Raw genomic sequence first — 56,789 nt, 5'->3', positions numbered from 1 at the left:
GCGGTGCGAACGCTGATAGAGGATGATCTGTGCAGCGGACGGCTGGTGGCACCGTTCGAACTTCGGGTGCCGACGCCGGGTGCGTATTATCTCGCCTGCTCGCAGGTTAGCTCGGCGTCGCCGCAATTGCTTGCCTTCGAAACGTGGCTCGTTCAGGAGGCCCTGGACTTTGAAAAGGCCCTGTTGCAGCGCGTGCCGGAGTGAAGGAAGGCAACGGCCAAAACTGAAACCCGGGCCACCGTAAACCTGACTATCAATAGAGACCCAGGGTGCGCGCATGCAGGCGCGCGAGACCCAGCAACGCATCGATAAACGGTGTCGGCACATCCGTGATCTGCCCCAGCTCTCGCACCGCGCCCACCAAAGCATCGATCTCAACCGTCTTCCGAGCCAGAACGTCCTGCAGCATGGATGTTTTCATCGCGCCCAGTTTCAACGTTACTGCATGCCGATCGCTAGGCTGTTGATCGATGGTGATGCCGAATCGCGCACCGATCTCCTTTGCCTCCAGCATCGCGTGCGTAACGAAGCCGCGTACCAGGTCGTCGCCCAGAATCTTGTCGGTGGTGGCGCCTGTAATCGCGCTGATCGGGTTCATTGTCATGTTGCCCCACAGCTTGTACCAGACGTCCCGCTGAATCTGGTCTGACGCCGAGGCGTTAAAGCCGGCTGCCGCGAACGTCTCCACGAGTTTCGCGACCCGCTCGCTCGGCTGTCCGGATGCCTCGCCGAGGATGAGGCCGTTGCCCTGGTGATGCCGGATCACACCCGGCGCGTCCTGCAAACAACTTGCGTGCACCACGCAGCCGACCGTCTGCGCGCTGGGAATCGCTGCTGCTATGGCGCCCTCCGGATCCACCGATGTCAATCGCTTACCCGCAAAGCCCGAACCGAGACCATCGCAGAACCACCACGGAATGCCGTTCATTGCCGTGATGATCGTGGTGTTTTCGGTCAGCAACGGCGCGATGCCCGCAGCAACCGCAGCCATCGCCGGTGCCTTCACCGCGACAATCACGATATCCTGAGGACCAAGGTCCGCAGCGTGCTCGCTGGCCGCGACTGTCGATGCCGTCGTCTTGCCACCCTCCACGAGTTGCAGGCCGTTTTCCCTGAGCGCGGACAGTGTTGCGCCTCGCGCGATCACGCTGACGTTATGCCCCGCCTGTGCAAGCCTCGCTCCCATCCAACCGCCAATGGCGCCGGCACCGTAAATACAGATCTTCATGCTTGAATCCTTGTAGCGGGTTTCAACCCGATCAAAGCCTGGCGGTCTGGTCATTCTATGCCGCTTCGACCTTGCCGCCCAAAGTCCGGTAACGTGACGGCGTCACGCCTATCAGACGCTTGAAAACACGCTGGAATGCAGCGTTCGACTGATACCCCACCATCTCTCCGATCTCGGCGACACCCACGTTCGACTCAAGCAGTTTGTGCCCGGCGAGCGTCATCCGGATATCGGTCAGCATGTCGGTCGCGGAGCGGCCGATCACATCCTGGAACTGTCGTACAAACGTCGCTCGCGACATATTGCACAACGAAGCAAGCTGGTCGAGCGTCCATGGCTTGTCCGGCGTTTCGAACATGGCCGTGACCGCGGGTTGCAGGCGCGGCCGTGCCGCGAGAGAGAGCAAGCCATGCGGCGGTTGCGAGCCGCCGCTTGCAAAGCGCAACGTCAAGGCGAACAGGGCGGCCGAAAGATGGTTGATGAGAGCCTCGCTGCCCGGCCCTTCGTCGACCGACTCCTCACGCATCAACTCGATCAACCGTGTGAGCCGCGTGCTCGCTGACGTCCCTGTGGCTTCGCTACGGCCGTTCGCGGTGCCGCCAGCGCTCTCGACGCTGTGTACCACGAGGCGTCCGGGTAAATGCTCGCGCAGCAGCCGGTCAGGCACGGCACCAATCAGAAACCGGCCACACAGGATGTCCGCACGCGCGCCCGAGCCTTCGTTCTCTGCGATCAGCAACGAGACGTCTTGCCGTTCGACTGGCGGCGCCGGTGGACGTCCGCTGCCGTCGTGGATCCGATGCGCGCCGCCGGTCGGAAACAGGACGATGTCGCCTGCAATCAGCTGCTCGGCGGGACCGCTCCCATGCTCCAACACCGCCTCACCCGAAAGCAGCACGTGGTACGGAATCTCGCGCACGGCGGCGCTGCCCTGTGCAATCGCCCACGGCGCACCGAAATGACAGCGCACGTCCAGACGGCCGCTGACGGGGATAAGGGCGAGGACTCGACTGAGCAGATCCATATGAGCCGCTTGAGCAGATTCTTGAGTCGGTTGAGGATTAGCGCCGAGGGGGTACGCGCCTAAAGTTACAGGTAATCAAGCAGCAGATTCTACCCGAGCATGTCTCGATGAGCCTGCGGTGCTTCTCCCTTCATCGCATCATGGTTTCGAGGAATTCATGAACACAGTCCAGACCGATGTAGCCATTATTGGTGCCGGCAGCGCTGGTTTGCCGGCGTATCGCGCTGCGAAGGCAGCCGGCGCATCCGCGATTCTCATTGAAGGCGGACCGCATGGTACGACGTGTGCACGTGTCGGGTGCATGCCATCGAAACTGCTGATCGCCGCCGCAGAGGCAGCGCATGCCGCGCAGCACACGGCGCCCTTTGGCGTGCACGTCGACGGGACCGTTCGGGTCGACGGCCGCGAGGTCATGCAACGGGTGAAGAGCGAGCGCGATCGTCTGGTGGGTTTTGTGCTCGATAGCGTCGACGCGATTCCGGCTGCCGACAAGTTGACTGGGTATGCCCGCTTTATCGACGACGGCCTGCTGCAGGTTGGCGACCACACGCGTGTAAGGGCACGCAGCGTGGTGATCGCAACCGGTTCGTCGCCGGTTGTCCCGGCGAAGTACCAGGCGCTTGGCGAGCGCGTCATCGTCAATGACGACGTGTTCGAATGGTCGGACCTGCCGCGCAAGATCGCGGTGATCGGCGCAGGCGTCATTGGGCTCGAACTGGGACAGGCGCTTGCCCACCTCGGCGTAGACGTGACAGTGATCGGCGCGCGCGGACGCGTTGGCCCCCTTACGGATCCGGCTATCAAGGCGTATGCCGAACGGACCTTCCAGAACTCGTTCCGTTTCGAAGCCCAGGCCGAAGTAGAAGCGGCAACGCGCGTGGGTGACGCGGTGCAGATCCGCTTTCGGACCGGCGCTGGAGAGGTTGTCGAGGACACGTTTGAATATGTGCTGGTTACGGCTGGCCGCAAGCCGAATTTCGAAAAGCTTTCACTGCATAACACCTCTCTTACGATCGATAAGCACGGTGCCCCTATCTATGATCCGCTTACGCTGCAGGCAGGGGCGCACCCTGTGTTCATTGCCGGCGACGCAAATGGCGTCCTGCCGCTATTGCACGAAGCCGCGGACGAAGGTCGCGCCGCGGGGACAAACGCTGCCCGCTTCCCGGACGTCGCACCGTTGAAGCGCCGTGCGCCGATGGCCGTGCTGTTTTCGAACCCGGGCATTGCGATGGTCGGCGCGCGACACGCCGATCTGGAGCCGGGCACGTTCGCAACCGGCGAAGTCAGCTTTGAAGACCAGGGACGCAGCCGCGTGATGTTGAGGAATCGCGGCTTGATGCATGTGTATGTGGACAAGGCGAGCCGGCAGTTTCTGGGCGCGGAGTGGATCGGTCCGGATGCCGAACATATTGCCCACCTGCTTGCCTGGGCACTGCAAATGAAGCTGACAGTGGATGCAATGCTTGAGATGCCCTTCTACCATCCGGTGGTTGAAGAAGGTTTGCGCACGGCACTACGGCACGCTGTGACCGCGCTACAGTTGCCTTGAACGCGTCACTTCATAAACAGCTTCCCTAGCAACAGCAGTCGTAACGTAGCGACGAAGAGCGCCAGAATCGCGACGTTAAGCAGCACAAACAGCGGCAATGCAAGGACGTCGACCGCCGGGTGAGCATGCACGCTAGCGGCGTGCATGCTGGCGAGCACCAGCGCGGTCGCCCCGAAGCTGAAGGCCCAGTAAGAGGGCGAAAATCCCGTCTCCACGAACCAGTGCAACAGGCGCGATAGCAGCAGCAACTGCAGGACCGCGTAGCCAAACAGGCCCAGAAACATCATGTCGATGCTGTTGTGGGAAATTGCAAGGTACGCGATCGAAGCCACCGCGGGCGGCGCAAGCTGGATGCCCAAGGTGGGACGAATCGCGTGCGCCAACGGCTCGGATGTATAAAGCCGGTTGGTGATCACCGACTCGAGTGCAAGCCACGAGAAAAGGCCGGCGCCGAAAAACAGCTTGGCCGCGTCTGCATATCCAATCGAACTCAGCGCGATGGAGGACACGAAATTGCCCGCCACGGTGGGCAGATACATGACGGCCGTCGTGTCTTCGTGCCTGCGGCCGCCGCGCAATAGCGCGCCGGAGCGGTACGTAGAAAACCCAAGCTGGCCCGCCGCGCCCAATATCACCAACACGGACCCCGCGCTATCGCTCCAGGTGGCCACCCACGCTCCGACCAGGACCGTCGAAACCGGCACAAGCCCGATGAAACAGCAATGTATGGGGTGTTCGAACTCCGTCATTGCGTCGTCGTGGTCGCGCATCCACTTGGTTACATAGCCAACCAGTAGAACAAGCCATACCACTGCGGTCAGTGTAAAAAGTGCTTCGCCAATCCTCGCGTCCACGCCCCAGACCACATGGGCAAAACGCCAGCAATTGCTCAACCCTGCCATTCCCAGGACGATTCCGAACGAAGAGGCCGGAACGGAAAAGTGACGCACTTGCGGAGACACCGAAACAGTGGACATGACTTCCTCCGAGGGCTGATGTCGGCCGGGGCCGGGCTTGCCCGTCCAGACGTATCAACACTATAGACGTCACTGTTCGGCGCGCAACCGGAAGTTAGTCGCAGCACACCATGGCCAGCGAACGGCCGCAGCAAGCGGCTCGTGCAGGAGCGTCGTTAGGTGCCTCAGGTAATCGCCCCGATCTGCCACGGCACGAACTCGTTCTGTCCGTAGCCGTGGACCTCGCTCTTGGACATCGTGCCGGAAGCGGTGGCCAGCATCAGTTCGAAGATTGCCTGCCCCAATTCGTCAACGCTCTTCTCCCCATCGAGGATCGTGCCGCAATTCAGGTCGATGTCTTCTTCCTGCCGCTTCCACAACGCGGTGTTCGTACCCAGCTTCAACGAGGGCGAAGGCGCGCAGCCATATGCGGAACCACGTCCTGTAGTAAAGCAGATCAGGTTGGCACCGCCTGCGACCTGCCCCGTTGCCGAAACCGGATCGTAGCCGGGTGTGTCCATGAAGACGAGGCCATGTGCGCTGACGGGCTCGGCGTAGCGATACACGTCTACAAGGTTAGTCGTACCGCCCTTCGCTACCGCACCCAACGATTTCTCCAGAATAGTCGTCAGGCCTCCTGCCTTGTTGCCCGCCGACGGATTGTTGTTGAGGTCGGCATTCATCCGCGCGCAGTAGTCTTCCCACCAATGGATGCGTTCGACCAGTTTCTCGCCCACTTCCACCGAGACCGCACGGCGCGTCAGCAAATGCTCTGCACCGTATACCTCCGGCGTTTCGGAGAGAATCGCGGTCCCGCCATGCGCAACCAGACGGTCAACCGCAGCGCCAAGCGCGGGGTTCGCCGTGATGCCCGAATAACCATCGGAGCCGCCGCATTGCAGACCGATCACGAGATGGCTGGCATCGACCGGTTCGCGCTGTACCTGATTCGCCTCTACAAGCATCGCCTTGACGGTTTCGATTCCCGCGGCCACCGTGCGCGCGGTGCCACCGGTGGCCTGGATCGTCATCGTCTTGAGCGCGGCGCCTGGCGTCAGGCTTTCGCTACGCATGAGACCTTCGATCTGGTTGGTCTCGCAACCCAGGCCCACAATCAGCACTGCGGCGAAGTTCGGATGCCGCGCGTAGCCGCCGAGCGTGCGGCGAATCAGGCCAAGCGCCTCGCCTTCGGCATCGACCGCGCAACCCTGGCCATGCGTCAAGGCAACGACGCCATCCACGTTTGGAAATGCCGCAAGCGCTTCGGGATGGATATCGCGCCGGAAATGGTCGGCTATCGCGCGCGCTGCCGTCGCCGAGCAGTTCACCGAGGTCAGAATACCAATGTAGTTGCGAGTCGCGACACGTCCGTCCGCGCGCACGATCCCCATGAAGCGCGCGGTTTTAGTCTGCGGTTCCAGCGGCTTCGCGTCGGCGCCATAGGCGTAGTCGCGATCGAATTGTCCCATCGACAGATTCTGCATATGGACGTGCTCACCCGCTTCGATCGGACGACTCGCAAAACCGATGATCTGCCCATAGCGCCGCACCGGGGCACCCGTTTCAATTGCACGTACAGCCACCTTGTGGCCCGCGGGGATCAGGCCGCGCACTGCAAGACCGCCGCCAATCTGCGCGCCCGTGACCAACTGGTGCCGCGCGATCACCACGTCGTCCTGCGGATGCAGGCGCACCACCGGCTCCGCACTTGCGGATACATTGCCGGCGGATCCGGCCGCGGTATTTTCAGCCTCGAACGTCATGGTGATTTCTCCAGTTCTTTAAAGCCACGAGGGGAACAGGCCACTCTAAGCCTGCCTCTGCCAAACTTCCAATCGCACCTTGAGTACAATCGATTCCAAATGGTTATGAGCTAATTGGTGCTTACCCTATGTCCAGATCGCCCGCTGTGCCTCCCCCGAGTGTGCTGAGCCGACTACGTTTCAAGCATCTCCAGCTGCTCGATATTCTCGGACGCACCCACAATCTGCGTATCGCGGCCGAGCAAATGCATATGACCCAACCCGCCGCAACGAAGATACTGGGCGACATCGAGTCCATGTTCGGCGCGCAATTGTTCGAGCGTTTGCCGCGGGAAATGCGGCCCACCGATCTCGGCGTGCTGTCTTTGCGTTACGCGAGTGCCGCCGTGGCCGATCTGGGCAAGTTCGCCAGCGAGTTCCACACCATGAAGAGCGGCGGCTATGGCCACCTCGCGATCGGCGCCATTACCGCTTCAACCGCGCAGGTCGTCGCCGCGGCGATCAAGGAAATCCAGCAGCAACGGCCGCGGCTCATCGTCAGGCTGATCGACCAGAGCAGCGACCAGTTGGCGATCTGGCTCGAAGAGAAAAAACTCGACCTGATGATCGGCCGTCTGACCGAAGCGCGCCAGGAGACCCTCTTCAACTTCGAAGACCTGTCTGCGGAGCCGGTGTGGGTCGTCGTTGGACGGCATCATCCGCTGCTCAAACAGGCGTCTGTCGAGATCGCCGATCTCGGCGCATGGCCGTGGATTCTCTATCCGCCGGCCACGGCGATCCGCCATCTGTTCGACGAGACCTTCGCCGCCGCCGGGATGCAAGCGCCCGTCGGCATGGTCGAAACGCCATCGATCTTCTCGACGCTCGAACTGCTGCAGGCCACGGACATGATTTCGCTGCAGCCGCGTGCCGCCGTCGCGAAGTATGTCCAGAGCGGACTGCTCGGCCAGCTCGTCGTGCCTATCCGGCGCACCATGACGAACTATGGCGTCATCACCCGCAAGAACGAAATTCCGTCGCAGCCCGCTCAGGAGTTCATGGCGATCCTGCGCACCACCGCCGCGCGGCTCGGCGATCACGTCGCTGTGCCACGCACAGCGACATAAAGCGAGTACAGCGAAGTATTCGCGGCAATAAACAGACGATTGCGATGCAGGCCGCCGAAGGTCAGGTTAGCCACCACTTCCGGCAACAGGATCTTGCCGAGCAGCGTGCCGTCCGGCGCGTAGCAATGCACGCCGTCGAGCGCACTGGTCCAGAGGTTGCCGTACTCGTCCACTCGCATGCCGTCGGGAACGCCCTGCTCGATCTCGACGAACACACGCCCGTTGCTCAGCTTGCCGCCCGCCACATCGAGAACGCGGATGTGATGCGGTGCTCCTTCGATATGCGAGGCAGCTGAATCCGCGATGTAGATGCGGCTCTCGTCCGGTGAAAAGGCAAGCCCGTTAGGCTTGACGAATTCGTCCGACACCAGCGTGACTTCGCCGCTTCCGGGCGTCACGCGATACACGTTGCAGCGGCCAATCTCGCTGTCGGCACGACCACCTTCGTAATCGCTAAGGATGCCGTAGTCGGGGTCCGTGAACCATACCGAGCCATCGGATTTGACGATTACGTCGTTGGGCGAATTCAGCCGCTTGCCCTGATAAGCGGAAGCGAGCACGGTGATGCTGCCGTCGTGCTCGGTACGCGTCACACGGCGCGCGCCGTGTTCGCAAGTGACAAGCCGCCCTTCGCGGTCACGCGTATTGCCATTGGAGAAATTCGAATTCGCGCGAAACGTGCCCACACCCATGCCGGGCGCCCAGCGCAGCATGCGGCTGTTAGGGATGTCGCTCCAGACGAGGTAATCGCCCGCGGGAAAATATGCCGGGCCCTCGGCCCACAGACAGCCGCCGTATAGCTTTTCGAGCTGTGCGTTCGGTTGCAGTAAGGCGCGAAAACGTGCATCGTGAACTTCAAAGTCTTTAGGTTCCATTGTCTTTGTCTTCCCATCGCACTTGAGATTAAGCCTGGGCTAACCGAGGCTCGAACCGTTGCGTTTGGTCTTGCGTTACTAGTAGCGCGCCGAGCGGCCGCCTGCCGCCACCACGACGACAATAATCAGTACGCCGTACGCAATCGAGCGCACGCCGGCACCCGCGCCCAACGCGTTGAGCACGGCATTGGTGAGGAACAGGAACATCGAGGCGCCCCACACACCGATGACCGTCGCGCGGCCGCCGGTGACCTGGGTGCCGCCGATCACCACTACTGCAATGGAGATCAGCATATATTCGACGCCCATATCTAGCGTCGCGCCACCCGACACGGCAGCGAGCAGTACACCTGTGAGCGCCGCAATGCCACCGGACAGCATGTACACCTTGCAGCGCGTCGCCTCGACACCCACGCCCGCCAGCCACGCCGCTCGCGGATTCTGGCCGACCGCGGAAAGACCGCGGCCGAATACCGTCAGATGCAGCAGGACCGCAATCACAACCGACAACGCCAGCGCGATCAACGCGAGATGCGGCACACCGAGCAGGTGACCATTGGCAAATGTCTCGAGCGCGACAGGCGGCGCATTCATGCCGCTGCTTTGCGTGATCGCAACCGACTGGATAATGAAACTCGACGACAACGTCGCAATGATCGGCGGGATACGAAGCACACGTATCAGCAGATAGTTCGCGAGACCGACGACTACACCAGCAGCGAGTGCAGTAACGAAGCCGGCGAGAATGCCATACGCGCCCATCACGTGAACGCCGATCATGCCCGCGAGCGCAATGACGGATGGCACCGACAGGTCGATATTGCCCGGCCCCGAGGTGATGACGAGCATCTGCCCCAGACCGACCAGCACCATGAAGACGCCAAACACCAGCGCCGTCAACACGACGTTACCGGCAATGGAAATCCCAAACACGACCGCGATGAGGATGCCTACGCCGATCGCCCCGACGAAGGACCAGACCCACGGCGCGCGCAGCATTCTGAGCCGCGCAGCGAGCGTCGGTTGCGCGTCGGCGCTGGAGCTTGCCGTGGATTGAAGTTCGGACTGCGGGTTCATCTGCGCCCCCCGCTTCGTTGCAGCAAGACGCGCAGCGACAGCACCGCAATCAGGATCACGCCCTGCATGCCCACCTGCCAGTCCGGCGAGATGTTGAGGAAGGCGAGAAACGATGCGGCCACGGTGAGCGTGATAGCGCCCAGCACGGCTCCCCAAACGGAGACCCGTCCGCCGACAAACTCGCCGCCGCCAAGTATCACCGAGGCTATCGACAGCAGCGTGTAGCGCAGTGCGAGGTTCGGATCGGCGGAAGTCGTCAAGCCGAGCAATGACAGGCCCGAGCACACCCCGAAGAAACCGGCGACGCCGTACAGGATGGCGCGGCTCTTGACCATCGACCAGCCAAACCGGCTCATCGCCCGAGGATTACCGCCAGCACCCCTCACCCGCACGCCTGTCGACGAACGCATCAATAATAGATGCCCCACCAGCGCGATCACGACCGACCATACTATCGGCGCGGCAATCAGCGGCGTTTGATACGTCATCAGGCTGCCAAGCCATTGGGGACTGCTGCCACCGGGCGAAGGCAACAGTAACACCGCGAGTCCCGTCCACACGAACGACAGGCCGAGCGTGACCACAATCGATGGAATCTGGCGGAATTCGATCAACGCGCCGATCGCCGCATACGCCAGCACGCAACCTATCAGCGCTACGATGCCTAGCCACGGTTCGCGCACGCACAAGGTCGCGCCAATGCACGCGGTCAGGCTGACGAACGCGCCGATCGACAGATCAAGATCGTTCACGGTAATGACGGCCAGTTGCGCGAGCGTCGCAAAGACGATCGGCACGGCAAGATTGAGCAGCAGTCCCAAGCCGAAGTAACTGAACGTCGCCGGCTGCAGGATAAAGATAGGCACCAGAATCACCACCAGTGAAAACACCGGCAGCAGCGCCCTTAGCCGTGCATTTCGGACGTTGCGGACATTGAGCCCAGTCGCGACGGAAGGCGTCATGCGGCTTGCTCCTCGAAGCTGGCTGCGAGGAGTACCTCTTCGGTGCATTCGTCCGCGTGCAGCACGCGCGTGACGCGGCCAGAACGAAACACATAGGCGCGATCGCAGTATGCGAGTTCGTCGTTTTCCGTGGTGTACCAGATAAACGTGCGTCCGTTCGACGCCTCGCCGCGCACGAGTTCGTAGATGTCGCGCTTGGTGCCGATGTCGACGCCGCGAGTCGGATCGTCCATCAGGATCAGGTCCGCGTCGGAGGCCAGCGCGCGTGCGAACAGCACCTTCTGCTGGTTGCCGCCCGAGAGCGACAGGATGCCTGCACGGGTCGCGGCGCCGCGAATGCCGATCTTCGCGCGCCAGTCCTGCACCAGCTTGCGTACGCCGTCGGCATCGACCAGCCAGCGCTTGCGCAGACCGTTCGACGCACCATACAGAGAGCGGATCGCGAGGTTCTCGCTGATCGACCAGAGTGGGAATACACCGTCGTCGGCACGATCGCCGGCCACAAACGCCACGCGCGTCGCTGCTCCTCGGCGGGTGGAGTCGCGATAGATGGCGAGCAACGCTTCGGTTTGGCCCTGCCCCGCGAGGCCCGCAAAGCAGACAATCTCGCCGCGTGCCGCGTTGATCGTCGAGCGTTTCACTGCAGTGGGCCCAACCTGCCACGTGAAATCAGCGGCATTGACATTGCCCTGCGCGCGACCGGCCTTTTGCGTTTGACGCCCGACATCGACGTGCTGCCCCATCGCTCGCACAATTGCATCCTGAGTCAACGCATCGCGCGGCAACACCGCGGCCGCCATGCCGTCGCGCATCACCAGCACGCGGTCCGCGACGCGTTCGATCTCGCCAAGCATGTGGCTAATCAGAATACAGGTGATGCCACGGCTCGCCGCCTCACGGATAAAAACCAGCAGCTGTCCGGCGGTATGCGCATCGAGGCTGGACGTCGGCTCATCGAGAATGACCAGCTTTACCGGTGCAACCACCACCGTAAAAGCTCGAGCGATCTCGACCATCTGACGTTGTGTCAGCGTCAGGTCCGCGACCAGTTCATGCCCCTTCAGACCATGGCCCGGAAAAATCGCGTCAAGCTGTTCCACCATCAATGCGGTTGCTTTCTTGCGCCAGCCGCGTCCTTTGAGTTGCGGATGCAGGATGCACATGTTCTCCGCGATCGACAGGTTCGCGCACAGGGAGAGCTCCTGGAACACGCAACGCACCCCTGCTTCGCGCGCCACGTTAGCGTCGTAGTGGCTGACCGGCTGGCCCGCCACCGAGAGCGTGCCGTGATCCGGCGCGTACACGCCTGCGAGCACCGCCATCAGCGTGGACTTGCCCGCGCCGTTATGACCGGCGACGCCGACGCATTCGCCGTTCCGGAACGCAAAGTCAATGCCGCTCAGCGCCTTGACCTGGCCGAACGTCTTGCCGATACCGGCAAGACCGATCAGTACCTCGCCAGATGCGATGCCGGGCGAACCCGATGATTCACCGAATGAAACCGTCATAGATCCCTTCGTTGTGCCGACGACGGACAGCGGCGACCTCACGCATCGCCGCTGGCCTGTTGCCTTACTTCGAGTCGACGACCTTGAGCACCTCGTCGCGCGTGAATTCCTTGTTGGCAAGCTGGCCCGGCGGCGTTTTGGCGAGCACCGAGTCGAGCTCGTCCGCTTTCACCTCGAGCAGCGGCATCTGGATATCGTGCGGCAGCTTTTTACCCGCCAGCAATTGCTGGGTGATCCAGAAAGCAAACGTCGAGCAACCCGGCGGGATGGTGACCGACAGCGTCTCGTAGCTGCCCTTCTTGCGTTGCTCGGCCCACCACGCCAGCTCTTCCTGGCGATTGCCAAGAATGATGATCGGCGTCGGACGGTTAGCCTCGGCGAACGCCTTCGCCGTGCCAAAGCCGTCGCCACCCTGGTCCACGACACCGTCGATTTTGGGTAGCGTCGGCAAGATACCGGCTACCTGCTTTTGCGCAACCGTCTGGGTCCAATCGCCATGCACGGAGCCCACGATCTTCAGCCCTGGGTACTTCTTGAGCTCATCGACGATACCCTGATGGATTTCGTCATCCACGGACACGCCGGCAAGACCGCGGATCTCGAGCAGATTGCCGGTGCCGTTCAGGCGTTTCGCCATATAGTCGACCTGCATCGAACCGAGTTTTCGGAAATCGACCGTGATGCGATAAGCGCAGGGCTCAGAGGCGATGCCATCGAACGACACCACCGTCACCCCTGCGCCGCAGGCCTGCTTGATGACGCCATTGAGCGCGGTAGGCGACACGGCATCCACCGCAATGCCTTTGAAGCCCTGCAGGATCAGGTTCTGCATTTGCTGCACCTGCTCGGTGGCCTGATTCTCCGCGGTCGTGAACGTAGGCGCGGCGGCGACCACCTTCTGCTTGACGGCGGCATCGGCGACATTCGACCAGCTCTTGAGCATCGCCTGACGCCAACTGTTGCCCGCGTAGTTGTTCGAGAGCGCGATTTTCAGCGACGAGGTATCGCCGCTCGCTGCCTGTGCACTGGCTGTATTGGTAACGCTGACGCAAACCACGGCGGCAAGAATGCCGCAGGCCACTTTCGATCTCACGTGATGTCTCCGTTTTGGAATTGTAAAGAAGCAGATCTGAGGCACTTGGGACGAGCGGTAGCCGCGGGCACCGTCCGCTCCCCGCCAAGTCTAGTACGAGGGAAGACGTTATCCAATTGCGTATTCCGCGCAACCGATTCCTGCTGGTTATCGATCCGACAACGTAAACCCTTATCGAAACCGCTCATTGTTCTATGCCTGCAGCGCCGAGCGCAGCGCTTCGAGAAAACGCAGATACGCTGTCGCGCCTGGGTCGGCATGCCCGATGCTGCGCTCCTGCACCCATGCGGCGCGCCCCTTCTTCGATTGCTGGCTTGCCGTCGCCGTTACCTGCTCCCGCGAATTAGCAATCATCGCGTCGAGCACGGCATCGGCGGAGCCGGATGTGGCCTCGAGCGTATCGAGGCTAGGCACGAGCGCGTCGAGCACGGTCTTGTCGCCCACCTGGCTTTTGCCGCGCTCGATGATCCGGGCTGCCACCGCACGCCCGATCGCCAGTGAATCGGCTTTATCGATCGCGTCCTTGCCTGTCACCGTCTTCGATGCAGCAAGCAGGCCGCCGCCGATCAGCGCCGCGAACGTCGACGGGTTCGCCGTGGAAAATGCCTTTCCCGACGCAAGCAAAAGTTCGGATACCGATGCTGTTTCGGGCAATGCGCCAATCGCCTTGACGACCGCGGCCGATCCGGATTGCACGGTGATGCCGAGATCACCGTCGCCAAGCGCGGCATCAAGCTCCCGCAACTCTTCGGCGTGAGTGGGTAAAGCAGTAAGCGTACGCGTGAGCAAGTCACGCAGTTCAATACAGGAAAGACTCATGACGTTCCCCTCTTTCAGCTTTGCGACCAGTCATGAAAGAAAGGTGAGCGCGCAGGCGCGGCGAGCAGCGCTTCAAGCTCGTCGTCGACCAGCATGATCGTGATCGAAGCACCGGCCATTTCCAGGCTCGTCACATACTCGCCCACATACGAGCGTGCAATCGTCAAACCCTGCTCTGCGATGAGCGCGGCCGAACGTCGATAGAGCAGATACAACTCTTCGAGCGGCGTGGCGCCAAGCCCGTTGATCAGCACTGCTACACGCGAACCCTTGGGCGCCGCGAGATCGCGCAAGATTTCTCCGGTAAGCCGCGTAGCGATTTCATCCGCCGTTTCCAGCTTGCCGCGATGCGTGCCCGGCTCGCCGTGGATGCCAATGCCAATCTCCATCTCGCCTTCGGGCAGCGTGAAGGTCGGCTTGCCGGCTGCGGGCAGAATGGTCGGCGACAAACCCACGCCCATCGTGCGGCACTGGTTGTTCGCCTTCGCCGCGATGCGCGCCACTTCCTCTAGCGAATCGCCGCGCTCCGCCGCTGCGCCAGCACACTTGAAGACGAATACCATGCCCGCCACACCGCGCCGGTCAGCGCTACGTTCGCTGGGCGCGGACGCCACGTCGTCGGTCAGCAATACGGTCTTCACATCGATGCCATCCGGCTCCGCAAGATCTGCTGCCAGATCGAAGTTAAAGACGTCACCGCCGTAATTGCCGTACACATAGAGCACGCCGGCGCCGCCGTTCACTGCTTTGGTCGCTTCATAAATCTGCTCGGATGACGGCGATGAAAACACGTTGCCCACCGCCACACCGCTGCACAGCCCCTCGCCCACATAGCCGAGAAAGCCCGGCATGTGTCCCGATCCGCCGCCTGTCACGATGCCCACGCGGCCCTGCTTCGGCGCATCCGCGCGCACGAGCGCACGGCGGTCGGCCGTTGCTGCCTTGATCCAGCCCGGATGTGCGATCAACAGCGACTCGATGATTTCATCGACGAACTGATCGGGCTGGTTGATGATCTTTCTCATGCGTGTCTCCTGAATGAGGTTAGTTCTTGCGGCGCTGACTGAGCGCGTCGAGCATGACGGCGGCGAAGATAACGCCGCCCTGAATGAATTGTGTCCAGAATGGATTGACGCCGAGCAGCGACAGTCCGACGTTGATCACGCCGATCAGTACCACGCCAATGAACGTGCCCACGATCGAGCCGCGCCCGCCCGCAAGCGACGTACCGCCGATCACCACGCCGGCGATCACCTGCAATTCGAGTCCGTTCGCCGCCGACGGCAACGCCGAATTCAACCGCCCTGCGAGCACGATGCCCGCGATGGCCGCTGTCACGCCTGCGAGCGTGTACGTGAGAAAAATCACGCGGCCTACCGGAATGCCCGCGAGCCGCGCGGCTTCCTTGTTACCGCCGACCGCGAACACCTGATGTCCAAACGTGGTCTTGCGCAGCAGCACGTGACCGACGATAAACACCACCAGCATCACGAGCATCGGCGCTGGAAGGCCTGCTACGCTCTTCGCGCCGAACGCGGTGAACGAATTGGGAAAATCGAACTTCGTGCGGCCATCGGAGATGGCGAGCGTGAGGCCGCGCGCCATTGCCATCATCGCCAGCGTGACGATGAATGGCACGAGCCTGAACCACGACACCGAGAAGCCATTCAGCGCACCCACGATCGCACCGACCGCCAGCGCCACCCCGAGTCCGCCGATCCCGAGACCGACGTTCCCCGCCGCCGATCCAGCCATGACGGTCGCAGCCACCATGCCGCTCAGCGCCACGAGCGACCCGACCGAGAGGTCGATGCCCGACGTGATGATCACGAAAGTAGCGCCGACTGCCGCAATGCCGACCACCGAGACCTGCACCATGACGTTGGTCAGCGTGCTGGTGGTCAGGAATTCCGGCGATGCGATCGAGAGCACCACACAGATCAGCACGAGCGCCGCGAAGAGCGGCCCGATGCCGCTGCGCAGTTGCCGGATGAGGCGCTGCGAGAACGCCTCCGAATCCGCCTGTTTGGTTGTCGTGGACGTCATGTCCCTACTCCTGTCGTAGCCCATTGAATCACCGTTTCCGAATCCGCCTTGTCGCGAGCAATTTCCGTGACGATGCTGCCCCGGTACATCACCAGCACACGGTCCGACATGCCGAGCAGCTCCGGCAGTTCAGAGCTGACCATGATTACCGCCGCGCCCGCCCGCGCCATGGAAACCATGTGCGCATAGATCTCCGATTTCGCGCCCACGTCGATGCCGCGCGTGGGCTCGTCGAGCATGATGACGGCCGGATTCGTGGCGGTCGCACGCCCGAGAATGACCTTCTGCTGATTGCCGCCCGAGAGGTTGCCAGTGATCTGCATGACCGACGGCGCACGCACGCCGAAGCGCGTGCTTGCCTCCTGCGCGAGTGCACGCTTGCGGGCATTGCTGACGAAACCGCCTGTGGCAAGCGCCTTCAGGCTCGATAGAGCAACGTTTTCCTCGATACTCGCTTCCAGCACGAGGCCTTCGAGTTTGCGATCCTCGGCGGTGTAGACGAGACCGTGTTGCACGCCGTCGCTAGGCGATTTGATGTTGACCTTCTGGCCGCGCACGACGATTTCGCCTTGCGTCACCGGCAACGCGCCAAAGATCGCCTTCAGCAATTCGGTGCGCCCTGCCCCTGCGATGCCCGCAATGCCGAGGATCTCGCCCGCTCGCACACTGAGCGAGGCGTGCCGCACGATGGGCGGGCTCGCCAGATCGCGCACCTCCAGCACAACCGGGCCATATTCGCGCGGCTCCCACGGATAGAACGATTCGAGGTTGCGCGCGACCATCGCCTGGACAAGCTCCTGCTCGGTCCATTGCGACATCGGACGCGAACTGACGGTGACGCCGTCACGCATGACGACCGCCGAGTCCGCCAGTTCGAACACTTCTTCCAGGTGGTGCGAAATAAAAATGATGCCCATCCCCGCTGCACGCAGACGGCGCACAACGGCATAGAGATTCGCGATATCGCCACGTTGCAATGCGGCGGTAGGCTCATCCATCACAAGGATGCGCGCCTCGCGCGCGACTGCTTTCGCGACTTCCACGAGTTGCCGCTTGTTGAGCGGCAGATCGCCAAGGCGCATTGACGGCGACACGCTCTCGAGCCCGACTTGCGCAAGCGCCTTGCGCGCATCGTCATTCGCTTCGCGGCGCTTCACGAAGCCGCCTTGCGACGGCATGCGCCCAAGGAACAGGTTTTCCGCCACGGTCATGTCGTTGACCAGCGAAAGCTCCTGGTAAATCACCGCAACACCCGCGTCGATAGCAGCGTGCGTCCCTCGCCCAAGCGGCACGCCGTTGATCGCGATGCTTCCCTCATCAGGCTCGTACGCACCCGACAACGTCTTGATCAGCGACGACTTGCCCGCGCCGTTCTCGCCGACAATCGCCATCACGTGACCGGCTTCCAGCGTCAAGCTCACGCCGCGCAAGGCCTTCACGCCCGGAAAACTCTTGACGATGCCTTCCATGCGCAACAACGGCGCATGACCGCCCGGCGTGGCGGCGAGCCCGCCGCCTGCCACCTCCGGCACATTCGTTTCGGCACTCATGTTCGATTCTCGTCTGGCTTGAAGCATGCGGCCCGCAATGCGGGCGCGCATGTTCGCATTTACAGATTACTGGCTAACCTGCAGCGACCAGAGGCCGTACTTCTTGGTTTCATCGGAGTCGATATTCGACTTGTCGATCAGCAGGGTCGGCCATGCGTAGTTCGCCGGCACGTCCTTCTTCGCTTCGTAGTCCGTGATGAAGCTCAGCGCCTTGGCCGCCATTTCGATCGGGTTCTGCGAGATCGTGGCGTCCTGCTTGCCTGCGCGAATCGCCGACAAGGCCTGCGCCGTGCCGTCCGCGCCGATCACCATGATGTGATCCTTGTCGCCGAGCGGCTTGTAGCGGTTCGCGTTGTCGATCGCCTTTTCCGCACCTACCGTGTTGTCGTCGTTCGCACCGAACACAGCGTCGATCTGCGGGAATTTCTGCAGAATGTCCGTCATGGCATTAAGCGACTTCTCCTGGTCAAACGCGCCTTCCTGGCGTGCCACGATCTTGATGTCCGGATACTTCGCCATCTCGTCGGAGAAGCCTTTCTCGCGATCCGTTGCGGCAGTCGTGCCGACAAGGCCGATCAGGTCGACTACATTGCCCTTCGGCGAGCCGTAACGCGCCTTCAGTTGATCCGCGATCCACTTCGCGCCTGTCGCGCCGAGGGCCACGTTATCCGACGCCACGAACGAGGTCACCTTGCCGCCGTCCGAGCCGCGATCGAGCATAAACACGGGAATACCCATGCTATTGGCTTTTTCTACGGCCGGAATGATTGCCTTCGAGTCGATCGGGTTCAGCACTAGTGCATTCACGCCCTGGCTCAGTAGGTTGATCGCGTCATTGACCTGCTGCTGTGCGTCGCCGTTCGCGTTGGTCTGTACGAGGTCGAAGCCCTGATCTTTAGAACCCTTCTCCACACCCAGCTTCAGGCCGACGAAGAACGCGTTGTTGAGCGTGGACACCGAGAAACCGATCTTCGTCTTGCCACCCGCTGCGGGTGCCGCACTTGCCACTGCCGGTGCGCTTGCGCCCGCGTCGCTCGCCGCCGTGCCCGAAGACGACGGCGATTCGCTCTTCGAACAGCCTGCCAGCACTGTAGCCGCACACAGGACCACCGTTCCCGCCGTGGCGCCGAGCTTGCCCCATGCATCGAATCTTCCTGAATTCCAAGCCATGTCTGTCTCCGTTTTTCACGTTATTAAGGCGGTTTTGCTACGCGTTGCAGATGTAGCGTGCGATGCAACGATCAGTTCTACTGCGTTCTCTTCGGACCATAACTTCTGAACTTCTCTACGACGATCTGCATCTCTTCGTCGGGTAGCACGGGCGGCGTACCAAGCTGGCAAGCCAGCAGGTACTGCTTCGCCAGCACTTCGACCTCATGCGCGAGCCACAACGCACGCGCAAGATCGGGGCCGAGCGCGATCACGCCATGATGCGCAAGCAGACAGGCGCTGCGTCCCTGCAGGGCGGCGACGGCATGATCGGAGAGCGCCTGGCTGCCGAAGGTCGCATACGGTGCGCAGCGAATGGAGTTGCCGCCAGCCGCTGCGACCATGTAGTGATGAGCGGGAATATCGCGGCCGTGAATGGCAATCGCGGTGGCCGCTGCCGAATGCGTATGGACGATCGCATGCGCGTCCGGCCGCGAGTGCAATATGTCTCGATGAAAGCGCCACTCCGACGAGGGTCTGGCCTGATCGAGCACCGGCGACGGTTCCTTGATGTCCATCGGCAACCAGACAATCCCGCTTGCCCGCAACTGCGCGGCCGGAACACCGCTTGGCGTGATCAGAAAGCCGTCGAGCCAGCGCGCGCTCACATTGCCGGAGGTCCCCTGGTTGATGCCCAGGCGCTCCATTTCGCGCACGGTAACGACGATCTGTTCGCGCAAAGCGTTTTCGCTCATGCCGCGTCTCCTTCCATGGCGAACAGCGTTGCAAGGTTTCGCGCAAAGGGCGCCTTCACGATGCCGCGCTCCGTGATAAAGCCGGTCACCAGCTCGTGCGGCGTCACATCGAATGCGGGATTGCTAACCTTCATATTGGCTGGTGCGATACGCTGACCATAGAGGTGCGTGACTTCATCGTCACGGCGTTGTTCAATCACGATGGCGTCGCCCGTTGCCGTGTGCAGGTCCAGCGTGGAGGACGGACAGGCCACGTAGAACGGGATGTCGAAATGCCGCGAGACGATCGCCAGCGCCAGCGTGCCGATCTTGTTGGCGAAATCGCCGTTAGCCGCAACACGATCCGTCCCGACGATCACCACGTCAACGAGTCCGCGCGCCATGAGCGAGGCCGCCATGCTGTCGGTGATCAGCGTCACGTCTACACCAGCCTGCTGCAACTCATAGGCCGTGAGGCGCGCGCCTTGCAACAGAGGGCGGGTCTCGTCGGCGTAGACGCGGAATTTCGTACCTGCGGCGTGCGCCATGTAGATCGGAGCGGTTGCCGTGCCCAGGCCAGTCGTGGCGAGCGCCCCCGCATTGCAATGGGTCAACACCCCGCAACCTTCGGTGATCAGCGGCAAGCCGTGTTCGCCGATGCCTTCGCACAGCGCGCGGTCTTCGTCGTGGATTGCGACGGCTTCATCGATCAATACGCGTAGCAGCGATGCCGTTTCGCTCGCAGGCGACGCCTGCGCCGCCTGAAGCATGCGTCTGAGGCTCCAGCTAAGATTCACCGCCGTGGGCCGCGCGCTGTCGAGATACGCCGCCTGCTTCGCCAGATGCGCGCGAAACTCGGCTATTGGCAGATGCAGGCTCGTGCGCATTGCCACGCACAATCCATACGCTGCAGCGACGCCAATAGCCGGTGCACCGCGCACCCGCAGCTCGTGAATGGCGCGCCAGACTTCCTCGGCTGTCGTCAGTTTTTCAACGACGGTTTCATGCGGCAAACGTGTTTGATCGAGGATCGACAAGCCGTCGTTTTCCCATGCGATGGTCGCGGGAAGGTTAGAAATGGACGGCGTGGAAACCATGTGTGCTCCTTAGGCATCACGGGTTGAAACGGAATGGGCGCGGGTCATGAGGCAGATCCAATCTCCCGCGCAAGACCAATGACGTCTTCTACACCTGTCAGCGAGGCGCGTTGGATTAGCAGCGTTTCCGCACACTGCAGGCAGCGCACTTCGATCGCGGCGCGGGCAATATCATCAGGAATACGCGTGATCTCTGCCACTTTTGCCATGCCGACAATGCGCCGGATCATCTTGCATCCTGCAAAGCCGAGCGTGTCCGCAAAGAGTTGTTGCATGAAGCGCGTCCTGAACGCATCGGCGCATACGCGACTCGGGTCGTTGCCGATGAAATGCGTCTTGCTGCGCCCTTCGTGATCGCGCCAAAGCGCCTGGAATTTTGCCGAGAAGCCTGACCAGATGTCGCGCACCTGATCGAGCAACCACGCCTGATACGGTTCCGGCGATGCGCCGTTGACGCGGCCATGCCAGTCGCGCGAGAAATAGGCCAGCAGCAGGTTGGCGATGATCGCGCCGACGTCGAACGCCATAGGTCCGTAGAAAGCGAACTCGGGATCAATCACGTAGGTCTCGTCTTCATTGACCATGATCGAACCGGTGTGCAGGTCGCCATGAATCAGCGTCTCGGCACGGTTCATGAATGCCCACTTCATCTCGCCAACCGCGGTGCGCAATTCGGGCGTGTACCGCAACCGGTCAATGGCCGCGCGTGGCAACGCCGCGCTATAGACGTTCGAAGAATGGTCCTCGAACGGATACGTAAATACGAGATCTTCAGTGATCCTGCATAGTTCGCTATTGACCGCAGCGGCCATGGCCTGCTTCTTGATGTCGGGCGCGAGAAAAAGATCCGAGCCGAAAAACAACGTATTGGCGAGAAACGTGGAGAGATGGTCGGCGAGCTTTGGATACAGCACGCCATTCATTAACCCCTGGCGCAGAATGCAATGCGACGACAGCCGCTGCATCACCATCAGGAAGAGTTCGCTGTCGGCATGGTAGACCTTCGGCACGTGCTCCGGGCATAGCGCACCGAAGCGCCGGAGCGCTGCAACCTCGCGCTCGAGCCGCTCGCGCGTGAGCGGCCAGGTCTTGCCTACAAGCCGTAGAAACGGCGGGGCCTGCTTGACCACCACGCTCTTTGCCGGCGTCCTCGCATTGCTCGCGAAGTAGACGTAGTTCAGGTTGCCGTCGCCGACTTCGGCAATATCCAGCTCAGCCGGCTCGCCGAGCAGCTTGTGTACAACAGGAATGCCTCGCAGATACGCCGACAGCTCGGACGCATTCAACGCCTCAAATTCCATAGTGCCTCCTCCGCGATCGACCCAACCGCGCGCCCGCTATCAGTGACGCTTGCGTACCAGGTCGAACTTGAAGATGCTCGTGTTGTAATAGTCGTTGCTATAGCAAAGCGGCTCGCCGCTTTGATCAAAATCCACTTCGTCCAGCAACAGGAACAGCCCAAAGCCGTCGCCCAGTTCGGGCAGATCGCGCGGTGTCAGGATGGTCGGCTGGATCGATGAATGCGTATGCGAGAGTCGCCTCCCGGTACGGTAGAACATGGCGAACAGCGATTCGCCTAGCTCGCCGTTCGCGGCATCGAACACCTGCTTCGGAACGATGTCGATGCAGTACGCCGCCACGGCATCATCAGCCCTTCTGACCCGCTCGATCCGTACACACGGATCACCCGGTTTCAGTCCCAGCTTTTCGGCCAGACTTTCCGATGCCTCGATGTGCTCAATCTGCAGACGACTGGTGGACGGCACCGCGCCGACGCTCTTGATCATATCGGTCACAGACATCAGATCATCGAGACCGCCCTGCAATTTCAACGAAACTTGTCTGATGAAGGTACCTCGACCCTGCACACGCGAAAGCAGCCCGTGCGAGATCATCTGCGCCACGGCTTCACGCAAGCTCGAGCGTCCCACGCCCAGCAATTCGCAAAGCTCGATCTCCGTAGGGATCTGATCGCCCGGCTTCAGGCCCTTCTCGCGAATCATCGCAAGAAGCGAGTCCTGAATCTTGTCGCTCATCGATCGTTCTACGCTCAGGCGCATACGCAGGCCCATCCGTTGCTTTTTTTTAAAGAATACATCAGACGTCTGATGTTTTTCTCAGGATTTACCCTGGCTGACGCAGCCAGGGCGCGTCGGCAAGCCGGCCTTCAATGAACTCCTTGAGCAGTCTGACCCGTTCCGGCAAATGCGGCCGGTACGGCGCAATCCACTGAACGTCGGAGTCCAGCTTCGCGTAGTCACGCAACACGTGAGTCAGGCTCCCGCTCTGAATGTGCGCGTAGACATCCCAGTACGGACGAAGCGCGATCCCTGCCCCACTCAGTGCCCAGTCACGCAACGCCTCGCCGTTGTTGCTGGAAAGCGGGCCCGAAACGCGCACGTCGATGGTCGACTCCTCGGCGCCCGGCGGCGATACACGATTCAGGCGCCACACGTACGACGGCATGTCGCGCTCGAGCATCAACAGGCACGTATGGCGCGAAAGATCAGCGGGCGTCTGCGGCATGCCCGCACGCTGCAGATAGTCGGGCGCCGCGACAATCACACGGTTGTTCTGCGCCAGAGTGTGGATGATCCATTGCGTGGACAGGGGGCGCCACAGCCACACCGCAGCATCGAAACCCTCCGCCTGGAGATCGGGCAACGTGTTCCGGAGATGCAGTTCGATCCGAACGGATGGATACAGGCGCGAAAATGCGTCGATGACCGGTGCCATCCACTGTCGACCAAAGCCGACGTTACACGCCAGCTTGATCAGACCTACCGGCGTGGTGCTGAAATCCGCAATGCGGGCCTCAAGGCTTTCAAACCCTGCAACCAGTTGCATGGCCTGCTCGCAATAGAGATCGCCTTCAGGCGTGGGCAAGACGCTACGGGTGGTCCTCCTGAAGAGACGCACGGCCAGTTGAGCTTCAATCTGCGCAAGCCGCTTGGTGATGGCTGCGCCGCTCACCCCCAAACGCCGCGCCGCGCCGATCAGACTGCCCGTTTCCCGCACCGCCAGCACCAGCATCAGGTCCGCTCGCTCCAGCATTCCTAACCTCAGGTAAATAAAGAAGTGAGCCATTATGGTATTGCAAGATCGCAATGAGGCGCCAAGAATGCATTGATGCAGCGGCGATGAATACGGCGTCGCAACAAAGTGCTGCACGGCGCGCCTAATGATGCGCAAAGCCACTATAAAGACGGAGACAAACATGGAACTCAGCTTGCCGTCAGCGCTGCGAAGTAACTACGCGATCATGGCGAGAATCGACCGGTTGCCGAGGTCGCGTCATCTGATGAAGATCGTCGCGCGAATTGCTGCGGGTGGCTGGTTCGAATTCTTCGAACTGTTTATGCCGGGCTTTATTTCGCTGGGTCTGGTGCGCTCCGGCATCTATACGATCGCCAACAAGGGCTTGCTGGATGTTCATAGCTTTGCCAGCTTTCTCGCTTCATTCTTTATCGGCATGTTTCTTAGTACTGCTGCTTTCGGCGCGGTGTCCGACCGTTTTGGACGGCGCGCGGTGTTCGTATATTCGATGATGGTCTACTCGGCTTCGCAGTTTGCGGTGGCCGTCCTCAGCGATCCGTTGCTGATCGATCTGGCGCGCTTCATAGCCGGCTTTGCCGTCGGCATGCAACTCGTGAACAACGATTGCTACGTCACGGAGCTGACGCCCCGGGCGAGCCGCGGCCGCTACATGACGACTTCGTACATCTTCGTGCTGTCGGCCATTCCAGTGGCGGCCTTGCTTGCTGCGATCCTCGTGCCGCTCGATCCGTTCGGAATCGCTGGCTGGCGGATCGTCGTGATAATCGGGTCGGCTAGCGGCCTGATTGTTTTCCTGCTGCAACGCGGTTTGCCCGAATCGCCGCGCTGGCTCGAAGTCCACGGCCGGGTGGAGGAGGCGGACCGTGTGGTACGTGAGATCGAACAGGCTGTGGAAAACGAGCGTGGCGAGCCTTTATCCGCGCCTGACCTGAGCGTGCCGGATCCGATTATCGAAAAAGGGCGATGGAGAGAAATCTTCAGCCGCTTCTATCTGCCGCGCACGATCATCGTGTCGCTGTTCCAGTTCTCGCAGACCATTGCGGTGTTCGGCTTTACCGCATTCGTGCCGGTGCTGCTCATGCATCACGGATTTTCGATCGTCCACTCGCTCAACTATTCGCTCGCGATCGTGCTGATGGCGCCGGTTGGCGCCGCCGTAGGCAGCTATTTTTCCGAACGTATCGAGCGCAAGTGGCAGCTCGTTTTATGCGCCTGTCTGATCGGCGTGGCCGGAACGTTGTTTGCCACGGGCCACAACGTGCCGCTGATTGTCTGCACGGGTGGACTGATCGCGCTTGGCAACAACTGGATGATTGCCATCTTTCACCCCTATGCGGCGGAACTCTTCCCTACGCGCATTCGTGCCCGCGCCATTGGTTTCACCTTTTGCTGGAGCCGCGTCAGTTCGGTTTTCGTCGGCTACTGGGTGGGCGATCTGATGGCCAGTTATGGTCAACGTGGCGTGTTCCTCATGATTGGCCTTGCGATGGCAGCGATCATCATTGGTATCGGCGGGTTCGGTCCGTCGACTAACGGCCGCAGCCTTGAAGAGCTTTCGCCATGAATCGTATCGATCATTAGACATCCTCATTTGAACGGAGAAAGCGGTATGAAAATAGGTATTCTGGAAGGCGACGATATTGGTCACGAGGTCGTGCCCGAGACGGTGAAAGTGATGCAAGCGGCTGCTGAGGCGACCGGTCTTGAGATCGACTGGCATCCCATTCCGATTGGCCGCAAGGCGTACGACACGCTCGGCCATACGTTGCCTCCCGGCACTCTGGAAAAACTGGAATCGCTCGACGGGTGGGTGCTCGGACCCATCGGACATATGGCTTATCCGAAAGTGCCTGAGGCAGTCAATCCGCATCCGATCTTGCGCAAACACTTCGATCTGTTTGCGAATATCCGCCCTTCCCTTTCGTATGCCGGCATTGAGTCGCTGCATCAGAACGTCGATCTTGTCATCGTGCGGGAGAACAATGAGGGGTTTCAGCCAGACCGCAATGTTGTGGCCGGGTGCGGGGAATTTCGGCCTACTCATGATGTGACCATTTCGGTGCGCGTGATCACCCGCGCCGGGTCGTCGAAGGTGTTGCACGAGGCGTTCAAGCTGGCACGATCGAGACGCAAACAGGTCACCGTGGTTCATAAGGATACGGTTTTCAAGCTCGGCTGCGGCATGTTTGTTGAGGAGGCCAAGCGTATCGCGGCTGAGTATCCGGATGTGGTCATGAACGAAGCGATTGTCGATACGTTCGCGATGCGTCTCGTGATGACGCCGCAGAAATACGATGTAATCGTCACCACCAATATGTTTGGCGACATTCTTAGCGATGAGGCAGCGGGACTTGTTGGAGGTCTCGGTTTGGCGCCGGGGCTTTCAGCTGGGCCGCGACATGCGATGGCTCAGGCCACGCATGGGTCGGCCCCCGACATTGCTGGTCGCGGCATTGCAAATCCGTACGCGATGGTTATGTCTGGGCAAATGCTGCTTGATTGGCTCGGGCGCAAGCATGACGTCGCCAAAGCACGCGAAGCCGCTGTGCTGATCGAGAAAGCGGTGGGCACCGTTATGCGTGAGAAGCGTTCGCTTACGGCTGATCTGGGCGGGACCAGTAAGACCCATGAGATGGGTGACGCTATTGTGCGGGCCATTGGGCAAAACTAATCGGTGCGGAAGGGGCTTCGAGGTTTGGCCGCAAGTACCCGTCGATTCACTCAAGACGATCGCGGCCAACCCGATGGTGCTTCGCACCTGATCATCGTCGCGTTGGCCTTTTCAACCGTCAGGTTAACCGAGCGTGCGCCGTGCGGTCGCGTCCGATGACGCATACCCGCCGGCACAGTGAGCAGCTGGCCGGATTGGAGGTCGACCGATCCATCGTCGAAATCAATGGTGAGCACACCTTCAATGACGAGGAATATTTCGTCAGAATCGGGATGCAGGTGCCAGAAATATGGGCCGTCCATGACGCTCAAGTGAACATCGTGGTCGTTCACGCTGGTCAGAACCCGATTTGAGTAGCCCTGAAGTGTGCCACCCGCGAGCGCACCAATGTCGATCGGCTGGATCATGTCGTCTCCCGTGAAGCGCCGTTGGACTAACACTGCACGGCGCAGGCGCGCCGCGCTTTCCATCGTCCCAGCATAGCCCGCGGTTGAAGCGTTCTCCAAGCCAAAAATTCTCGTGAGTATGTGAGCGGAATTGACCGGTCACGGCAGAACCAAACCGGTCGGGTTCGGTTCGATGATGGCGGAATGATCAGGTAGACCTTGCAGCTTCGCTTATCACGGCGTTGCTTCGCATCCACTCCTCGAGCCCGCTGACCGCGATACCCCGTTGCGCGTTGAACGTGCTTTGCTGATCCCACGCTACACCGCGCCCTTCCGCAAAAACAACACGGTACTTCCGCAGAGAATCACCAGGTTCCTGGACCAGTTTCCGCTTCAGTTCATCCACGCTCCAGGCACTGCGAAGGACTTCCGTGCCCATCAGTCTGTCGATCGTGTCCGCCAGTTGCCGGTAAGTCACCGTGTCGCCAGCGATGTACACCACCTGGTTGGCAATTCTCGGCTCCGAGAACACAATCTCCGTGGTCAGGGCGCCAATGTCCTCCGCCGTCGTCACCGTCACCGCGTTGTCCCAACCGCCCAATGCGTTCACAGTGTTCCGGGCCAGATCCACAACACCGAACGCTGGTTCGAACAGGAAACTCGTAAACATACCGGTCGAGACAATGACCCATTCGGTCTGCACTTGCGAGCGGAGAAGATCGCGCACGTCGAGTTGTTCGTCGAACAGGTCCTGCGCGCTTCCTCTACCGATCACCTCATAGTCGACGCCGAATTGCCAGGGGAAATACCGTTTGACTCCGGCATCCAGCGCGGCTCGGGCGAGCTTGAGTTGTACACCCGGACCGCCGACAAACCCGGTGCATGAAATGACGGTATCGAACCGTCGGAAAATGGCCGCGAGCGCAGCGCCCGATTGGTCCGAAAGATCTCCTGGGACGATTTCGACGCCTAACGAGCGTAGCTCTGCCACGTCCTTCTGTTTGACGGGGTCCGTAGACTGGATGGTCGCCGGACGGAGTAGCACTGCCACGGGGATGGCGGCAGGCGCCGTTCGGCGCACCAGTGTGCGCACTACAGCCATGCCGAGCTCGCCAGCGCCTAGAACGAGAATGCCGTTGTCGTGCAACATATGCGTTACCTCTTTGAAGAAATGGAGTTGAGTAGAAGCGGAGTTCGCGACCGGACTACGTAGCACTCGCTTTGTGCTGACTGGAGAGTCGGGCCGTCGAATGATCAGGAGTGTAGGGGCGCACAGGCGCCGCATTGTTCGCCGTGGCGGAATACAGAAAGCATCCGCGGCGAATCAGCCGGCTCCACTCGCAAGCAGGACAGACTCATTGGGCGGGAACGTCCCGCGGTGACGGTATGATGGGTGTCCCTCGAGCTGCCGGTCGCGCTCTGCTGACGACCAGACCAAACGCCGACCACGTATGGACAAACTTCTGGCAATGACCACCTTTGTACGCGTCGTCGAGGCACAGAGCTTCAGCAAGGCAGCGGAGACGTTGTCGATGCCTCGATCGTCCGTCACGACAGTCATCAAGAATCTGGAGACTCATCTCGGCACGCCGCTGCTCAGGCGCAGTACCCGAACGCTCAGCCTGACCGATGCGGGCGCGCGTTACTTCGCATCGTGCCAGGCCATTCTGTCCGACATTGCGAGAGCGGAGATCGACCTCTCCTCTGACGCGATGACCCCGCGCGGGCGCGTGCGGGCAGGTATGCCGGGGCTGATCGCCCGGGCGATCGTCTTGCCGAGGCTGCCCGAGTTCGAGAAGCGCTTTCCGGACATCGAGCTGGTGCTGGGGCTCAGCGACCGACCCGCGGACCTGATCTACGACGGCATTGATTGCGTCATCCGCACTGGCGAACTGACGGACTCGACACTGGTAGCGCGTCGGCTTGGGCAACTAGGTTGGCTGACCTGCGCGTCGCCCGGCTATCTCAGGGAGCATGGCGAGCCCGATTCGGTGAGCGCGCTAGGCGCTCACCGCATAGTCAACTACATATCGAATGCGACCGGCCGTCCGCTTGACTGGCGCTTCAAGGTTGACGGTGAAGATCTTGCGATCACGATGCAAAGCCGTTTTTCCATCAACGAAACGGAAGCCTATTTGCAATGCGGTCTGGAAGGCCTGGGGCTGATCCAGATATCACGATTCGCAGCATCTCCCTACCTGCAAACCGGACGGCTCAAGGAAGTGCTGGCTGACGTGCGATGCACGCCGGTACCGATTTCCATTGTCTATCCACTTGGCCGGAATGCAAGCGCCGCGATCAAGGCATTTGTCGATTGGATCGTCGAGATCGCGACGACAGCTTCGTTTCAATGACGTGTAGTCCGAAGCACTATCAGGAAACGGGTGTGCGGATGATCGAAACACCCTTCTGCCTTGCGATGCCTCGTTAGTCGCCGCCTTGGTAAAGTTCACGCATCTGCGCTGCCTGGCCATTTTTCTGAGAATCTTCCAGTTCACGCATCACTTGCTCGCGTGCAGCAACTCGATGTTCGGGAAGAGCTCCCTGAGGAGAAGCTCCAATCCGGCTCTGAAGAGCTCGTGATCATCGACGATCAGTACGCGCATTTCATCGTCTCCCACGACCGCATTCAAGGCGAGCGGCAATTACACAGCGGACGATGCTACATCTGTAGCAATCATCCGCTGTGTTCAAATCGATTTCATCTGACCGGTTCAATCTTGAAGGCATCGACCGCGACACCAAGGTCTACACCCTCCCCGCTGCCGCTCAACGCCATCGACGTCGTTCCCTTCGTCAGCACCTGGGCAGTACCGCTATTCCCCACGCCGGCCGAAGCACCAGCCTGCGCATAGCTGCCGTACACATCCCTGATGCTATAGACATTGCTGATATCGCCGTGGCCGGTGACGTGGAACTTGCCGGCCGTCAGGCCGCCGCCGTGCACGCTGATCGTGACAGCGGCCTTTTGCCCATTATCGCAAGTTACTCTGCCGTGCCCTTCGGCATGTTGATAAATCGCCGACCATCCGGACATGCTGAAGGTCAGATGGCACTTCACCGGTGCACCGGCTGCCTGAGCCGAGGTGGCGGTCAAACCAGTCAGGGCACCCACGCACAGCAACGTGGCGGCAGTCGATACAAGGGTACGCTTGCTCATAGAAGTCTCCTGGCACATGAATAAACGTTATCAAGTGTAACCATCATTCGGCGTTTCGGCAGGACTTTTCAGGCAACTCAAGGCTAAGCATGGTCAACCCGCCGCTGCCTGCAATGGAGGCGCGCAACGCTCGGCCTTGCCGCGGGGAGGACCGGGGTTGCGGCGACGCCGCGTTTCAGGCAAAGTAATATTCACCGAGAAGAGGACGCCAACCGGCGCCCCACCTCAAGCGTATCAACGCAATCAATCCTCGGTTTTTGGACAGAAACAAGACGTCATGGAATTTTTGAGGAACCTTCCGCAACGACCTCCGGTGCCCGCAGTAGCGGCCGGAGTTTGCTCGCGACCTCAAAATGCGCACAAGAAAGGCTAGTCGCCTGCGCCTTGCGTGAGACTGAACGATCCGGACGCCCCCTGCGGGCGTTTTTTATTTTCAGACCTATTTTTTCGCTGAATTTAAATCCGGAGCACATGATGAAATTCTCACAGCAGTTTTTCTCGAACAGCTTTTTTGAGCAAGACAACGACAGGCTTGAGCTGACCGACCTTGCTCGCAAGTCATGCCTTATCCACCAGGACGCTGCAGGACTTTACTCGTGGATGTCACTGGGATTGAGAGCCCAACGCCGCGTCGAAAGCATTGTGCGCGAGGAGATGGACCGAGCCGGGTTCTGCGAAATGCAGATGAGCCTTCTGCAGGACGCCGACCTGTGGCGGCAAAGCGGGCGGATAGACGTCTATGGCGACGAGCTGATGAGGTTGACCAACCGGACCGGCCGTCTATTTTGTCTGGGTGCGACGTGCGAGGAACTGGCCACCAACATGGTCAAAACTCACTACAACAAGACAGACATGAGCGTGGGCCTCTATCAGTTTGGCAACAAGTACCGTGACGAGTTAAGGACGCGAGGCGGATTAGCGCGGGCCAAAGAATTCATCATGAAAGACGCCTATACATTCAACGCTACGGAGGAAGGCGCACGGAAGGCGTATGAGGCCGTTCGCGAAGCATATATCCGCATCTTCCGCCGCCTGCAGCTGGACGTCGTCATAAAGTCTTCCGACAACGGGGAAATTGGTGGCCGAAGTTCGGAGGAGTTTCACCTTTTCAGTGAGCTGGGCGAGGACGAAACCGACGGACGCAAATCGCTTGAGTGTGCCCACATTTTCGACCTTGGCGACCGCTACTCGAAGGCTATGGGACTAGTCAACGCCAAAGGCGAGTTCGTCAAAATGGGCTGCTTCGGAGTAGGTATCTCGCGTCTGGCAATGCTCCTGCTCAACCGTCAGCGCGACGAGCGAGGATTCTGGGGCAGCGAGTCGTTCAATACTTTCGACGTCGTGCTGACGGTCATCGATTGGGACCGCCAGGCGCACCAGGAGGCAGCCGAGGCAATGCGGCGCGATCTGCAGGCGAGAGGACTGAGCGTGCTCGTGGATGACCGCCAGGCGCAAGCTGGCAAAAAGCTCGCCGACGCTGAGCTGATCGCCTGCCGGCAACGCGTGGTAATCGGCAAAAACGCAATCTCCTCCGGCCGCTTCGAGTGGATGAACCGACGAACGATGGCGCGCGAAACCGCGACGGCAGGAGAAGTCGCGGATCTTTGCGCGAGACAGCTCTAGCAACACGAGCCGCGAATCGCTACCAACGTCGCTTCCATGAACCGGCGGAAGTCCTCGTGCACGAATCGCGAGATAAACAATCCGTCGGGCAAACCCCCGGGCGAAACTTATATTCCCAACGTATGTGCGTGCCCCGGTCGCTTCCTGAGAAGCGAAAATCCGAAAGCGCGTAGGTGACGTATCGACCCGTATCGTTCGTGAGACTCCATATCTTGAACAGAGTCGGCACTCCATCTTCCCTACAATAGCAAGGGAAGTGCTTACGAAAATTCCAATAAAAACTTACAGTAATTACCCTTATCAGGACTCGCTAATCGACTTAGCATTCACCCTTCGCGTGACATACGAATAAATTACAGACCAATGTCGAGCCGGGGTGAATTGTGAAATCAAGTGTCAGTAGTAAGCTTTTGTCCGTGGTTATCCTGCTTGTGCTTAGCATGGTGAGCTTAAGCGTGTTTTTTCTCGTCAAGCTCGACGAGTCTAACGCGCGCTCGGCCGAGATGTATGAACGAGACTTCCGCGACGTATTGACGATAGGCGAAGTGGATGGCCTTCTTACCCGATCCGACATCAATATTCTGCGCATGATCGCGATTGGTGATCCTGCGTCTATTGCGATCTGGAAGCAGGAGAACAACGACCGCTTTGCCGCAGTGGACAAGGCGCTAAACGAACTGGCTGCGCATGATGACGGCACTCAGGCCAGCGTAATCGCGAATTTGCAGAATGCCTACCAGCGCATGCAGGCCGGCATGAAACACCAGGTCGAGCGAATCGAAGCCGGCGACATCAAAGGCGGAGCGGAGGTTAACCGGCTTGAAGTTAAAGAGAATGCCAATCAGGTATTCAACATTCTGACCGCCATGAAACAGCATGTGCAATCCGCTGCTCAGGCAAAGCTCATTGACGAGCAGACGGCCGCCAGTCACCTTCGGATTATATCTATTGTGATCGTGGCCATTGTATCGCTGCTGGCCATGATCGTTGGTATTCGGGTTGTCCGCTCGGTAACGACGGCGCTGCAAACCGCGCTTGATGTCGCAAATCACATCGCGGCAGGAAAGCTCGGCAATGACATCGTCAATGTTTCGCTCGACGAATCCGGTCAACTTCTGGATGCGCTCAAGAAAATGGACCGGCAACTCAGCGATACGGTGCGCGGAATCAAGGCAACCACCGAATCGGTCACGGTGGCGTCGCGTGAAATCGCCAGCGGCAATACCGATCTCTCCGCTCGCACGGAGCAGCAGGCGAGCTCACTGGAAGAAACCGCGGCCAGCATGACGCAGTTGACCGAAACGGTGAAACAGAACGCCGACAACGCCCGCCAGGCGAATGCCTTGGCCACCCACGCTACGGACATAGCCGATGCGGGTAACGACTCGGTTCAGGCCATGGTCGGGACAATCGGGGAGATCAGCAGCAGTTCCAGCAAGATTTCCGAAATCACCGGCGTGATTGAAGGGATTGCGTTCCAGACGAATATTCTCGCGCTGAACGCTGCTGTGGAAGCAGCGCGTGCTGGCGAGCAGGGTCGAGGCTTTGCTGTCGTAGCCAGCGAGGTTCGCAGTCTGGCTCAGCGTTCGGCCGCCGCTGCCAAGGAAATCAAGGAACTGATCAGCTCTTCCGTGACGACGATCCACGAGGGTGCGCAGCAGGCAACCGAAGTCAGCGCCACCATGGGCCGGGTCAAGCAGGCGATCAAACAGGTCTCCGATATTGTCGGCGAGATCGCCGCGGCGTCCGAAGAACAAAGCCGCGGCATCGAGCAGGTGAATCAGGCCGTCAGCCAGATGGACGAAGTCACGCAACAGAACGCGGCGCTCGTCGAGCAGGCTGCCGCCGCAGCTCAATCGCTGGAAGAGCAGGCGATCAGTTTGAAGGATGCCGTGGCCGTGTTCAAGGTAGCCGATACGGGGCAATTCGCGTCACACGTCGCGACTCCGCAAAGCAAGCCTCGCCTGCCCGCTCCCAAGGCTCCCGCCGTGCGTCGTACGGAGCCACAAAAGCCGAAGGCTGCCGCCCGGGCTCCCGAGGCTGACAGGCACGCTGCTGCCGTTGGGGATACCGGGAAGGCCGACTGGGAAACATTCTGATCTGCAGATACATCATGTTCAGTCTCTTCAAAATACAGGGCGACGACGCAGACGTTGAGGCGGCCCTGGTTTCACCGGCGCAAGCGTCGCCGGTACCGGCCCCTCAGTCCGCGATAGCGAGCGACGATACGTTGCTCGATTCACTCGCGACCCTGTCAACGCTAAACGGTGTCAGTCTGCTACAACACAGCGCACGCCTTGAAATCATCAGTGGGCTGCTGGCTTCCGTGTTGACCCGCTTGCCCCTTGCGATGCGCGAAGGTGTCGCCGAGTCGTTCCGAGGCAGGGTTGAGAAGCTGATGTCTCTCAGTGACGACCGGCCGTTGCCGGAAACGTACCACTCGGCGCTGTTGACCGAGGTCAACCGGTATTTGAACGCGCTTCGGTAGGCTGGGTACGATGCCTTTATACGGGGGCCAACCCAGTCGAAGCAACAAATGACGACCGCTATCTCAATCGCAGATCCCACAACACATCAAGTACGTGTTGTGTGGAACGCTCGACATACCCTGCACGATGTGCGATGCCGAGCCGGCGCCACAACGCAGGGCGCAGAGGACGCATAACGACGCGCCTGTCGGGCAATGGAGTACTAGCCTCGTGCGGCAACAGCGCTGCGCCGTAACCCGCTGCGACCAGACTCTTGATCGCGTCGTTGTAGTTAAGCTGGATGCGCGGCGCAGGATGGTGACCAGCGCTCGCGAACCACTCCGCACTCAATCGCGAGAGACGCGTGGTGGCGTCATTCAGAATAAGCGGCTGAGCAGCAAGCCATTCCGGTGTGACCCGAGCCGGACACCGCCAATGCGCCGGCACGAAAGCCATGACAGGGTCGCGACGCCATGGCTTTATCACGAGTCCAGCCGCCGGAGGCTGAGGCAGCGCGACCAGCCCAACATCCAGTGTCCCTCCCGCCAGTCGGGTTAGCGTTTCCTGCGAAGTGAGGACCGCAACCTGAATGTCGATAGCGGGATGGTCCTGCCGCAGCACATCCAGGGCTTGCGGCAACAGATGTGCGATTGCACCGGTCGACGCACCGAGTCGCACGCGTCCTGCAAGGCCCTGCACCTGGCGTTGAACATCGTCCAATGCCTGCTCCGTATCGGCCAGCAGTCGACGCGCGCGCTCTACCAGCACCTCTCCGATCGCCGACGGCCTTACGTTTCCGCGCTTGCGTGACAGGAGCGGCGCCCCAATGCGGTCTTCGAGTTCTGCGATATGCAAGCTGACGGTCGGAGGCGCCAGGTGCAACGCACGCGCCGCATCGGCGAACGAGCCGCGGTCGGCAATGGCAACCAAGGTGCGCAAACGGTCCAGGCTGATCTCTCGCATAGCGGCGTCCTGATTCAGTAAATCTGAATGTGTACGTTATGAAATTCAACTTTTGCTATTGTATCCGCGCGTAGAAAATGATGGCTCACTCTACTTGTTACAGCCCAGCCACCGGAGTATTCACGCATGAGCTCTCCCCTTGTTTTCATCGACGGTGACCAAGGCACCACCGGGTTGCAAATTCACGAACGGCTGCGCGACCGGACCGACCTGAAACTCTTTACGCTTCCCGCTGCGGAGCGTAAGGATCCCCGGCGCCGTGCCGAGGCCATCAATGCCTGTGACATCGCCATTCTCTGCCTGCCCGACGACGCCGCGCGCAAGGCGGTAGACGCCATCGTCAATCCCGCCGTCAGAGTTATCGACGCAAGCTCCGCCCACCGCACGCACCCGGACTGGACATACGGCTTTCCAGAAATGGCTCCGGGACAGCCGGAGCGGATCGCGAACGCACACCGGGTCACCAACCCTGGTTGCTATCCGACCGGCGCGATAGGTCTGCTGCGGCCTCTGTTGCAAGCCGGACTCATACCCGGCGGTTATCCGGTCAGCATTCATGCGGTGTCCGGCTACTCCGGACGCGGGCGAGCCGGCGTGGAGGAACATGAGGGGCCGGGCGCCGTCAACACGCCCGCCTACCAGGTATATGGTCTGGAACTCGCGCATAAGCACACCCCGGAAATCCAGCGGCACGCGGAGCTCACGCAGCGGCCCTTGTTCGTCCCTGCGTATGGTGCGTTTCGCCAGGGCATCGTGCTGACGGTGCCCCTGGAGCTGCGGCTGCTGGCGCCTGGCGTCGACGGCGCCGCGTTACAAGCATGCCTCGCGCGCCACTATGACGGCATGGCCCACGTGCGCGTCTCGTCGCTGGAGGAATCGAGCTCCTTAAAGCACCTCGATCCGCAAGTGCTAAACGGTACGAACGACATGAACTTGAGTGTGTTTCTCAACCAGGAACACGGACACGTGCTGCTATCCGCCGTTTTCGATAATCTGGGCAAAGGGGCGTCGGGTGCTGCGGTTCAGAACCTGGACCTGATGCTCGCGCATTGATAGACGCCCATGGATATCGACTGCTGACGCAACTTCTCTCAGACGCTGGCCGGCTTCGGACGGCCGAGTTTTACCATTTGCCGGAACATGAAGTGCGGTGCAACGCGGCTGGCAATCTTCAATATATTGCTCACGCCTGGGCGAATTTCGAGTTTTCCAGCCTCGATACCCGCAATGGCACGCTTGGCGAGCACGCTCACACTCATGCCTTTTTCGCCCTTCATTTCCTCGGCAAACTCGCCCCGAAATAGCGGTGTTTCGGTGCCCGGCGGGGCCAATTCGACTACGGACACGCAGGTGTCGGTCAACTGCGCCCTCAGGCACTGCGTGTAGGCATGAAGCGCGGCTTTTGACGCACTGTATATCGGGGCCGCAGGAAAGGGAATAAACGCCAAACCTGATGACACGTTCACAATCAGGCTGTCGTTCTGCTTCAAGAGCAGAGGAAGGAAAGCCTGAATCATCCACATGGGTCCCTTCAGATTTCCGTCGACTTCAGCGGTCAGATCACTCAAACGATGCTGCTGCCCCAGTTTGATATTGCGCATCGTTCCCGCGTTGTTCATCAATGTGTTCAACGCTGGAAACTGGCCAGACACGGTTTCGTACAACGACTCGACACTCGTCGGATCGCTAACGTCACTTTGAAAAGCATGGAGTCCCGGCACGGCTTGCCGCGCCGCCTCCAGCCTGTCGAGATCCCGGCCGGTGACGATCACCGTGTTACCCCGAGCGGTCAATTGCCTTGCCAACTCCAGACCAATCCCGCTGGTCCCTCCCGTAATCAATATGGTTCTTCCGGTCATCTTCATCATTCACTCTCTGTTTTGTTGAGCACGAGCCTAGTTTGACCGGCATACTCTCCAAAGGGAAGAAGGCACCTGACGGTTATATACGCACCAAAAGGAGAGTGTGAAAATGAAGCGAGTCCCAGATTTCACCAAGGAACAGATCGCGGCCGCGCAGTACTACGCGAGCCTGACACCGCCGATCGATCTTGATCCTCGAATTGCTTCGTTAGTCACGGATCTCATCGGCCGAGTGGCAGACAAATGGACGATGTTGATTCTCGACGTGCTTGCTGAGAAGTCACCGCTGCGGTTCAGCCGGCTTGCCGAACTGGTTGAGGGAATCAGTCAGAAAATGCTCACCCAGACCTTGCGCGCGATGGAGCGCGATGGTCTGGTGACACGCACGGTGTATCCGGTCGTGCCGCCGAAGGTCGAATACAAACTCACAGACCTCGGGATCACATTGGGCGCTGCGTTTTGCGGAGTCTGGGTCTGGGCGGCCAACAATCTGGATGCAGTAGAGAAGGCACGTGGAGATTTTGACCAACGCCCCGCGTGAGGGATGCGCTTCGCTACATGGTTCGCCTTGCTGCTGACTTTCGCGCATTTGGCGTGAGAAGTCCAGCGAGGCGAGCGCTCTAATTCAGGCGATCGCTTAGTCTGCTATCGAGCAAAGCCACGCAATGGCAATTTCGCATTGTCATTAATTTGCCTCGCTATTTAATCAGTTGAAAAAAGGCATTCCATAGACTAGAGTGGACCGTAACTTCTACCCCGCTGTGCCGCACATAAATCGCAGTCGTTCTGACGTTGATGTCGATGTTGGTGCATATGCCTCTGAATGGTTAGGATTGCTTTTCGTGATCGCCCGGCGGTGTATGCCGTGACGCTCGCTGCCCACAGTTCTCACGAATTCCGAAATAGCACTGCATTCCTGGTATTGGCTGCGTCGTTGTCAAAATGCATTCGGCACGCTGACGGCCAGGCGGCCAATCGCGATCCAGGTTACGGCTCAGGAAAGGGGTTTGCCATGCGATCCGCATTCAAGGTAGTTAGTAGTGTGTACTATGTACGCCGCGTCCTGATTGTTTTCACCACCCTGCTCGCGGTCGCCCCATTCCAGCTTGCCTCAGCCGAAAGTCTCGTCATCAAGGATCTCGGCGCGCTCCCCGGTAGCTTCAACTCCAGCAGCGCTCTTGGGATCAACGAGCGCGCCCAGGTGGTCGGCTATTCGATCACCGCGAGCGGGAGCACGCACGCTTGTCTCTTTGAAAAAGGGGTGGTGACCGACCTGGGCACGTTCCCAGGCGGTAGCATCAGTACAGCTACCGCGATCAACAATCGTGGCCAGGTGGTCGGTTCCTCGAGCACCGCACGCGGGAACGACCACGCCTTTCTATATGAACACGGCGTGATGACCGACCTGGGTACGCTCCCCGGTGGCGACTTCAGCTCAGTTGCCGCGATCAACGAGCGCGGCCAGGTGGCCGGTTCCGCCTCCAACCTGCGCGGCTATGTGCACGCTGCCCTGTTTGAAAACGGGACAGTGACCGACCTGGGCACGCTCCCCGGTGGCACCGATAGCGGAGCTTTGGGAATCAACAATCGCGGCCAGGTGGTCGGCTATTCGTCCACCGCAGGCGGGTTCGCACACGCCTTTCTGTATGAGCACGGCGTGATGACCGACCTGGGCACGCTTCAGGATAGTGGCCTCAGCCATGCTCAGGGAATCAACGATCGCGGTCAGGTGATCGGCATATCGTCTACCGCAAGCGGGGACGTGCACGGCTTTCTGTACGAACACGGGGTGATGACCGACCTGGGCACGCTCCCCGGCCGCAGCGACAGTAACGCTTTTGGGATCAACAATCGCGGCCAGGTGGTCGGCGAGTCGGATACCGGAACCAGTCCGTACTTGCCGAACGCCTTCCTGTTTGAACACGGCGCGATGACCAACCTGGGCACGCTCCCCGGCGACAACTTCAGCGAAGCTGTCGGAATCAACGAGAGCGGCCAGATCGCGGGTAACTCCACGTTGCACGCTATTCTTTGGACGCGTGAAAAATGATCGCGGCTCGCTAGTTTTTGCTGCCTTGTCGGGACCTTTAGCAAGACGATGTTTCCCGCGCTGCGGCTCGGCTTCATGGTCGTGCCGGCGCAACCGAGGATGCGAGCCGCTATAGCGGATTCGTGCTTGGCTATGCCGGTGTGCTGGCTAAAAAGGTAGACGGGCTGTTCGCGCAGCTCGCGAAGGTGATCGGTGTTGCTTCAAAATCAGGATCTGGATCTTCTGGATCCTACGACATGCGGGATGACGGCTCCCCTATCTTGTCGTTCACCGAAGGTGAACGCAGCACCAACGACCGATGCGGCACTTCCACGCGCATGAGCTGATGTACCGTTCCCGATGGGACGCACAAAACTTCGCCCGCGGCGACATTGAATAACTCTCCGCTGACAGCGATTACCATTAGCCCTTCGAGGACAATGTAAATCTCGTCGCTCTCCCGATGAGCGTGGGCCACAGTATCCTGCCAAGACGTGGAGGTATGGTTGAAAATGACTTGCAGTCGCTCCGACTGAAATGACAGCTCATCGGTAGGGTTACGCCCACTGATTAGCGTCCAGTGATCCGAAGCCACTTCCAGCTTGCGGTGAATCGGTTTTCTCATGTCCGCTGTATCCATAAGAGGGCGCTAGCCGCCACGAGCAATGTTCTCGAGCCGTACAGATACCTTTAGTTGCAGCTCGCTGATTTCCCGCTTTAACGCCAGGGCCTCGCTACTCGATGCGTCGATTGTGGATAGCCGGGCTCGCTTATCCGCGAGGGCTTTCATCATCTCGACCTCGGCTGGCACGTATCCGGAATCTTTCAAGGCCTTGAACGCCATACGATACTCTTCCGGCGTTTCTTCGTAGCCGTCCGCGTAAGCCGTGCGTTTTCCCCAATCCTTTGCTGTTTGCAGTTCGCCGCTCTCCTGACTACGACGGATGCTTTCGGCGATTTGTTCGTCAAGCGTGCGCGGGTTCGCCATCGTCTGTTTCCTTTTTTATCATCGCGGTTTTTTTAAATGCGACCGAAAAATGTGCGGGTGATTGGTTGGATTTGAGTCAATTGCCTTGAATCTGGACTGCGTTGGTTGAGTGCAGGCTAACAGATTGTCGTCGATCTGTTACGAGGGATCAAAGTCTGTAGATGGCTGAGCAAAGGTCAATGCGGAATGCATCATAGCGGGCCTGTGCGAAGCGGTCATCCTAAGGACAGGCAACCAGTCGGTGTGCCGCACGCCTCTCCCAGAAAGAGGCCCAAAAAAGACAAAAGACCGCTGCCCGTGGGGACAGCGGTCTTTCTTAGGATAGCTGGTGAATGACCAGGCTTGATACCGTTACTGACCAGCCGGCGACACAGTGCTCGGAGTCGCCAGCGTATTGTGACTCCCGGGCGCATTGACGAGAGACGTCGAGCTATTGCTGACGCTATTCGGCATGCTTGAGCTCGTAGCCCCGGAGCCCGTACCACTGTCCGAGTTAGTCGCACCAGGCGTGCCGTATCCGCTCGTTGCAGCGGCCGGCGACACGGTGCTCGGGGTCGCCAGCGTGTTGTTCTGTGCATAGGCGCCGGCCGACAGCGTAAGTGCGGCGACCGCCGCGATTAATGTGCTGGTTGCCTTGTTCATGACCCGTTCTCCTTGATTGGACTGGAATGTCAGCGCGAACGATCCATTCGTTTTATCCACGGCGGTCGTTGTGCGCTTGTCTCGTGGCGATCCAAACAAACTCGCGCGACCGTTCGCAGTGACATACGTGAAGCACACCGGAGATCGCCGCTCAGGGCTGGCACAAGACACGTTTCACTCCTGGCAACAATCTATGCCTGCGAAAGGCCTAGACTCTCAGTTTAGGAAAGTGATCGATAATAATTAAGCGCGTTGTCCGCAAGGGTGAATTTCTATTTCTGGAATTACCCCCAAATGGCCCCCGTCCCCAATATGAAACCCGCATATCCGATGCTTACGTCTGCGCGACAAGCCGGAACGAGGAAACCGCGTTTTCCAGCTGACGTGCCTATGCCTCGAGCGAGCCGGCCGCTGCAGCGGCCTCTTCGACAAGCGCTGCGTTCTGCGTCGGAAGTGACGTAAAGTAATCCTTCAGCTAACTGAGACGGAGCACACCCGATGACAACAGCTGCAATTCCCATCGATCCGATCAACGGCATTCTTGAAGCCTTCAAAACGCATAACGTCGTGGCACTCTGCGACGGCGGCCACGGCTGCGAACAAGCCTATGCTTTAAGAGTCGCGCTGATACGGGACCCGCGGTTTGCTGACATCGTGAGCGATATCGTCGTTGAATGCGGCAATTCCCTTTACCAGGGGGTGATGGACCGCTTCGTTGCGGGCGAAGATGTGCCGGAAAAAGAACTGCGCCAGGCTTGGCAGAACACCACGCAACCTCACGATGTGTGGGATCGCCCTGTTTTTGAGGGGTTTTTCCGCGAAGTACGCGCTGTGAATGCTTCGTTGCCAAAGGACCGGCAGATTCGCGTCCTGCTCGGAGACCCGCCGGTAGACTGGTCGAAGATCAACAATGCCGAGGAATACAAAGCCACCACCGTCATGGCTAACCGGGATAGTTGTCCCGTGGAAATTATCCAGCGTGAAGTGCTAGCCAGGCAGCGCCGCGCTTTGGTCGTCTACGGCGCGATGCACTTTTTGCGTAAGAGCCCGTACTGGCAAATGAAAGACCAGGCGAAAGCAGAGCAGCGATTCAACAAGCCGGCGAATTCAATCGTTTCGTTGCTGGAGAGTCAGGGTGTCAAAGTCTATTCGGTCTGGTCCGCGGTACTCATCGATCTGGCAGCGTTACATCCCGACGTCACTTCCTGGAAGGTGCCAGGTCTCGTGCCGATTCATGGCACTCCGCTTGGAGCAATGAGCTTTCGCTCATATTATCCGCACATCGCGATCACGATGCACGATGGTGTCGCGGAAGAAATTTCTATTGATCCGATCCGCTCTCCTGTCATGCAGGAGCAGTTCGACGCCATTCTTTACTATGGACGACCGTCGGAGTTGACCTGGAGTCAAGTCTCTCCAGCGTTAGCCGCCGATCCAGAGTACGTCAAGATGCGGTCGGACAGAATCGCGTGGGTGGGGTTGCCTTAGTATCAAAAGCGCAAGTACTTTCTCATGGGCAGCCGGGTCTGATCAATCGTGGATTGGGTACAACCGGAAGGGCCCCGTCAGTCCCTTGCGACCATTACCTTGTTCTCGTGTTTGACACCGCCAAGCTCAAAGTATGCGATCCCCTCCTGCGTCATTCCACGTGAACGATAGAAGGAAATCGCCTTCTCGTTTTGCGAGTTGACGATTAGCCAGACTGCTCGATTTCCGGTTCTCGCCGCCGCAGTGTCTCTGGCTTGGGTCAATAATGCGGATCCGACTCCGCGACCGGCAAACGAGTCCTGGATGTAGAGCGTTTCAATCTCGATGGGGACATCTGCATGGTACGAGCCGAAGCGCATGACGATATAGCCTGCAAGGCCGCCTTCTGCCTCGGCAACCAACACGACGATGCCCGGATCGTTCATCAGCGCCAGAATTTTTTCGGATGTAAATGTCATCAGGACATATTGGGCAATGACATCGGAAACGCCGGCTGTGGCATAGGTATGCACCCACACGTGAGCACCAAGTACCGCGATGCGCGCCGAGTCTTCCGCCCCGGCTGGCCTTATTGAAAACGCAAACTTCATCGTGTGCTCTGACTAAAAACTGGCTGTGCGCTTCAGGATTTGCGGCGAGCAGCTACGGCCAAAGGCGCGGACCTCAGGATCCAGAGTCCGTAATCGCGCTATAAACCATCGTCCGCAACTGACGACGCACCGGGTGCGCGGACGACGGCAGGAGTTGAGTGAGGAACAGCACGATCAGGTCCTCGCGCGGATCGACCCAGAAGAACGTACTGGCCGCACCGCCCCAGAAAAAGTCACCCGCACTGCCCGGAATCAGAGTGGCCGCGGGCGTAATAGTAGTGGCAAAGCCGAGTCCAAAACCGATCCCTTCGTAGATGGCCTCGCTGAACATCGAGCGCGACAGGCGAGGCAGATCAACACCACCCGGCAGATGATTGCTGGTCATCAGTGCCAGCGTCCTGGGGCCGAGCAGACGCACGCCATCCAGCTCGCCACCCTGGAGCAGCATGCGCGCAAAGCGCATGTAATCGGTCGCCGTGGATACGAGGCCACCGCCGCCGGAAACAAAAGTGGGCGGCTTGAGATACGGGCTGACGTGAGGATCATCCTGCAACGTCGGCGCTTGCGCGGAGGCGATCTTCGAGCCGAGTGCGCCGATGGCATAGCACGCGCAGAAACGGGACACCTTTTCTTCCGGCACGTAGAAGGCCGTGTCGACCATACCCAACGGATCGAAGATCCGTTCTTTCAGAAAGACCTCGAACGGCGTTCCGCTGACCTTGCCCACGATATAACCGAGTACGTCCGTGGCAACGGAATAGTTCCACGCTTCGCCCGGCGAAAATTCGAGCGGCAACGTGGCCAGCTTCTCGATCATCTCCTCCAGCGTGCCCGCAGTCGCGAGCTCGCCTATCTTCAGCTTGCGATAGGCCGCGTCGACATTGGTATTCTGCTGAAAGCCATACGTCAAACCGGAGGTATGGCGCAGCAGATCGACCACGAGCATCGGGCGGCCCGTCGGACGCGTCTGGAAGCTTTCCATGAAGCCCCCCACGTGAACGCCCAGCTTGTCCCATGACGGGATGTACTTGCTGACAGGATCGTCCAGAGCAATCTTGCACTCCTCGACCAGCATCATGACCGCCACCGACGTGATGGGCTTGGTCATCGAGTAGATACGGAAGATCGAATCCTCAGCCATCGGCACCTGCCGCTCGCGGTCGGCGAGGCCAAGCACCGAGTTCAACGCAAGTCCGCCACCCCGCCACACCTGGACAAGGGCACCTGCCAACTTGCCGGTGGCAATATAGTTGTCGTCGACGAAACGCTCGATCCGTTCCAGCCGTTCACACGACATCCCCTGCTTTTCCTTGTCGCCCACACCCATGCCGCCTCCTTTGTTGAATGCGTCCTTCAGGTCGACGCCCGCCAAAAGGCATCTTACTCGCCATGAGCGTGATGAACTACATGCTCGCGTCGGGCGGTGGCGGATCGGTCACTTGATATCGCGCCGGTCTTGATGCGATCATGCATCGACGCAACCCATCGCCGACCCCAACTGCGCGAGTCCTCCGTATCGATGCCCTCGAATCCGCACCGCAAAACCAGCATGGCGGATGTCGCCAAGGCAGCCGGCGTCAGCGAGGCCACCGTGGATCGCGTCCTCAACGGCCGCGGCGGCGTGGCGCGCGACAAGGAGGCGCGGGTACTGGAATGGGCGCGCAAGCTGAAACTCGACCGTGCGCTCGGCGCGGTGCCGGCGCGCTGGCTGCGCATTGCCATCCTCATGCAGCAGCCCGCGGCGCCCTATTTCGTCAGCCTGAAGCGCGGCTTCGAACTCGCGCAGCAATCCTTCGAGGCGCAGCGCGCGATCTGCGCGGTCACCTACTTCGATAGTCTCGACCCCGCCTGTATTGTCGACACCATCCACCGCGCGACGCAAAAAGCAGATGCACTGGTGATGGTCGCCTACGAGCATCCGGACATTAGCGCGGCGGTTCGCAAGCTGAGCCCGGTCATTCCTGTCGTGACGCTCGCCAGCGACCTGCCCGGCACCGGAAGGCTTGCTTACGTCGGCATCGACAATCGCGGCGCGGGCCGGGTCGCCGGCGAACTGATGGGGCGATTTCTCGGCGATGCCGGCGGCCAGGTTCTCGTCATCACAGGCATGCATGACTTTCTGGCGCACGAAGAGCGCGAAAACGGCTTTCGTTCAGTACTGCGGCGCTGGTTTCCGCGCTGCGATATCGTTGAAACAGTCGAAAGCTTCGAGCGGCCGGAGCGCACCGAACGCCTGACACGCGATACGTTCGCCCGCTATCCGGATCTGCGTGGCATCTACAATATTTCGGCCGGAGACGAAGGCATCAGTGCCGCGCTGCATGCGCTCAACCGCGCGCGCTCCACGGTCCTGATCGGTCACGAACTCAATCAGGCTTCGCGCCGTCTTTTAATGGAAGGTACGCTCGATGCGGTGATCGACCAGAATCCGGTTGCCGAGGCCACGCGTGCGGTCCAACTTATTCTTCGCCACTATCATCGTGAGCCCGGGGTTGCACCGCTTCAGCAGATTCCGGTCACCGTCATCTTGCGCGAGAATCTGCCGCCTGAAGATTGAGGGCGGTTCGTGCCGCTCCATTTTCGTGTGCACGCATACCGTGAGCACGGTGCTGCTGCACGTCGTGCCAAACATCACGGATCCAGTCGCGTAGCATCAATGATTCTTGCCAACGGTCAGTCGTATCGTTGCCGTCGCGGCCGATGATTGCATAAGGCTTTGGCCCGAGCTCACAGGTGAACGACAAGGTGTCGTCGGCGCCGGCACGCTCGCACCATGATTCGAAGCCATAACGCCACCAGTCGAGAAACAGGTCCACCCACATCCGGTGCGGCTCGAACGACAGCTCGATCTGCACCTGCTCGCGGCTCGCCACGCGGCCGTGAAAGGCCCACGAACTATCGAGAATACGATGCATCAGCGCATGATTTTCGTCTGAGACTGGCCATGCGAACTCACGTCCGACGAGGTAATGCGAAATGTCGCCAAGCAGTTTCAGGTGCGGCCGCGCGTCGAGCAGATCCAGTGTGAAAAACAGGTCTGTTGTCATCCGATCGCGGTGCGTCTCGATGTAGACCGGAAAGTCCACCTGCTCCGCAAGACGCGTCCAGCCGTCGAGCAGCGTCAGTGCTTCCCCGAGACTGCGCGGACGGACATCCGGCTGCAGGTCGATGTGATGCACACCGAATTCAGCGGCGTTTTCGAGCACGGGTTGCAGATCGTCAACGGTGCGCGGAAAACACTGGCCTTCGGCGTCGAGACCGTGCGTCTTGCGCAACGCGGCCAGTCGCTGCACATCCTCGCGGTGTGTATAGTCCGCGCTGATGCCGTCGAATCCCGCCTCGGCGATCATCCGCAGATTTGCTTCGAGCGAGCGTTCAAAGCCGTCGGTATGACGCCGTTCCATCGCCCACATCGACTGGAATACCAGCAAGCGTTGCGTCATCACGCCTCCACCGTCAGCAGCGACTTCAGTTTCGTCGAATGATCGGCGAGCACGACGGGTTCGACGCGTGCACGGCGTGCGATCAGCTCCTGTGCAACGCGCACTTCGCGGGAAATCTCACTCACCTTGCCAACGCCGCTCGCGCCCACCAGGATGCCATCTCCATCAAGAGCGAAAAATACTCTGGACGCCGAACCGGTTTCGCGCACCACGCTGGTCGTACCGAATGCAGGCATACCGGCAATCTGGATTGTCATGTCGTACTGATCCGACCAGAACCACGGCACGGCCGAATAGGTCTCACCGTATTCGAGCATGTTGCGCGCCACGACTCGCGCATGGTCTTCGGCGTTCTTCCAGCATTCCAGCCGGATGCGTCGGCGAAACAACCGGTGTGGGAACGAACATACGTCGCCGGCCGCGAAAATATAAGGATCGTTGGTCCGCAATGTGTCGTCGACAGCGATGCCATCCGCGACATCGATGCCCGCCGCCTCTGCTAATGCGGTGCGGGGCGTTACACCAATCCCGACGACGACCGCATCGCATTCCACCGTGGTGCCGTCGGACAACTTGAGTCCCGACACGCGCGTGCTACCCAGAACCTGATCTACTTGAACCGCGAAGCGCACCTCGACGCCCATCTGCCGATGCCTTTCAACCAGATAGCCAGCGACGACTTCCGGCACGGCCCGCATCAACGCACGCGAGGCCGCTTCGATCACCACCACTCCACAGCCTCGCGCAATGGCTGTCGCCGCGACCTCCAGACCGATGAAACCTGCGCCCACCACGGCAATCCTCTGCCCTGGCGCAAGTTCGCCGACGATCGACAACGCATCGGGCACGGATCTCAGCATATGCACGCCGGCCAGCGTCGCCCCCGGCACCGGCAAGCGGCGCGGCTGTGCACCGGTGGCGATCAGCAGCCGCCGGTACGACACCGAGCGGCCCTCGCCCAGCACGACACGCCGTTCTACACGGTCGATGGCTGTGACCTGCGCGTCGACCCGCAGATCGATTCGGTTGTCGCGATAGAACGCATCGTCGTAAAGCGCGCACTGCGCCACCGTCTTTTGACCCAGCAACACGCCCTTCGACAAAGGTGGCCGGTCGTAGGGCGCGAGCCCCTCGTTGCCGAGCAGCGTGATGTCGCCTTCCCAGCCGTTAGCGCGCAGCGCCTGCGCGGTACGCGCGCCGCACTGGCCCGCGCCGACGATAACCATTGCGCCACGCTCAGCGGTTTTCATGTGGCGTCCTTTGCGACATCTGTGGTGGCTGTGGCAGGCAGGCCAATCAGCACGTTGTGCCCATCGACGCGGACCGGGTAAGTCTGCAGCTTCACGCAGACCGGCGGGCTCAGGGGCTTACCGCTGACGATGTCGAAACGCCCCTGATGCAACGGACATTCGATCTCGCCATTTACGACGAAGCCGTCGGCCAGATGAGCCTGCTCGTGCGTGCACCAGCCGTCCGATGCATGAAAGCCCTTCGCCAGCCGATATACCGCGTAGCTCGCGCCTTCGTGATCGAAGCGCAGCACGTCCTCTTCATCGATGTCGTCGGTTGCGCACGCAACGACCCACTTCGTGTTGCCGGTATCGACTGCCACAATGCCTCCGGGATGCCAGAACTAGATTGAATACGGACTGCTACCGAAATCTGAACGGGTTTTATGCACTCGGTTGAGCAGTGAAATTCGACTGTGCGCCGGAACCCTGATCGGGCAATGTGCGCTTGATGACGTGGGTCGGATCGCGCCGTTGCCTCCACAATGCCGGCACCATCTCGCGATAAGTCGCATAGAGGCTCGGATAGGCCGGTGGCAACTGCTCCTTGATCACGTCGTGCAGGCGCGGCAGTGCATGAAAAGGCACCATCGGCAACAGGTGATGCTCGAGGTGATAGTTCATGTTCAGATACAGGAAGCGGAACACCGGATTGATATACACCGTGCGGGTGTTGAGCCGATGATCCTTGACGTTGACGCCAAGCCCGGCGTGCTGCGTGAGGCCGAGCAGTTGATGCAGCCAGCCGCCGTAGAAACGCGGGGTCCAGATAAACATTAGCGGCAGGAAGCTGCGCAATGCAATTGCTAGCACGATCGTCGCCACGATCACCGCAAGATAGATCCGTGACGACCAGATCATCTTGGGTTTTTCGCTGGCAGGCAGAAACGCTTCAGTGACGGCGTCGACGCGCCCAAACGCATGGCGAACGGTCTTGCGAATTTCAGCGACGCCGCCGATCAACGCCAGGAAGTCGAGCACTATCGGCAGCACCTTGGTCGGACGCGTCACCTGAATTTCCGGGTCGCGCTCGACGAAGTAGGTATGCGTGTGGTGCCGAGCGTGACTCCAGCGCCACCAGTAGGCTTCGCGGATCGTCATGAACGACGACAGGTGATAGAACGCATCATTGAGCCAGCGCGTCTTGAACGGCGTGCCGTGCGCGAGTTCATGCCAGCGGGCGTCACTCGACGAATAGATCGTGCCGTACACGAAGAACGCCGGCACCGCCCACCAGGTGCCCCAGGTCAAGCCGGCGACCACGCCCGAGACAATCAGCAGCACGAGCCACAGTCCGAAATTGCGCAGACCTGCTGCGTCGCTACGTTTCATCAGATCTTTGAGGACGGCGCGCGGAATGCGCGGCTGATACCACTGCTCGCTGATGCGATCGTCGAACGTCTCGTCGGTCAGGCCGGGCTTGGACGTGCCGGGCGGGGGCGTCGATGACATGCTTGTCTCCTGTCTGCCTGCTGGCCGGAGGGCCGCTGCGGTTATGACCCAGCGGTGAACGCCGCTGGGTTGGAACAAACAGTACTTGATCGACGGCCGGTCGGCACGACCAAATTTGATGGATTTCCCTCAATGCTTTGCCTGCGGATCGGGGCTGGCGGACTGCAATCCGCCTTGAAGCATTGTCAGGCTTTACAGCGCTAGCGCTGCTCCCGCCGAGGTTCGCTGGATGGCTTGGGGCGGCTGCCCAAATGCGCGGAGAAACGCCTGCCGCATGCGTTCCCGGTCGCCGAATCCAGTCTCGCGGGCAATGATTTCGATCGGGTGCCGCGTCGTCTCCATCATCAGCCGGGCCGCCTCCACGCGCAGACGCTCGACGGCCTTGGCGGGCGACTGGCCGGTTTCATCACGAAACACCCGGCTGAATTGACGTGGACTCAGCCGCGCGACTTCAGCCAGGGCCTCGACCGACAGGTCGCGGCCAAGATTCTCCGTTGCATAGGTAAGCGCCATCTGCACGCGGTCGGACTTTGCATCCAGCTCCAGCAGCGCCGAGAACTGTGACTGCCCGCCACCGCGCCGCTGATGCAACACGAGCTTGCGCGCGACCATGCGGGCCGTCTTCAACCCGAAATCCTTTTCAACGATCGCGAGCGCAAGGTCGACTCCGGCGCTCATGCCCGCCGACGTCCAGATTTGTCCGTCCACCACGAAGATCCGGTCTTCATCGAGCAGCACGTCGGGGTATTGCTTTTTGAAGTCCTGAGCATGAAACCAGTGCGTCGTGGCGTGCTTCCCTCCGAGCAACCCGGCCGCGGCCAGTACAAACGTCCCGGTGCAGATCGCTGCGACGCGCCGGCTCTGGCTCGGCGCGTTGTGGATGTAGTCCAGCAGGCTGGCGGGCGGGAGACGGCACTCATTGTCACCGGCAACAATGAGCGTGTCGTATGTCGAGTCCCGAAGCCGATCCGTATTGACGGAAAAGCTCTGCGACGTCATCACGGGGCCGCCCTCTTCAGATACGAGGCGGAATTGATAGCCCCTCTCTCCGCGCAGAAGATTCGCGTATTCGAAGACGCTGGCAACGGCAAGCCCTAGCGCCTGGAAGTTGGGATAAACGACGAGTCCGACAGTGTGCATGATCGCCTCGCACGCAGTTGTCACAATATATTGCATATATCACAAAACGGACATTTCAGCGAGAGATAAAGGCCAGAACGTCATGGCGTAAATCATTGCATCTATGTCATTGAGGATGTGTGATGTCACAGTCAGAATGGCCTCCAACCCCTGACATCCCGTCGGGCAAACATTCCGAAAGAGAAACGACCATGACCTCTTCTTCCTCTAACACCCCTCCGAAAGGCACCGCGCTGATCACGGGTGCATCCGCCGGCATCGGCGCCGTGTACGCCGACCGCCTTGCCAGGCGCGGCTACGATCTCATCCTGGTGGCCCGCAACGCCGAGCGCCTGAACGCGCTGGCCTCCCGCCTGCAGGCGGAAACTGGACGCTCGGTGAATACCATCGCCGCTGACCTCAACGACAAGGCCGGCCTTTCGAAGATCGAGAACGTGCTGCGCGACGACAAGAGCATCACGACGCTGGTGAACAACGCTGGCGTCGGCTCGGTTGCGTCGATTCTCAAGGGAGACGTCGACGAGATGGAGGCGATGATCGACCTGAACATCACCGCGCTGACGCGCCTGGCCTATGCCGTGGCGCCAGGGTTCGTCAGCAAGGCGTCCGGCACGATCATCAACATCAGTTCGGCAGTGGGCATCGCCGTGGAACTGCTGAACGGCGTCTACAGCGCCTCGAAGTCCTACGTCCTGAGCTTCGGTCACGCGCTGCAGCGCGACCTCGCTGATAAGGGCGTGCGCATCCAGACGGTGCTACCGGCAGCGACCGCCACCGAGTTCTGGGACGTGGCTGGCTATTCCAGTCAGAAAGAGGCTGCCAGCACAATGACGGCTGAAGACCTGGTCGACGCGGCGCTGGCCGGCCTGGATCAGGGCGAACTCGTGACGATCCCGACACTGCAGGATGGAAACGACTGGACGCGCTGGGAAGCGGATCGCCGTGCGCTGACGCCGAAGTTCGCCAACGCCAAGGCGGCACCGCGCTACGTCGTGACGACTAACAAGGCCTGACAAGGGCGACGGCGTGGGCGCCTGGTTATCGAAGATGAAGCGGGCTGTGTTCGATGATTCGTCGTCTTCACCAAAGAGCTTCGTCGGGGCAACAGCCACCGGGGCGCGTCAGGTTGACAATCCTCTGCGTCCTGGTGCACTTTAAGCTCCCACTCCTACACGGAGCTCTACCGTGCGCCCCGTCACGACCCTGCTTCTTGTGGCGTTCCTTCTAACCACGCTGCAAACTGCGTGCGCTGCCGATGTCGGTTTTCAGGCAATCGAGATTCCCGATGGCGACGAACAGCCGCTGGACGCCGGCGTCTGGTATCCGACCGATGCGCAGGCGTCGCCGCATCGGATCGGCGGGGCGACCCAAACAGTCGCGTTGAATGCGCCCATCGCTGGGCGGGACCTGCCGTTGATTCTCATATCGCATGGGTCTGGCGGGTGGTACGGGGGTCATTACGACACGGCGCTTGCGCTCGTACGGGCCGGATTCGTCGTCGCGGCTGTGACACACCGCGGCGACAGTTTCGACGATCACAGCCGTACCGCGCAGCTCTGGGTTCGTCCCGAGCAACTCAAGCGGCTTACGGATTACATGGTCGCCAGTTGGCCACAACATGCGTCGATCGATGCAAGCCGGATCGGCGTGTTCGGCTTTTCCGCCGGCGGCTTGACCGCGCTCGTCGCTGCCGGCGGCGTGCCGGACCTCGGTCTGATTGGACCATACTGCGTTGAGCACCCGGACACCGACACCTGTGCCGTCGTGCGCGGCACGCCTGGACTAATGGATCGTTTCGCGACGCTGCCAGCATCGGTCTGGGTGCACGACACGCGCGTTCGTGCAGTCGTCGTCGCGGCTCCGGCTGTCGGCTTCGTCTTTGGTCGGGGAGGACTCGTCGATGTTCACGTCCCCGTTCAGCTATGGAGCGCACGGTTCGACCACGTGGAGCCCGCTCCCGACTACGCGGACGTCGTGCGTGCCGCGCTGCCCGCCGCGCCGGATTTTCACCTTGTGGAGAATGCTGACCACTACGATTTTCTGCCTGCGTGTAGCGCATCGGCCGCGCGCGAAATTCCGGAGATCTGCACGTCCCGATCGGGCTTTGATCGTGTGGCGTTTCACAGCGAAATGAATCGCGATGTAGTGGCGTTTTTTGAGCGGACGCTTGGGCAGTGATATGTGTTCTCGTTCGTTGGAGTGGAAGGTGTGTTCGGCACCCGCGTTCTGTGTCGCCGATATCGGCAGCGCATATCAGCGATGCGTACCACGTTGAGCGACCGCGAGAAGCGCATCAAAGCGCGCGCTGCCCGACACGTTCGGTTCAGTGCGATGCGCAAGAGAGGTCGCGATTTCCAGTATTGGTCGGCGCGCTAAATGAGTTCAGCGATGCGAACAATGATCAATGCCGCTGGAACGAGTACCGCCTGCGCACACAGTGTCCCGAGAACGCGTGCGCCCGCGAGAGTTGTAATTGCCCGCCGGAGGCTGTTTTCCGGAATCCGGCCTTCGATTACGTCGTCCGTCATCACTGAAACTTGCGGATCGATGACGACCGCCAATACCACGGTCGCAAAGCCATTGATAACTGACGATAGATTCGCGCAAGTGACCCGCAAATCGGGCTTCAAGTATCCAGCGTAAAGCGATGCGAAAACGCCGACCGTCCAGATCGCCATCGCGATAACGTTCAGTCCTATGACTTTCCAGGAAACGCCTGCGCCAGTGGCCAGTTGGCTGACGTTATGCCGGGACGGAAGCCGTGCTCCAAGCCGAATGTAGCTGACGCCCCCTCGGCTGAAGATATGGAGTAGCAGGCGAGGGATCGAGCGATTTGCTTGAAAGTGATCGATAGCACGGCTGAAATACCGCTGGAACGTGGGAATTAGAAATGCACCGACAGTGCTTGCCACCGTGGCGGTCAGCAGGAAAAGCCGAAAGTCGCCGAGTAGGCCATGCTCCATGTGATGAGCAATATCTAGCTCAACCCGCTTCGCTATGAATGGTCCTTGAAAGGAATTTGCCGTCCTGGAAACTAGGGCGATGATCCCGAATAGAGAAAATGACACGGCGATACGGCGCGTGCGAACACCAGCAATCCGTACCGCATACGCAAGCGTCGCGATCACATGGATTACAAAAGTGAGCCCGCATATGACCAAAAGCTGGGTGTCCATGTTGTCGCCGCGAGGTTGGCAATAATCGAAGTCTACCGGAGTACACTCCCGGCCCGATTGTGAGCGCTCTCGGCTCACGGATTGTGTGACTGGAATTGGCCGATATCGTGTGACCACACGAAGCCAAGTCTCAGGCTGCGATGTGTTTCTGGACTCACGGTCTTCCTGGTGCTGTCGAATGCAACGTTGTCGGCTACTGACTCCTGCCGTGAGATCGAAACGCTATGGAAAGCCCGTGGATGCGAGAACGCAGTGCCTCCACGAGCGTCGCGACAACGGCATGATTGATGGGCGCGGTGGTTTTGAAATCAATGACAGTACCGGTCGTTTCCGTCGAGCCGAGCATCACCGCAGGGCCAGAAGGTGCCCCATAGCTGTAACTTTGCGACCAAACCTCGCCATCTCTCATACTGGTGAACTTCAATGACCGGCAAGCAAAGTTGGCGACCGACGGGCCTGGTGAACCGTGTTCACCCCAGACCAGTTCGCGAAGAATTGCGTCAAAATCTGGACTTGAAGAAAGACATGGGTAGAAGCCGGTAAGCGCCCGCTCGGCGTGTGCGAGCGTGTCGCCCTTATCCGGCGTCAATCTCATTCCCCGGCCCGTATCCGCGAGCGTTCCTTCAGCGTCATTGAGTTCAAGGGCAATGCTTAAATCCGGCGTATAGCTATATTCGACAACGCATAGGGCGAGCAACTGCGCACATACATCCGCTGGTGAAAGCTGCCGAGAAAGCTGAAGGAGTTCTTTGTGGTCCATTGTTCTCTCTCGATTGCGGTACGCCATCGATTGTCAGCGATCAATGCGATGGTGTCGAGTGGCTGTTGTTGGCCGGGCGTTAGGCAGCACTAGCCTGGATAAGACGCAGGCCCCATCCCGTCTTTAACGTTCCGTCTTCGCGTTGCATGGGCGCAAACGCCGACAATAGTTCGCTCTTGAACTGTGCCCGCGCTGTTTCCGACATCCTGTCTGCATCATAGGTGTCCAGCATGTCCGACCATAACTGCTCTGGCGTAGGCGTCCAGTCAACTTCGATGTCTTCGAAGACGACATTAGCGAAACCATGCTGGAGTAATTCGCTCCAACCGGATTCGCTGCGTGTGCGTGCATCACCGAGTGGTAGGTGTCCCAGGTTTGCCTTCGCAATCGGTCTGAATATATCTAAAAAGACTTCACCAACTGGCCCGGTCAGAAAGGCCCGCCCGACGACAGCTGAAAGACTACCGCCTTCACGCAATACCCGACGAATTTCACGGATCACTTGCTCTATGTCGTCCATCAACATCAAAGCCATGTGCGACAGAACGTAATCGATCGAGCCGGTATCCAGCGACAAGTCTTGTGCGCGCTCATTGATCAAGCGAACATCCTGCGGCAGCACTGTCCGGGCGGCGCTCAACTCGCCGTCGCTCATGTCGAGGCCAATCAACTTCGTTGCTGAGTTGCCCCTGTCATTCAGAATTTGCAGCAGTGGCCCGTCGCCGCATGCCAGATCGAGCACTGTGCGCGGCATCCCATCATTTGGCACCCGCTTCGCCAGCGCATGATAGGAAGACGGGTATTCCGCATGCGCGGATCGCGCAGGGTGGTTGCCATAGGCTCGGCGCGTTGCTCCTGCCCGGCGCCGATGAAAATCTTTTAAATAGATTTCTGTTTGAGATGTCATTCTTGCATTACCCGATTGTTCAATTCCTGGTTCTACGCCTGGACTCTGGATCATCCCTATCGTGACGAGTTGTCAACGAAGCAGCCCACGATGTCGACCGTCCGCTGTTAGCCGTTGAGCGAACTCGGTGCAAGGGGGGCCGGCTCGTTATCGACATGATTCTGCCGCTCATTCATTCTCCGCCAAAGCTTTCAACGCGCGTCGGAGCGGCTGTCTTCTGCCGTCCTCCGGATTAGAGTGGTGATTCAAACAAGACATACGCCCAGCGCCGTATGATCGGGTCACAAAAAGCCGAGGCCCAGCATGAGCGATGCGAAGTGCATAACGTTTGAGGCGGTGCAGCTTAATGACCGGTCGGAGTACATAGTGCGCGCTATGTGGCCTGACGGTTACGAACAGCAGATCACCGGCTTTACTGACGATGCCGAGGCTCGCGCATGGATCACCAATGATAGCCGGGGCTGGCTAGATTGGATGGCGCGTCGTCCGCACCCCAGCAACTGACGCCCGCAACCGCTTTCGCTGGATTTAAGTCCATTGGCTGTATTGACGTGCAACGCGGGCCGACGATGTTGCATCGCGCAGAACCGCTTGCGACCCATAAGCGACCTTCGATTTTCTCGAAAGCAGTCGTTCGGCTGGTCAGAGACCAAATTGCAACTGGCTCGTAAGCGCCGCTCGCTTCTCGGCGGATATACGCTCGTAGCGAGTATTTTCGAAGTCGTCGTTCTTGAAGCGAGGAATGACGTGAAAATGTAGATGAAACACGTCCTGACCTGCTGCAGGTTCGTTATTCTGGCGAATCTGTATCCCATCGGTCGAAAACGCGCCCCTTGAGGCCTTTGCGAGCCTCCGCAAACCTGCCATAAGAGCCGAGTCTAGTTCTTTTGGAAGCTCGTAGATATTTTCGATATGAGCCTTCGGAAACAGAAGAGCGTGGCCTAAATTCCTCGGCTTCTGGTAAAGCGCGATGAGCGCAATAACATGATCGTCTTCAAAGATGACCGATTCGCTCTCTTGGCGCTCCTCGGCAATCTTGCAAAATACGCAGTCACCCATTGGACCTCGCCGCCTCTCGCCGATCTGCTATGGCTGTGTACACCGTGTACGCAAAGATCAGAACGGCAAAGAACTCAAGTATCCAGAACTGCGACTGATCGGGGTATCTGAACACGCCGTAAATGCACACGACCGCGGCAATACACTGCATGGCAAATCTGAATGCAAGACGAGGACTCATCGTATCTCCCAACTAGCGGTGCAATGGCGCTGGTACTGCGCGATTGATTATCTCGGATCTGAATGGCCTTGTCGAACAACCGCAGTTGGCCAGACTCCGTCTCATGCGCGTCCCGAATGTCTTCCCATGACTTCTCGGCCCGCGACAATCAAAGGAACAGAGAGATCCGAGTTGTCTACGACGACGGTCGCCAGACTTTCGGGCCGGCACTCATTCAGATAAAGCTTCTGTCCGTCGACATATCGACGGTTCGACTCGGCCACGGGATCGGGCGATCCCCAACCGGGGCCTCGACTCGCACCTCGTGGAACGGAGACAGAAAACGGGACGGTAAGGAAAAGTGAAAAATCCCAGACCGCTCGCAATTCTGGTCGGTGCAGGAACATCCCATCGAAAATCAGGATGCTATTAGGCAGCGCGAGTTCCTCGGCAGCAAACAGAACCTTATCCGCACCTACATCGAACGCGGCGCGTTGAAATATGCCAGATCCGCCATATCCGAGCGGCGCCAACAATTTTTTGTATAGTTCAGGGTAGTTGTAGGTGTCGTGGTAGTAGCCCTCAGGCGAACTTCTTCCGCGCCGGTAGCGGAGCTCGCGAGGATTATGGAAATGGTCAGCCGAAGCACGGATAACCGGTCGTCCGCGTGATTGCACAAGAGTAGCGAGCTCATCTGCAAAGAAAGTCTTGCCGGCACCATCCACTCCGTCAATCGCATCTCGAACCGTTGCAACGCTCCGAAGTGTTGCAACGATGTCGGCAAGACTCTCAAGCAAGGCGATACGCATATTAGCTTTGAATATCGAGCGTGGAAGATTCAAGGTAAGCGGCTGGGGAACGCGCCTTGACGAGCTACGCTAATCGACGGTCACGGTTGGTTGCCAGCGATGCGGCAGCAATGCAGAGATGTCGCTGG

Annotated in this window: 56 protein-coding genes (1 of these 56 running past the window's edge); 17 read left to right on the top strand and 39 right to left on the bottom strand. The window is 59.9% G+C overall.

Annotated elements, in window-relative coordinates; all coding sequences use genetic code 11:
* Positions 1-204: the 3' portion of a hypothetical protein gene (locus P3T20_RS28695; RefSeq protein WP_143787681.1), read on the top strand. The gene continues 45 nt to the left of window position 1, outside the view; only the last 204 of its 249 coding nucleotides appear in the window; its start codon lies off the left edge, out of view; it ends in the stop codon at positions 202-204.
* A gap of 49 nt (positions 205-253) precedes the next feature.
* Here the strand turns inward: P3T20_RS28695 and P3T20_RS28690 are convergent, their stop codons facing one another.
* Positions 254-1,228: a 2-dehydropantoate 2-reductase gene (locus tag P3T20_RS28690; RefSeq protein ID WP_074267978.1), complete on the bottom strand. Its 975-nt coding sequence runs from the start codon at positions 1,226-1,228 to the stop codon at positions 254-256.
* A 55-nt stretch (positions 1,229-1,283) separates the two neighbouring features.
* Positions 1,284-2,252 carry an AraC family transcriptional regulator gene (locus tag P3T20_RS28685; protein ID WP_429288554.1) on the bottom strand — a complete coding sequence of 323 codons (969 nt, stop codon included), beginning with the start codon at positions 2,250-2,252 and terminating at the stop codon, positions 1,284-1,286.
* A gap of 157 nt (positions 2,253-2,409) precedes the next feature.
* Here P3T20_RS28685 and P3T20_RS28680 point away from each other — a divergent pair, with 157 nt between their 5' ends.
* A complete protein-coding gene (locus P3T20_RS28680; protein WP_429288553.1) occupies positions 2,410-3,804 on the top strand; it encodes a dihydrolipoyl dehydrogenase in 1,395 nt (464 codons plus the stop codon).
* 5 nt (positions 3,805-3,809) lie between these two features.
* Here the strand turns inward: P3T20_RS28680 and tehA are convergent, their stop codons facing one another.
* Together tehA and P3T20_RS28670 are read right to left on the bottom strand one after the other, a co-directional pair.
* Complete coding sequence (gene tehA, locus P3T20_RS28675) at positions 3,810-4,781, bottom strand: dicarboxylate transporter/tellurite-resistance protein TehA (RefSeq protein ID WP_429288552.1); 972 nt, start codon at positions 4,779-4,781, stop codon at positions 3,810-3,812.
* A 164-nt stretch (positions 4,782-4,945) separates the two neighbouring features.
* A complete protein-coding gene (locus P3T20_RS28670) occupies positions 4,946-6,523 on the bottom strand; it encodes a UxaA family hydrolase (protein WP_429288551.1) in 1,578 nt (525 codons plus the stop codon).
* A 128-nt stretch (positions 6,524-6,651) separates the two neighbouring features.
* Between P3T20_RS28670 and P3T20_RS28665 the strand changes: the two genes are divergently transcribed.
* The gene (locus P3T20_RS28665; RefSeq protein ID WP_429288550.1) at positions 6,652-7,629 is read left to right on the top strand and encodes a LysR family transcriptional regulator; all 978 of its coding nucleotides are present in this window, start codon (positions 6,652-6,654) and stop codon (positions 7,627-7,629) included.
* Here the strand turns inward: P3T20_RS28665 and P3T20_RS28660 are convergent.
* The 15 genes from P3T20_RS28660 to P3T20_RS28590 form a co-directional block, all read right to left on the bottom strand.
* Positions 7,599-8,504: an SMP-30/gluconolactonase/LRE family protein gene (locus P3T20_RS28660; RefSeq protein WP_429288549.1), complete on the bottom strand. Its 906-nt coding sequence runs from the start codon at positions 8,502-8,504 to the stop codon at positions 7,599-7,601. The two genes, P3T20_RS28665 and P3T20_RS28660, sit on opposite strands and share 31 nt — an antisense overlap.
* A 78-nt stretch (positions 8,505-8,582) precedes the next feature.
* Positions 8,583-9,503, bottom strand: a complete 921-nt coding sequence (locus tag P3T20_RS28655; protein ID WP_429288676.1) for an ABC transporter permease — start codon at positions 9,501-9,503, stop codon at positions 8,583-8,585.
* Positions 9,504-9,577: 74 nt separating this feature from the next.
* Entirely contained in the window at positions 9,578-10,543 is a 966-nt protein-coding gene (locus tag P3T20_RS28650; RefSeq protein WP_429288548.1) for an ABC transporter permease, read from the bottom strand.
* Entirely contained in the window at positions 10,540-12,051 is a 1,512-nt protein-coding gene (locus P3T20_RS28645) for a sugar ABC transporter ATP-binding protein (RefSeq protein WP_429288547.1), read from the bottom strand. The genes P3T20_RS28650 and P3T20_RS28645 overlap by 4 nt, the downstream gene beginning before the upstream one ends.
* Positions 12,052-12,115: 64 nt before the next feature.
* Complete coding sequence (locus P3T20_RS28640; RefSeq protein WP_429288675.1) at positions 12,116-13,132, bottom strand: ABC transporter substrate-binding protein; 1,017 nt, start codon at positions 13,130-13,132, stop codon at positions 12,116-12,118.
* A 204-nt stretch (positions 13,133-13,336) separates the two neighbouring features.
* Positions 13,337-13,963 (bottom strand): DAK2 domain-containing protein, encoded by a 627-nt coding sequence (locus tag P3T20_RS28635; RefSeq protein WP_429288546.1) that lies wholly within the window; start codon positions 13,961-13,963, stop codon positions 13,337-13,339.
* Between the two features lie 14 nt (positions 13,964-13,977).
* Positions 13,978-14,988: a dihydroxyacetone kinase subunit DhaK gene (locus tag P3T20_RS28630; protein WP_074267968.1), complete on the bottom strand. Its 1,011-nt coding sequence runs from the start codon at positions 14,986-14,988 to the stop codon at positions 13,978-13,980.
* Between the two features lie 19 nt (positions 14,989-15,007).
* Positions 15,008-16,009, bottom strand: coding sequence for an ABC transporter permease (locus tag P3T20_RS28625; protein WP_074267967.1), 1,002 nt, complete (start codon positions 16,007-16,009; stop codon positions 15,008-15,010).
* Positions 16,006-17,559 (bottom strand): sugar ABC transporter ATP-binding protein, encoded by a 1,554-nt coding sequence (locus P3T20_RS28620; RefSeq protein WP_429288545.1) that lies wholly within the window; start codon positions 17,557-17,559, stop codon positions 16,006-16,008. The genes P3T20_RS28625 and P3T20_RS28620 overlap by 4 nt, the downstream gene beginning before the upstream one ends.
* Before the next feature lie 66 nt (positions 17,560-17,625).
* Positions 17,626-18,729 (bottom strand): sugar ABC transporter substrate-binding protein, encoded by a 1,104-nt coding sequence (locus tag P3T20_RS28615; RefSeq protein ID WP_074267966.1) that lies wholly within the window; start codon positions 18,727-18,729, stop codon positions 17,626-17,628.
* A 77-nt stretch (positions 18,730-18,806) separates the two neighbouring features.
* On the bottom strand, positions 18,807-19,463 hold the full coding sequence (locus tag P3T20_RS28610) for a class II aldolase/adducin family protein (protein WP_429288544.1): 657 nt from the start codon (positions 19,461-19,463) through the stop codon (positions 18,807-18,809).
* Positions 19,460-20,539 carry an S-methyl-5-thioribose-1-phosphate isomerase gene (mtnA, locus tag P3T20_RS28605; RefSeq protein ID WP_429288543.1) on the bottom strand — a complete coding sequence of 360 codons (1,080 nt, stop codon included), beginning with the start codon at positions 20,537-20,539 and terminating at the stop codon, positions 19,460-19,462. Before mtnA ends, P3T20_RS28610 begins: the two co-directional genes overlap by 4 nt.
* Before the next feature lie 44 nt (positions 20,540-20,583).
* Positions 20,584-21,840: an S-methyl-5-thioribose kinase gene (gene mtnK / locus P3T20_RS28600; RefSeq protein ID WP_429288542.1), complete on the bottom strand. Its 1,257-nt coding sequence runs from the start codon at positions 21,838-21,840 to the stop codon at positions 20,584-20,586.
* A gap of 39 nt (positions 21,841-21,879) precedes the next feature.
* Positions 21,880-22,575 (bottom strand): GntR family transcriptional regulator, encoded by a 696-nt coding sequence (locus P3T20_RS28595; protein WP_254368998.1) that lies wholly within the window; start codon positions 22,573-22,575, stop codon positions 21,880-21,882.
* Between the two features lie 88 nt (positions 22,576-22,663).
* Positions 22,664-23,593, bottom strand: a complete 930-nt coding sequence (locus tag P3T20_RS28590; RefSeq protein ID WP_429288541.1) for a LysR family transcriptional regulator — start codon at positions 23,591-23,593, stop codon at positions 22,664-22,666.
* Positions 23,594-23,756: 163 nt separating this feature from the next.
* Here P3T20_RS28590 and P3T20_RS28585 point away from each other — a divergent pair, with 163 nt between their 5' ends.
* Positions 23,757-25,160, top strand: coding sequence for an MFS transporter (locus P3T20_RS28585; protein ID WP_429288540.1), 1,404 nt, complete (start codon positions 23,757-23,759; stop codon positions 25,158-25,160).
* Positions 25,161-25,187: 27 nt separating this feature from the next.
* The gene (locus P3T20_RS28580) at positions 25,188-26,267 is read left to right on the top strand and encodes an isocitrate/isopropylmalate dehydrogenase family protein (RefSeq protein ID WP_429288539.1); all 1,080 of its coding nucleotides are present in this window, start codon (positions 25,188-25,190) and stop codon (positions 26,265-26,267) included.
* 50 nt (positions 26,268-26,317) lie between these two features.
* Here P3T20_RS28580 and P3T20_RS28575 read toward each other — a convergent pair whose 3' ends face one another.
* Together P3T20_RS28575 and P3T20_RS28570 are read right to left on the bottom strand one after the other, a co-directional pair.
* The gene (locus tag P3T20_RS28575) at positions 26,318-26,674 is read right to left on the bottom strand and encodes a cupin domain-containing protein (RefSeq protein ID WP_429288538.1); all 357 of its coding nucleotides are present in this window, start codon (positions 26,672-26,674) and stop codon (positions 26,318-26,320) included.
* 187 nt (positions 26,675-26,861) lie between these two features.
* A complete protein-coding gene (locus P3T20_RS28570) occupies positions 26,862-27,803 on the bottom strand; it encodes an aromatic alcohol reductase (protein ID WP_429288537.1) in 942 nt (313 codons plus the stop codon).
* A 319-nt stretch (positions 27,804-28,122) separates the two neighbouring features.
* On the opposite strand from P3T20_RS28570, the gene P3T20_RS28565 reads away from it, so the two are divergent.
* Positions 28,123-29,007 carry a LysR family transcriptional regulator gene (locus tag P3T20_RS28565; protein ID WP_429288536.1) on the top strand — a complete coding sequence of 295 codons (885 nt, stop codon included), beginning with the start codon at positions 28,123-28,125 and terminating at the stop codon, positions 29,005-29,007.
* A gap of 347 nt (positions 29,008-29,354) precedes the next feature.
* Here the strand turns inward: P3T20_RS28565 and P3T20_RS28560 are convergent, their stop codons facing one another.
* Positions 29,355-29,813 (bottom strand): hypothetical protein, encoded by a 459-nt coding sequence (locus P3T20_RS28560; protein WP_429288535.1) that lies wholly within the window; start codon positions 29,811-29,813, stop codon positions 29,355-29,357.
* A 471-nt stretch (positions 29,814-30,284) separates the two neighbouring features.
* Here P3T20_RS28560 and P3T20_RS28555 point away from each other — a divergent pair, with 471 nt between their 5' ends.
* From P3T20_RS28555 to P3T20_RS28545, 3 genes are all read left to right on the top strand, one after another.
* Entirely contained in the window at positions 30,285-31,436 is a 1,152-nt protein-coding gene (locus tag P3T20_RS28555) for an aminoacyl--tRNA ligase-related protein (protein WP_429288534.1), read from the top strand.
* A gap of 383 nt (positions 31,437-31,819) precedes the next feature.
* Complete coding sequence (locus P3T20_RS28550; protein WP_429288533.1) at positions 31,820-33,535, top strand: methyl-accepting chemotaxis protein; 1,716 nt, start codon at positions 31,820-31,822, stop codon at positions 33,533-33,535.
* 14 nt (positions 33,536-33,549) lie between these two features.
* On the top strand, positions 33,550-33,924 hold the full coding sequence (locus P3T20_RS28545) for a hypothetical protein (RefSeq protein WP_429288532.1): 375 nt from the start codon (positions 33,550-33,552) through the stop codon (positions 33,922-33,924).
* A 58-nt stretch (positions 33,925-33,982) separates the two neighbouring features.
* On the opposite strand, the gene P3T20_RS28540 is transcribed toward P3T20_RS28545, so the two are convergent.
* A complete protein-coding gene (locus P3T20_RS28540; RefSeq protein WP_074267954.1) occupies positions 33,983-34,867 on the bottom strand; it encodes a LysR family transcriptional regulator in 885 nt (294 codons plus the stop codon).
* A gap of 126 nt (positions 34,868-34,993) precedes the next feature.
* On the opposite strand from P3T20_RS28540, the gene argC reads away from it, so the two are divergent.
* On the top strand, positions 34,994-35,920 hold the full coding sequence (gene argC / locus P3T20_RS28535; protein ID WP_429288531.1) for an N-acetyl-gamma-glutamyl-phosphate reductase: 927 nt from the start codon (positions 34,994-34,996) through the stop codon (positions 35,918-35,920).
* A 38-nt stretch (positions 35,921-35,958) separates the two neighbouring features.
* Here the strand turns inward: argC and P3T20_RS28530 are convergent, their stop codons facing one another.
* Complete coding sequence (locus P3T20_RS28530; protein ID WP_429288530.1) at positions 35,959-36,735, bottom strand: SDR family oxidoreductase; 777 nt, start codon at positions 36,733-36,735, stop codon at positions 35,959-35,961.
* Positions 36,736-36,838: 103 nt separating this feature from the next.
* On the opposite strand from P3T20_RS28530, the gene P3T20_RS28525 reads away from it, so the two are divergent.
* The gene (locus P3T20_RS28525) at positions 36,839-37,270 is read left to right on the top strand and encodes a winged helix-turn-helix transcriptional regulator (RefSeq protein WP_122156501.1); all 432 of its coding nucleotides are present in this window, start codon (positions 36,839-36,841) and stop codon (positions 37,268-37,270) included.
* A 471-nt stretch (positions 37,271-37,741) separates the two neighbouring features.
* Positions 37,742-38,779, top strand: coding sequence for a DUF3466 family protein (locus P3T20_RS28520; RefSeq protein WP_429288529.1), 1,038 nt, complete (start codon positions 37,742-37,744; stop codon positions 38,777-38,779).
* Positions 38,780-39,008: 229 nt separating this feature from the next.
* On the opposite strand, the gene P3T20_RS28515 is transcribed toward P3T20_RS28520, so the two are convergent.
* The 3 genes from P3T20_RS28515 to P3T20_RS28505 form a co-directional block, all read right to left on the bottom strand.
* Positions 39,009-39,383: a cupin domain-containing protein gene (locus P3T20_RS28515; RefSeq protein WP_429288528.1), complete on the bottom strand. Its 375-nt coding sequence runs from the start codon at positions 39,381-39,383 to the stop codon at positions 39,009-39,011.
* Between the two features lie 24 nt (positions 39,384-39,407).
* Positions 39,408-39,746, bottom strand: a complete 339-nt coding sequence (locus tag P3T20_RS28510; protein ID WP_429288527.1) for a DnaJ family domain-containing protein — start codon at positions 39,744-39,746, stop codon at positions 39,408-39,410.
* Between the two features lie 351 nt (positions 39,747-40,097).
* Complete coding sequence (locus tag P3T20_RS28505) at positions 40,098-40,388, bottom strand: hypothetical protein (protein ID WP_429288526.1); 291 nt, start codon at positions 40,386-40,388, stop codon at positions 40,098-40,100.
* Between the two features lie 498 nt (positions 40,389-40,886).
* Between P3T20_RS28505 and P3T20_RS28500 the strand changes: the two genes are divergently transcribed.
* Positions 40,887-41,876, top strand: a complete 990-nt coding sequence (locus P3T20_RS28500) for a hypothetical protein (RefSeq protein WP_429288525.1) — start codon at positions 40,887-40,889, stop codon at positions 41,874-41,876.
* 77 nt (positions 41,877-41,953) lie between these two features.
* Here P3T20_RS28500 and P3T20_RS28495 read toward each other — a convergent pair whose 3' ends face one another.
* The gene (locus tag P3T20_RS28495) at positions 41,954-42,466 is read right to left on the bottom strand and encodes an N-acetyltransferase family protein (protein ID WP_429288524.1); all 513 of its coding nucleotides are present in this window, start codon (positions 42,464-42,466) and stop codon (positions 41,954-41,956) included.
* A gap of 73 nt (positions 42,467-42,539) precedes the next feature.
* Positions 42,540-43,793 carry a serine hydrolase domain-containing protein gene (locus tag P3T20_RS28490; RefSeq protein ID WP_429288523.1) on the bottom strand — a complete coding sequence of 418 codons (1,254 nt, stop codon included), beginning with the start codon at positions 43,791-43,793 and terminating at the stop codon, positions 42,540-42,542.
* A gap of 222 nt (positions 43,794-44,015) precedes the next feature.
* Between P3T20_RS28490 and P3T20_RS28485 the strand changes: the two genes are divergently transcribed.
* On the top strand, positions 44,016-45,023 hold the full coding sequence (locus tag P3T20_RS28485; protein WP_429288522.1) for a LacI family DNA-binding transcriptional regulator: 1,008 nt from the start codon (positions 44,016-44,018) through the stop codon (positions 45,021-45,023).
* Here the strand turns inward: P3T20_RS28485 and P3T20_RS28480 are convergent.
* The 5 genes from P3T20_RS28480 to P3T20_RS28460 form a co-directional block, all read right to left on the bottom strand.
* Positions 44,989-45,909 (bottom strand): sugar phosphate isomerase/epimerase family protein, encoded by a 921-nt coding sequence (locus P3T20_RS28480; RefSeq protein ID WP_429288521.1) that lies wholly within the window; start codon positions 45,907-45,909, stop codon positions 44,989-44,991. The genes P3T20_RS28485 and P3T20_RS28480 overlap by 35 nt on opposite strands.
* Entirely contained in the window at positions 45,909-47,159 is a 1,251-nt protein-coding gene (locus tag P3T20_RS28475; protein WP_429288520.1) for an NAD(P)/FAD-dependent oxidoreductase, read from the bottom strand. The genes P3T20_RS28480 and P3T20_RS28475 overlap by 1 nt, the downstream gene beginning before the upstream one ends.
* A complete protein-coding gene (locus P3T20_RS28470; protein WP_429288519.1) occupies positions 47,156-47,521 on the bottom strand; it encodes a non-heme iron oxygenase ferredoxin subunit in 366 nt (121 codons plus the stop codon). Before P3T20_RS28470 ends, P3T20_RS28475 begins: the two co-directional genes overlap by 4 nt.
* Positions 47,522-47,582: 61 nt before the next feature.
* Positions 47,583-48,650: a fatty acid desaturase family protein gene (locus tag P3T20_RS28465; RefSeq protein ID WP_429288518.1), complete on the bottom strand. Its 1,068-nt coding sequence runs from the start codon at positions 48,648-48,650 to the stop codon at positions 47,583-47,585.
* Between the two features lie 192 nt (positions 48,651-48,842).
* The gene (locus P3T20_RS28460; protein WP_429288517.1) at positions 48,843-49,790 is read right to left on the bottom strand and encodes a GlxA family transcriptional regulator; all 948 of its coding nucleotides are present in this window, start codon (positions 49,788-49,790) and stop codon (positions 48,843-48,845) included.
* Between the two features lie 191 nt (positions 49,791-49,981).
* On the opposite strand from P3T20_RS28460, the gene P3T20_RS28455 reads away from it, so the two are divergent.
* Entirely contained in the window at positions 49,982-50,803 is an 822-nt protein-coding gene (locus P3T20_RS28455) for an SDR family NAD(P)-dependent oxidoreductase (protein WP_429288516.1), read from the top strand.
* A gap of 172 nt (positions 50,804-50,975) precedes the next feature.
* Positions 50,976-51,968, top strand: a complete 993-nt coding sequence (locus P3T20_RS28450) for an alpha/beta hydrolase family protein (RefSeq protein ID WP_429288515.1) — start codon at positions 50,976-50,978, stop codon at positions 51,966-51,968.
* A 194-nt stretch (positions 51,969-52,162) separates the two neighbouring features.
* Here P3T20_RS28450 and P3T20_RS28445 read toward each other — a convergent pair whose 3' ends face one another.
* The 3 genes from P3T20_RS28445 to P3T20_RS28435 form a co-directional block, all read right to left on the bottom strand.
* Positions 52,163-52,966, bottom strand: a complete 804-nt coding sequence (locus P3T20_RS28445; protein WP_429288514.1) for a lipid II flippase Amj family protein — start codon at positions 52,964-52,966, stop codon at positions 52,163-52,165.
* Positions 52,967-53,159: 193 nt separating this feature from the next.
* Positions 53,160-53,726 (bottom strand): hypothetical protein, encoded by a 567-nt coding sequence (locus P3T20_RS28440; RefSeq protein ID WP_429288513.1) that lies wholly within the window; start codon positions 53,724-53,726, stop codon positions 53,160-53,162.
* A 79-nt stretch (positions 53,727-53,805) separates the two neighbouring features.
* A complete protein-coding gene (locus P3T20_RS28435; protein ID WP_429288512.1) occupies positions 53,806-54,633 on the bottom strand; it encodes a class I SAM-dependent methyltransferase in 828 nt (275 codons plus the stop codon).
* 303 nt (positions 54,634-54,936) lie between these two features.
* On the opposite strand from P3T20_RS28435, the gene P3T20_RS28430 reads away from it, so the two are divergent.
* Positions 54,937-55,137: a hypothetical protein gene (locus tag P3T20_RS28430; protein ID WP_429288511.1), complete on the top strand. Its 201-nt coding sequence runs from the start codon at positions 54,937-54,939 to the stop codon at positions 55,135-55,137.
* 138 nt (positions 55,138-55,275) lie between these two features.
* Here the strand turns inward: P3T20_RS28430 and P3T20_RS28425 are convergent, their stop codons facing one another.
* A complete protein-coding gene (locus P3T20_RS28425; RefSeq protein WP_429288510.1) occupies positions 55,276-55,692 on the bottom strand; it encodes an HIT family protein in 417 nt (138 codons plus the stop codon).
* Between the two features lie 282 nt (positions 55,693-55,974).
* Positions 55,975-56,694, bottom strand: a complete 720-nt coding sequence (locus P3T20_RS28420; RefSeq protein WP_429288509.1) for a hypothetical protein — start codon at positions 56,692-56,694, stop codon at positions 55,975-55,977.
* Between the last annotated feature and the right edge of the window lie 95 nt (positions 56,695-56,789).

Source organism: Paraburkholderia sp. GAS206C (assembly GCF_050435645.1).
Taxonomy (GTDB): domain Bacteria; phylum Pseudomonadota; class Gammaproteobacteria; order Burkholderiales; family Burkholderiaceae; genus Paraburkholderia; species Paraburkholderia phenazinium_B.
The sequence above is the reverse complement of the archived record's forward strand: the minus strand, read 5'-3'. Positions and strand labels throughout refer to the sequence as shown.

Bases quoted from the DNA above. Each gene is read 5' to 3' on its own strand.
- P3T20_RS28690 (WP_074267978.1), bottom strand. From the start codon at position 1,228: ATGAAGATCTGTATTTACGGTGCCGGCGCCATTGGCGGTTGGATGGGA.
- P3T20_RS28685 (WP_429288554.1), bottom strand. From the start codon at position 2,252: ATGGATCTGCTCAGTCGAGTCCTCGCCCTTATCCCCGTCAGCGGCCGT.
- P3T20_RS28680 (WP_429288553.1), top strand. From the start codon at position 2,410: ATGAACACAGTCCAGACCGATGTAGCCATTATTGGTGCCGGCAGCGCT.
- tehA (WP_429288552.1), bottom strand. From the start codon at position 4,781: ATGTCCACTGTTTCGGTGTCTCCGCAAGTGCGTCACTTTTCCGTTCCG.
- P3T20_RS28670 (WP_429288551.1), bottom strand. From the start codon at position 6,523: ATGACGTTCGAGGCTGAAAATACCGCGGCCGGATCCGCCGGCAATGTA.
- P3T20_RS28665 (WP_429288550.1), top strand. From the start codon at position 6,652: ATGTCCAGATCGCCCGCTGTGCCTCCCCCGAGTGTGCTGAGCCGACTA.
- P3T20_RS28660 (WP_429288549.1), bottom strand. From the start codon at position 8,504: ATGGAACCTAAAGACTTTGAAGTTCACGATGCACGTTTTCGCGCCTTA.
- P3T20_RS28655 (WP_429288676.1), bottom strand. From the start codon at position 9,503: ATGCTGCGCGCGCCGTGGGTCTGGTCCTTCGTCGGGGCGATCGGCGTA.
- P3T20_RS28650 (WP_429288548.1), bottom strand. From the start codon at position 10,543: ATGACGCCTTCCGTCGCGACTGGGCTCAATGTCCGCAACGTCCGAAAT.
- P3T20_RS28645 (WP_429288547.1), bottom strand. From the start codon at position 12,051: ATGACGGTTTCATTCGGTGAATCATCGGGTTCGCCCGGCATCGCATCT.
- P3T20_RS28635 (WP_429288546.1), bottom strand. From the start codon at position 13,963: ATGAGTCTTTCCTGTATTGAACTGCGTGACTTGCTCACGCGTACGCTT.
- P3T20_RS28630 (WP_074267968.1), bottom strand. From the start codon at position 14,988: ATGAGAAAGATCATCAACCAGCCCGATCAGTTCGTCGATGAAATCATC.
- P3T20_RS28625 (WP_074267967.1), bottom strand. From the start codon at position 16,009: ATGACGTCCACGACAACCAAACAGGCGGATTCGGAGGCGTTCTCGCAG.
- P3T20_RS28620 (WP_429288545.1), bottom strand. From the start codon at position 17,559: ATGAGTGCCGAAACGAATGTGCCGGAGGTGGCAGGCGGCGGGCTCGCC.
- P3T20_RS28615 (WP_074267966.1), bottom strand. From the start codon at position 18,729: ATGGCTTGGAATTCAGGAAGATTCGATGCATGGGGCAAGCTCGGCGCC.
- P3T20_RS28610 (WP_429288544.1), bottom strand. From the start codon at position 19,463: ATGAGCGAAAACGCTTTGCGCGAACAGATCGTCGTTACCGTGCGCGAA.
- mtnA (WP_429288543.1), bottom strand. From the start codon at position 20,539: ATGGTTTCCACGCCGTCCATTTCTAACCTTCCCGCGACCATCGCATGG.
- mtnK (WP_429288542.1), bottom strand. From the start codon at position 21,840: ATGGAATTTGAGGCGTTGAATGCGTCCGAGCTGTCGGCGTATCTGCGA.
- P3T20_RS28595 (WP_254368998.1), bottom strand. From the start codon at position 22,575: ATGAGCGACAAGATTCAGGACTCGCTTCTTGCGATGATTCGCGAGAAG.
- P3T20_RS28590 (WP_429288541.1), bottom strand. From the start codon at position 23,593: ATGCTGGAGCGAGCGGACCTGATGCTGGTGCTGGCGGTGCGGGAAACG.
- P3T20_RS28585 (WP_429288540.1), top strand. From the start codon at position 23,757: ATGGAACTCAGCTTGCCGTCAGCGCTGCGAAGTAACTACGCGATCATG.
- P3T20_RS28575 (WP_429288538.1), bottom strand. From the start codon at position 26,674: ATGATCCAGCCGATCGACATTGGTGCGCTCGCGGGTGGCACACTTCAG.
- P3T20_RS28570 (WP_429288537.1), bottom strand. From the start codon at position 27,803: ATGTTGCACGACAACGGCATTCTCGTTCTAGGCGCTGGCGAGCTCGGC.
- P3T20_RS28565 (WP_429288536.1), top strand. From the start codon at position 28,123: ATGACCACCTTTGTACGCGTCGTCGAGGCACAGAGCTTCAGCAAGGCA.
- P3T20_RS28560 (WP_429288535.1), bottom strand. From the start codon at position 29,813: ATGAGCAAGCGTACCCTTGTATCGACTGCCGCCACGTTGCTGTGCGTG.
- P3T20_RS28555 (WP_429288534.1), top strand. From the start codon at position 30,285: ATGATGAAATTCTCACAGCAGTTTTTCTCGAACAGCTTTTTTGAGCAA.
- P3T20_RS28545 (WP_429288532.1), top strand. From the start codon at position 33,550: ATGTTCAGTCTCTTCAAAATACAGGGCGACGACGCAGACGTTGAGGCG.
- P3T20_RS28540 (WP_074267954.1), bottom strand. From the start codon at position 34,867: ATGCGAGAGATCAGCCTGGACCGTTTGCGCACCTTGGTTGCCATTGCC.
- argC (WP_429288531.1), top strand. From the start codon at position 34,994: ATGAGCTCTCCCCTTGTTTTCATCGACGGTGACCAAGGCACCACCGGG.
- P3T20_RS28530 (WP_429288530.1), bottom strand. From the start codon at position 36,735: ATGATGAAGATGACCGGAAGAACCATATTGATTACGGGAGGGACCAGC.
- P3T20_RS28525 (WP_122156501.1), top strand. From the start codon at position 36,839: ATGAAGCGAGTCCCAGATTTCACCAAGGAACAGATCGCGGCCGCGCAG.
- P3T20_RS28520 (WP_429288529.1), top strand. From the start codon at position 37,742: ATGCGATCCGCATTCAAGGTAGTTAGTAGTGTGTACTATGTACGCCGC.
- P3T20_RS28515 (WP_429288528.1), bottom strand. From the start codon at position 39,383: ATGAGAAAACCGATTCACCGCAAGCTGGAAGTGGCTTCGGATCACTGG.
- P3T20_RS28510 (WP_429288527.1), bottom strand. From the start codon at position 39,746: ATGGCGAACCCGCGCACGCTTGACGAACAAATCGCCGAAAGCATCCGT.
- P3T20_RS28505 (WP_429288526.1), bottom strand. From the start codon at position 40,388: ATGAACAAGGCAACCAGCACATTAATCGCGGCGGTCGCCGCACTTACG.
- P3T20_RS28500 (WP_429288525.1), top strand. From the start codon at position 40,887: ATGACAACAGCTGCAATTCCCATCGATCCGATCAACGGCATTCTTGAA.
- P3T20_RS28495 (WP_429288524.1), bottom strand. From the start codon at position 42,466: ATGAAGTTTGCGTTTTCAATAAGGCCAGCCGGGGCGGAAGACTCGGCG.
- P3T20_RS28490 (WP_429288523.1), bottom strand. From the start codon at position 43,793: ATGGGTGTGGGCGACAAGGAAAAGCAGGGGATGTCGTGTGAACGGCTG.
- P3T20_RS28485 (WP_429288522.1), top strand. From the start codon at position 44,016: ATGGCGGATGTCGCCAAGGCAGCCGGCGTCAGCGAGGCCACCGTGGAT.
- P3T20_RS28480 (WP_429288521.1), bottom strand. From the start codon at position 45,909: ATGACGCAACGCTTGCTGGTATTCCAGTCGATGTGGGCGATGGAACGG.
- P3T20_RS28475 (WP_429288520.1), bottom strand. From the start codon at position 47,159: ATGAAAACCGCTGAGCGTGGCGCAATGGTTATCGTCGGCGCGGGCCAG.
- P3T20_RS28465 (WP_429288518.1), bottom strand. From the start codon at position 48,650: ATGTCATCGACGCCCCCGCCCGGCACGTCCAAGCCCGGCCTGACCGAC.
- P3T20_RS28460 (WP_429288517.1), bottom strand. From the start codon at position 49,790: ATGCACACTGTCGGACTCGTCGTTTATCCCAACTTCCAGGCGCTAGGG.
- P3T20_RS28455 (WP_429288516.1), top strand. From the start codon at position 49,982: ATGACCTCTTCTTCCTCTAACACCCCTCCGAAAGGCACCGCGCTGATC.
- P3T20_RS28445 (WP_429288514.1), bottom strand. From the start codon at position 52,966: ATGGACACCCAGCTTTTGGTCATATGCGGGCTCACTTTTGTAATCCAT.
- P3T20_RS28440 (WP_429288513.1), bottom strand. From the start codon at position 53,726: ATGGACCACAAAGAACTCCTTCAGCTTTCTCGGCAGCTTTCACCAGCG.
- P3T20_RS28435 (WP_429288512.1), bottom strand. From the start codon at position 54,633: ATGACATCTCAAACAGAAATCTATTTAAAAGATTTTCATCGGCGCCGG.
- P3T20_RS28430 (WP_429288511.1), top strand. From the start codon at position 54,937: ATGAGCGATGCGAAGTGCATAACGTTTGAGGCGGTGCAGCTTAATGAC.
- P3T20_RS28425 (WP_429288510.1), bottom strand. From the start codon at position 55,692: ATGGGTGACTGCGTATTTTGCAAGATTGCCGAGGAGCGCCAAGAGAGC.